We start from the raw sequence: 57671 nt of genomic DNA, 5'->3' as shown, positions 1-57671 counted from the left end.
GTCAGCCAACAGTCTGCTCCGAAACCTGCGTGGGTCGCATTCGTTATCTTGGCGTGCTGCTCTACGACGCCGACCGCATCGAAGAAGCAGCGAGTACCGAACGAGAGGTCGATCTCTATGAACGCCAGTGCGAAGTGTTCCTCGATCCGCACGATCCCTCGGTGATCGAAGAAGCCCTGAAACAAGGTATTCCACAAAACGTGATTGACGCTGCCCAGCGTTCGCCTGTCTACAAAATGGCGATGGACTGGAAACTGGCGCTACCGCTGCACCCTGAATATCGCACCCTGCCGATGGTCTGGTACGTTCCTCCGCTGTCACCGATTCAGTCCTACGCTGATGCGGGCGGCTTGCCGAAAAGCGAAGGCGTGCTGCCCGCCATCGAAAGCCTGCGTATTCCGGTGCAATATCTCGCCAATATGTTGAGTGCCGGTGATACCGGTCCGGTACTGCGGGCGCTGAAACGGATGATGGCGATGCGCCACTATATGCGTTCACAAACCGTGGAAGGCGTTACTGATACTCGTGCCATCGACGAAGTAGGCCTGAGCGTCGCCCAGGTCGAAGAGATGTATCGTTACCTCGCCATTGCCAACTATGAAGATCGTTTCGTCATCCCGACAAGCCATCGGGAAATGGCGGGCGATGCCTTCGCAGAACGCAACGGCTGCGGTTTTACCTTTGGCGACGGTTGCCACGGTTCGGACAGCAAATTCAACCTGTTCAACAGTAGCCGTATCGATGCCATCAACATCACCGAAGTGCGCGACAAAGCGGAGGGCGAATAATGCAGATCCTCAAAGTGATCGGCCTGTTGATGGAGTATCCGGACGAGCTGTTGTGGGAATGTAAGGAGGACGCGCTGGCGTTGATCCGCCGCGACGCACCGATGCTTACGGATTTTACCCGCAACCTGCTTAATGCGCCGCTGCTGGATAAACAGGCCGAATGGTGCGAAGTGTTTGACCGTGGACGTACCACATCGCTGCTGCTGTTCGAACATGTTCATGCCGAGTCCCGCGATCGCGGCCAGGCAATGGTGGACCTGCTGGCGGAGTATGAAAAGGTCGGCCTGCAGTTGGATTGTCGAGAACTGCCCGATTATCTACCGCTGTATCTGGAGTACTTAAGCGTACTGCCGGACGATCAGGCGAAAGAAGGCTTGCTCAACGTTGCGCCGATCCTCGCCCTGCTTGGCGGACGCTTAAAACAACGCGAGGCACCGTGGTACGCGTTATTTGACGCCCTGTTGCAACTGGCAGGAAGCCCTCTGTCAAGTGACAGTGTCACAAAACAGATTCGCAGTGAAGAGCGTGACGACACCCGCCAGGCGCTGGATGCGGTGTGGGAAGAAGAACAGGTGAAGTTTATTGAAGATAACGCCACGGCGTGTGACAGCTCGCCGCTTAATCAATATCAGCGACGCTTTAGCCAGGATGTCGCGCCGCAGTATGTCGACATCAGTGCGGGAGGTGGGAAATGATTCAGTATCTGAACGTCTTTTTTTACGATATCTACCCGTACTTGTGTGGCACGGTTTTTATCCTTGGAAGCTGGCTGCGCTACGACTACGGGCAGTACACCTGGCGCGCCGCCTCCAGCCAGATGCTGGATAAACGCGGGATGGTGCTATGGTCGAACTTGTTCCATATCGGCATTCTGGGGATCTTCTTCGGTCATCTGTTCGGCATGTTAACGCCGCACTGGATGTACGCGTGGTTTCTGCCGGTGGCGGTAAAACAGCAGATGGCGATGATCCTCGGCGGAATATGCGGGGTATTGACGCTGATTGGCGGTGCGGGGCTACTGGTGCGTCGTTTAACAAATCCGCGTATCAGGGCGACGTCTTCTGGTGCGGATATCCTGATCCTCGCCATTTTGTTAATTCAGTGCATTCTTGGGTTAACCACCATTCCTTTTTCAGCACAACATCCGGACGGCAGTGAAATGATGAAGCTGGTGGGCTGGGCGCAAAGCATTGTCACTTTCCAGGGCGGTGCATCTACGCATCTTGATGGTGTCGCCTTTATATTCCGCGTTCATCTGGTGCTTGGAATGACCATCTTCCTGCTCTTCCCGTTCACCCGACTGGTGCATGTCTGGAGCGCGCCGTTTGAGTACTTTACTCGTCGGTATCAGATTGTGCGTTCGCGGCGTTAATTCTCACGCGGGCCGGATAGCCCTTCGCTCTCCGGCCACTTGCAGGCTATGATAGTTCTCCAGCCACAGGAGAACATTAATGAAACCGCAGGTTTACCACGTCGATGCTTTTACCTCTCAACCGTTTCGCGGCAATTCTGCCGGTGTTGTTTTCCCCGCCGATAATCTCAGTGAAGCGCAAATGCAGCTTATCGCCCGCGAGTTAGGTCATTCGGAAACTGCTTTTCTGCTGCACAGCGACGACAGCGATGTGCGCATCCGCTACTTTACGCCAACGGTTGAAGTTCCGATTTGTGGTCACGCGACAGTAGCTGCGCACTATGTACGTGCAAAGGTGTTAGGTTTAGGAAATTGCACGGTCTGGCAAACATCGCTGGCAGGAAAACATCGTGTGACTATCGAAAAGCAAAATGATGATTATCGTATTTCGCTGGAACAAGGTACTCCAGGCTTTGAGCCACCACTGACAGGTGAAACACGAGCGGCAATTATCAACGCGCTTCATCTCACTGAAGACGATATTTTGCAAGGCTTGCCAATCCAGGTGGCTACCACCGGACACTCAAAAGTGATGATTCCACTGAAGCCGGAAGTGGATATCGACGCCCTTTCGCCTGACCTTGCTGCGCTGACCGCAATCAGCAAGCAGATTGGCTGCAATGGTTTCTTCCCGTTCCAGATCCGCCCAGGCAAAAGCGAAACCGACGGTCGCATGTTCTCGCCTGCGATTGGTATTGTGGAAGATCCGGTGACCGGGAATGCCAATGGTCCGATGGGCGCATGGTTAGTACATCACAACGTATTATCCCACGATGGCAACGTGTTGCGTGTTAAAGGCCATCAGGGGCGCGCATTGGGGCGTGATGGTGTAATTGATGTGACGGTGACAATTCGAGATAACCAACCGGAGAAAGTTACCATTTCCGGCACGGCGGTGATTCTATTCCATGCTGAATGGGCCATTGATTTTTGATGCCGTTGCCTGATGCGCTTCGCTTATCAGGCCTACAACCGGACTAATGTAGGCCGGATAAGGCGTTTACGCCACATCCGGCAACCTGACATAAATTATTTTCCCGCCTCCGGGTGCGTATCAAACGCCGCCATCACCAGCGCTAACTCATCCACAGTAAAGCCATGTTTCGCATCATCTACGCCCAGACCAAACTGTTCCTGCATCACGGCATATAACGACGCCACATCTGGTAGATTTCGCTGCTCAACTGCGTGCCCATTTTCATAATGGGTAAAATGAAAATTGGTCAGCGTTAGCTTGCCACCGTCCGGCAAATGGCGACACATCAGCAAATGATGGCGAAAATGCGACTGCGGCCAGTGCGCCGACCAGAAATTGCCCATCACATAATCGCTTTGTTGCTGCTCGCAGAGATCAAAACGGTACATCGACTGCCAGTGCTGATGATGATTAAACTGCAATACCCAATCATCACCCTCTTGCAACAACCGATACTCTCCGTGTGGCGTGGTTTGCATGATATCCGGCATTAAACGAATCGGCGCGGTTAGCGTCTGCCCACCGAAACCGACATCAGCAATCCATTTTTCCCCTTCCAGTTCCACCAACAGCAAACGATGGGTGCGCGGCGGTAATGCTGGCGGATTTGATAACACTACGCGACCTAACAAGCTGCGAACGTTAAACCCCAGCTCGCGTAACACCCGCTCAAACACGCCATTCTGCTCAAAACAGTAACCGCCACGACGGGCTATCACCAGTTTATCTTCCAGCGATTGATCATCAAGCTGTATTTCCCTCGGCAGCAAAACGTCGAGATTTTCAAACGGAATGGTGCAATTGTGTTTCAGGTGCAATGCACGCAGCGTATCAATATTGGCCGCAGCAGCTCCCAACCAGTTAATACGGGCAAAATAATGATTCAGAATGGGCGTCATCAGGCGTTTCCCTTAATGGTTTTCTCAACTTATAACCTGGAATAGACGCCGCACTGGCTATTTTGTGCGATCGCGGACATGCATCACGTTCGCAAATCGCCAATCCCGTTAATTTCGTTACTTATTGCGTTACGAGCTACGCTTTTAAAACACCCTTCATAGCGAGGCGATATCGTGAGCCAATTCATTCCCGTCGAATTACACCATGCCAGCCGTCTGTTAAATCATGGCCCAACTGTCATGATCACCAGTTTCGATGAGCAATCCCAGCGGCGTAACATTATGGCAGCAGCCTGGTCGATGCCCGTAGAGTTTGAACCGCCACGCGTGGCGATTGTGGTAGATAAATCGACATGGACCAGGGAGTTGATTGAACGTAACGGTAAGTTTGGCATCGTTATCCCGGGCGTTGCGGCGACTAACTGGACGTGGGCGGTGGGAAGTGTGTCGGGTCGTGAAGAAGATAAATTTAATTGCTACGGCATTCCGGTAGTGAGAGGCCCGGTGCTTGGTTTGCCGCTGGTCGAGGAAAAATGTCTGGCGTGGATGGAGTGTCGCCTGCTACCTGCAACTTCCGCGCAAGAAAAATACGATACGCTATTTGGCGAAGTGGTATCAGCAGCGGCAGACGCACGGGTATTTGTCGAAGGCCGCTGGCAGTTTGATGATGATAAGCTCAATACGTTGCATCATTTAGGTGCTGGCACGTTTGTTACCAGTGGTAAGCGAGTTACCGCGGGCTAAAGAATCATATGCAGCAACCAAGTTGTTTAAGCAATGTTTCCATATGAGTTAAAGCATATTTTATCTCACGATTGCATATTTTTAGTGAAGATTAATTTATCCTCACCAACATCATAGTAATTGCGTATTATCGCCTCATTGATAAAGCCCTGTTTTGTATAAAATGCGCGGGCGGCACTAAAATCGATATGGCTGGCGGTCTCTACTAATAGTAGTCTTGCCTGTTTAATTGTGAGCTCTTTTCTATTTCGTTAATCAGCAGATGTCTCACTCCCTGGCGCTGATGGGAAGGACTGATCCAGAGCATTAATAAATTTCAGACATCATTTGTCATCATTTCAGAAGCACAGTAGGCAATCCCTGCCAGTCCCAAGTGTTCTGCACTAAACCATAAATCGGCAGATTGACCTGAGAAATAATGTGTTAGTGTTTTTTGTACATGATGAAGGCCATCTTGATCAAATTGATCCCTGTCAAGCAGCATATCCATTAATGGTTCAACATCTGAAGGTTTGACTGGTCGTATAAACATGGAACTCCTTATTTATTGATGAATATTTGAAAATTGTTTGCATGGAACGCGGTTAACCTGAATTTTCAGCGGAAGTTTCACTCAAAGGCTTTATTAATCCGCTCCTTATGTCCTTTTACAGCAAATAAATAATTACCTCCCTGTTTTTGTATCTTCTCTGCAATATCTTTCTGGCAACCCATCGCATCAGTTGTGATAATTTCACCTTTAATATCCAACATGTTAGTATCAATTATTGAACATAAAATGTAAATTATTTAGTGCAAAAAAGCGGCGCACCGTGTTCTTTCCCATATTCCTAATATGGCAACTTTAAGTTATCGCCGTCTATACTTATAGAAATTTCATCAGGGGTGACGTAAATAGAATTTTTTTCATCCTCAATTGCCCATAACTGATTAATAAAAAAGTGTTTTTTTCATCTAATAACAAATTATTACATGTAGTAAAATTATTAATATCAAAAAAATCATCAGCACAATTAATTTTTAAATTTAAAAAATAAAGAAAAATATTATTGATTGATTTGAGTGTAAACCACTTGTCATTAACAAATTTATAGCCAGATGATTTTATAAAATAATAATTATCTCCTGGTATAAAGGCATACATATCATTTAAGGTTATACTCAACAAAAAACTACGACCTGGTTTAATAGTATTCCACCGTTCAGGATTCGTATTAATTTCAAAAGGACATGAACCACCTAAGTAGTCCAACGTGATATTCCCAGAGTTGATTCTGAATGGTTTTTTGCATATCGCATCATATTCATCTCCTTTTCCATCTTTTACTTTCATAGGTAGATAATGTTTAGAAAAAAAATACGTGGTAGAGCTATTGTTAGTAAAGGTTATGTTAGCAAAAATCCTGTTATTTTTTTTACTCATAGCTAATTGAGCATTGACATCCGCTATATAATTCATATGATTGCATTTTTTCTTACACTCATCATAATTTTCGATAGGATAAATTAATGGCCTTCCTTTGATATCTCTCTCAAGCCCAAACCCGTATTTTTTTATTAAAACCATTTCATCCGCAGTCGATTGAAAGGAATAGAAAAATATAATATTTACGATTGTCATTATTATGATTTTTTTTATAGCTTGCAGCATTAATGTATTTCTCGACTTATTAGTTAATGGAGAAGTGCTTTTTCTAATTCCGCTATTTTTTTCTTAACTGAATTGCTTAATATTTCATCATCAATCGAGTCTATCTCACTTTCAATTAATCTTATTTCAAAATATCTTTCTATGTTATATGCATTCTCAAATATTTGATCTTTTTGTTTAGAGATCAGTTTAGTTGCAATACGGATATGTTCGTCATATGAAACTTCATCCTCTTTGCACGTTGAATATTTATCAGTAGTTGTATAATCCTGTGACCACATACCACCTTTTTTATTATCCCCATAATACCACTGAATATGAGACATTTCATGACATAAAGTAGCAACATGAGAATCCTTTCCCGTTACTGGATTTTTTTTGCCATCTCTATACTCAAATTTTGCGCCTATGTTAATTATATAGGGCATATCCTTACTTGGGCTGACGAATGCTGCAAATTCATTACAACCTGTATAATTTATAAAACTGCTCATTGTTAAATCATTAGCTATAATCATTAATCTTCTCACACCATCCATCATAAGAAATCTAGCATTCATGCGCCTACCTGTATTATGTCCATATTTTCTTATATTAACCTCCTTATTTCCTTTAACACCAAAGATCTTACTGAAATCATATTCCTCCTGTGCTCCCCATCTCAAAAGATCATCTGCTCTTTTTATCAAAACCAACTTTTGTGCCTTACGAGCCTTATCAATCATTATTTTAAAATGATCTGTTATTTTTTGCTCTTTCACACATTCTTCTGGCTCTGGCTTTGGTTGTCCAGAAGTTTGATTATTATCGTCCATAGAGTCCTTCCATTGAGAGAAAATCATCATTCGCAAATAGCAACTTCACTTTAATTTCATGTTTGCTAGATACAAAAAAACGCTCTGTATACCCCTCTTCATCCGTTTCTCCGCGGGTCTGCGTGCCATCCTCAAAGAAGGCAATGTAGCGGGTTTCTGAATACGGTATCCCGTCATCGTCTGTAAAATGGAACTGGAGAGTATATTTTTCAGGTTCATCCTCATCGTCACCTCGATCATCACCACCACTTCCGGTCACGCAGTTCCCTCCAGAGTCTTCATTTTCTTCTCCGGAATCACTGCCATCACCACTCTTCTCATCCCCCAGTGTCTTCAGCACCGCCGGTTGCAGCGCCGGCACCGGCGTCCCCGGACTACCGCCGCTATTGAGACTGATTTTCGGCCCGACGATGTCCACGCCCCCTGAATGGATGACCACAAACGAGCCACCCACCTTCAGGCTTATCCGGCTGCTGCTCTCCAGCACGATATCCCCGTCGACCTTTATCCCCAGCGCGCCACTCACCTTCCTCGCCAGGTCCCCCTTCACCACCAGGCTGTGCTTTCCCTCCACCAGGCTGACATGGTTCCCCGTCGTCTTATGCTCCTGCTTCCCTTCCACCGTCACTTTACGGTCATTTCTGACGTACAGGCCGTCATCATTACTCACGCTCACCGTCCGGTCATTCGTCACCTGCAGCGTCTGGTCATTACGTACCGTGATGCACCGGTCGTTCGCCACCGTGATACTCTGGTCGTGGCCCCCTTCTTTTCTGGTCCCGACCTGAACCGTCTGCCCCTTCACCACCGTTATCTTCTGGTCGTTACCAATGGTCTCCGTGTGGTCAGCCTTCACATCCGTCGTCCGATTATTCAGCACCTCCGTATCCATGTTCTTCTGCGCGTGGATATAGACCTGTTCACCGCCCGTGGCGTCTTCAAACCGCAGTTCATTAAAGCCGCTTCCTTTATAGGTCTTCGACCGTATCGTCATCTGCGTCTTCGTCCCCGGCAGGCTCCCCGGCGAACGGTTGTCCTCATGGTACGTCCGCCCCATGATTATCGGCTGGTCCGGGTCCCCGTTCAGGAAGTCAACATTCACCGTCTGCCCCAACCCCACCGTTATCTTCTGGTCGTTACCGATGGTTTCCGTATGGTCATGTTTCACATCCGTTGTCCGGTCGTTGAGCACCTCCGTATCCATGTTCTTCTGCGCATGGATATACACCTGCTCATTACTGGTGGCGTCTTCAAACCGCAGCTCGTTAAATCCGCTTCCTTTATAGGTTTTTGACCGGATGGTCATCTGCGTCTTCGTTCCCGGCAGGTCGCCCGGGGAGCGGTTATCTTCATGGTAGGTCCGCCCCATGATTATCGGCTGGTCCGGGTCCCCGTTCAGGAAGTCAACAATCACCTCCTGGCCCACCCGCGGTATCGCCAGGTTACCGAACCCCGGCCCCGCCCACGCCTGTGACACCCTCACCCAGCACGAACTCTCCTCCGTCATCCCGTGATAACGGTCCCAGTGAAACTTCACCCGTACCCGACCATGTTCGTCGCAGAAGATTTCCTCTCCTGCGGGACCGGTGACAATGGCGCTCTGCGGCCCGTCCACCTTCGGTTTGCTCTGCACCCGTGGACGCCAGGTCCGGTCCGCCGGTATCACCTCTAACTGATTTCCCAGCGTGGTTCCTCTCCCCTGGCTGCCATGAAGCGCCTGCGGCTGGTCCCCTGACAGAATACTCTGTATCACCTGCCATTCACGGTTCAGCATCTTCTGCGGATGCCCCGTCAGCGTAAACCGCGTTCCCGGCCACTGCTTCGGCGAATTACTCTGCCCTGTGGCCTTTTCCGCATCACTGCGCAGGCTCTCTATCCGGTACAGCGTGAAATCCTTGCCGTGCTGTTCATCCTTGTACCTTCCCGGATAATCAAATATCTCATACTGTTCAAGCTGTCCGTTCAGGCTCTCACCCTGCTGCTCATACATCCCCGGCCAGTCCGGCACCTTAAACGTGTAATCCTGGCTCTGCACCGATGACGGGCGGACATGCGCCTCATAACGGAACATACTGACACACTCCGTCTCCGCTCCTGCCGATGTGTCCGGGTTAAACGGAAACTCCCCCGCCTGTGACAGCCCCGCCACATCGTCGCACAGCGTCAGCTTCTGCTCCGGACTGTCCGCCGCAAACCGCTCAAAGAAGAAAATCCCCTCCTCCGCCCACAGCCGCGCCAGAAACGCCAGGTCCGACTCCCCGTACTGCACACAGAACTCCCGCGCCGGATGGTCCTCATAAAACAGCGGCGTCCACTCCGTGACGCCGTTCTCGTTCAGTAACGTGGCCGATATCGTCCGGATATCCTGCTGCTGGAAGATGCGGAAGTTCTGCCGCAGCCCGCACCGCCATAACGGCGGCTCAATACGCAGGTGATAACGCATCTGCCAGCCGTTGTTCTCCTGCATACCAAACCCTGCCACCACGCCTGTGACATAACGCAGCGGGATGACACCCTGCCAGATAGTCAGCGTTGCGTTCTTCTCCAGCAGCATCTCCGCCGTCTGCATAAAAGAATCGCTGGCGACATCCACACTCATCACAAACGGATAAGACTGGTTCTGGATTAACCTGAAATTCACCACTGCAAAGGTGTCCGGCTCCTGGCCGTCAACCTCCAGCGTAAAGCGAAGACCTTTTAAGGACATAAATACCTCTCAGACATATCAGCCTATATTTACCGTGCCGCCACCAATAACCACGCCGCCGCAGTCAATAGCATCACCGGTTCTGGCGGCGGGCAGGCCGTCAATAAAGACGGTTGACGAGCCTCTGGCGATTTTTCGGGGATGAGGTGGATGCTTCGGTTTAGCATGCGGCGTCAGCGGATCTCCCTGGCGGGCTGCGGGGAGACCATCGATAAAAACGGTGGATGACCCGGCGGTGATGACGGTCTCGTAATAACCGTCGTGCCGGGTGCCTTTGTCGGTAAGTTTGGCTGCTAAAGGCATAATTCCTCCTGTTCAGAATTTCCACAGCAGCAGGTTTCAAAAATTCGGAGAAATATTCAACGAAATATTAATCACTTCACCGGATATTCTGATGCGTACCTTCACTGGTCTATTTAAGTAATACAAATTGTTGGCGTGTATTAAGTTTCATTTTGTTCTCCTTAATTATGTAAGGAGTATTTGATCATGTATAAGCAATGAAAAACAGCTTCAGGAAATAAGGAGTATCTCAATTTTTAAACATAAAATGAGAATCGTTCAGTACAAAAAAGCAGCGTTGCGTAATCTTTCCCTGATTAAATACGCTACCGCCCTACCCTGATGACATGATCTGCACTGCACTATCATATCGACATGTTTCTCTACATGCGAAAAGATGTTTTATTTTCGGATTATATTAAATTGATATTTCATATAAAAAACGAAATTACATCAATCATATAAATAGTTGTACCAACTTTAATTACTATTCATAGCAAACAAATGGATATCCAGTTAACTACGCCAGTGATTCATTAACATTAACCTCCGGCATTATTGTTAAATAATGACATTCCTTTTTAATACTTCTTGTAATTTCGGTATCTGACATACAGCATCAACAATCGCATTAATGTTCGGGGCATTATCCTGAAACCATTCGTGTCCCGGTCCCCATGTGCGCATGGTGCAGAGATAACAGTCCACCAGCGTTAGTTGCTCTCCAAACACATACGGTTCAGCAGTCAATTGCGAATTCAGCCAGATATAAAGCGATTTGCGATATTCAATTACACTCTTCTTTAACTGTTCAGGTGCGTCAGATGCCCAACGCTTAGGGTAATCGGCGAAAGTGAACGTTGGATAGACATTAGCAACCAGCCAGACCAATAGCCGTTGAAACTGTTGACGTTCGGCGCGCCCAAGAGGTGGCGCAAGGTCCGGGCGACGATCGAGAACCATCAATGCAATCGCCGCTGTCTCCGTCATAATCTCGTTATTTTTACAGCGCCAGTGTCGGAACCTGACACAACGGATTCAGGGTTTTTAATAAATCGCGTGAAGTTCCCTCGTGGTCAAAACCACTGACATCAACGAACTGATAAGGAATATCAGCCAGTGTTAGCATCAGCTCACTGATTGTAGAGCCCCAGCCGGGTACGCCATACACCTTAATCATATGCCCCTCACAATCTTTTAAAGATTAAGTGTAGGACAGCACACAGATTATCCAGCAAAAGGATTTATCATTTTTTCGTCAGTTGTATAAATCCCCTTCAGGATTGTAAGGGGATGTTTTGCATCGTTTATCGATAACGGGTAGGATGCTGCGCCGATAGTTTTATACCCATAAAGAATAATGGTGATAACTATCATCGCCAGGATGAATAAACATTGTTCATGGCAACTTATATGACTTTTTCATTAAAGCAATCAGGGAGAGCAATGAGTAAACACAACACCGACACTTCAGATCAACACGCCGCGAAACGTCGCTGGCTTAATGCCCACGAAGAGGGGTATCACAAAGCGATGGGCAATCGCCAGGTACAGATGATCGCCATTGGCGGCGCGATTGGTACGGGTTTGTTTTTAGGCGCGGGGGCGCGACTGCAAATGGCGGGGCCCGCACTGGCACTGGTCTATTTGATCTGCGGCCTGTTTTCGTTTTTTATTCTGCGTGCATTGGGTGAGCTGGTGTTACACCGCCCTTCCAGTGGCAGTTTTGTCTCTTATGCCCGTGAGTTTTTGGGTGAGAAGGCCGCTTATGTTGCTGGCTGGATGTACTTCATCAACTGGGCGATGACGGGGATTGTTGATATTACCGCCGTCGCTCTGTATATGCATTACTGGGGCGCGTTTGGCGGCGTGCCGCAGTGGGTCTTTGCGCTCGCTGCACTGACCATCGTTGGCACCATGAATATGATCGGTGTGAAATGGTTTGCGGAGATGGAGTTCTGGTTTGCGCTTATTAAAGTGCTCGCCATTGTAACCTTTTTGGTCGTGGGTACAGTGTTCCTCGGTAGTGGTCAGCCGCTGGATGGCAACACCACTGGCTTTCATTTAATCACCGATAATGGCGGCTTCTTCCCCCACGGTTTGCTGCCTGCGCTGGTGTTGATTCAGGGCGTAGTGTTTGCTTTTGCCTCCATTGAAATGGTGGGTACAGCGGCCGGAGAATGTAAAGATCCGCAGACCATGGTGCCTAAAGCGATTAACAGTGTGATTTGGCGTATTGGCCTGTTTTACGTCGGCTCCGTGGTGTTGCTGGTTATGTTATTGCCGTGGAGCGCGTATCAGGCGGGGCAAAGTCCATTTGTGACGTTTTTCTCTAAACTGGGTGTGCCGTACATCGGCAGCATTATGAACATTGTGGTGCTGACCGCTGCCCTCTCCAGCCTGAATTCAGGTCTGTACTGCACCGGGCGTATTCTGCGCTCGATGGCGATGGGCGGTTCCGCACCGAGTTTTATGGCGAAAATGAGTCGTCAGCATGTGCCGTATGCCGGGATTCTGGCGACACTGGTTGTGTATGTCGTCGGCGTATTCCTCAACTATCTGGTGCCGTCACGCGTATTTGAGATTGTGTTGAACTTCGCGTCGCTGGGAATCATCGCTTCATGGGCGTTTATCATCGTTTGCCAGATGCGCCTGCGTAAAGCAATTAATGAAGGCAAAGCAGCGGATGTCAGTTTTAAACTGCCTGGCGCGCCCTTCACTTCCTGGCTGACATTACTGTTTTTACTGAGTGTCCTGGTGCTGATGGCGTTCGATTACCCGAACGGGACTTATACCATCGCGGCACTGCCGATTATCGGTATTCTGCTGGTTATAGGCTGGTTTGGTGTGCGCAAACGCGTTGCTGAAATTCACAGCACTGCGCCAGTCGTCGAGGAAGATGAAGAAAAACAGGAAATTGTGTTTAAGCCTGAAACGTCGAGTTAATTGCAAAATTGCCCGGCTACGTGCCGGGCAAATTCAGACTACTGACGAAGGTGCCGGATGCGGCGTGATAAAAGTCAGGCAATTCTTTCCGTTTTCACCCTCGCCATATCTATTACAGCGCAATACGAATCACATCGTCCGGCTGGGTAGCTTCCTGCTGTTTAGTGGATTTTTGTTTCACACTGACATACAGCGTTTTGCCATCGGCAGACAGCGCCAGGCTGTTCGGATGAGTCGGCGTATCGAACGTTTTCACCACTTTATAGCTTTTCGCGTCAATCACACTGACTTTACCTGCCTGACGATGCGTCACGTAGGCTTCATTACGCGCTGGGTTAAACAGCACAGCCAGTGATTCCGGTGCCGCAACCTTCGCCAGAATATTGCCATTACGGGTATCGACCACTAACACTTCTGCCGCTTTAGAATCGGTGATAAATGCACGCTGATTGGTGGTATCAAGGCTGATGTTGATAAAGAAGTGCTCTTTGCCGTCATCCAGCAGCTTTTTACGGCTGAGGATTTTATTGTCGGCGGTGTCGATGGTAATCAATTCGCCGTCAGCGTTAGTGGTGTAAAGACGTTTGCCTTTGCTATCCAGCGCCAGACCGGTACTCATTTTACCGGTGTTCTGGATGGCGGTTTTCAGTTTGATATTCTCGCCATCAACGACCCAAATCACGCTCTCTTTACCAATACCACTGATGTAAACGGTGTTCGTGTCATCATCAGCTACCAGCTCACGTGGTTGCAACGGGCGTACCTCTTCCGTGCGCTTACGATCATCCAGCACCAGACGACCTTTCACTTCGCCCGTTTTGGCATCTATCGCCGTGACCGCACTATTTACGGTGTTACCAAACCACAACGTCTGAGTCGTGTTATTGATGGTGGCACCAAACGGCTTGAGATCGTTATGGATCGCCTGCGTCACTTCCAGAGTAACCGGATCAAGACGATAAACCACGCCGCCTTTATCCAGTTTGCGGCTTTGCGAAGTGGCAAGCCACAGCGCGTTTTCTTGCTGGCTATAAGCCATTTCGTAGGCACCTTTACCTACCGCTTTACGCAGCATTTCTTCTGCGGCCTGCGTACTGAATGATGAAGCAACAAGCAATGAACCTAACAGTAATGAACCACGCAGGCGCGATGAAAACAGATGACGTAAATGCATGACGACTCCCTTTGATGAACCGATATTTTTGCTGCTTCACAATGCTTCGCTAAGCGTAATCATCGTTACGCCCTTGTTATAAATGGGAATGGTAATCATTATTTTCTCAAATGTGGAGCATTTCTTACCGTTACGACTACAATTTTCTCAATTACTTAACGTATTGTGCCGTTTCGTTTTCCATAAATTTACAATTTCATTACCATGACGGTGTTTTCCCATTCTTAACCTGGCTTTTTTCATGAAGATTTTTTCCGTCCGACAGACCGTTTTGCCCGCACTGCTTGTCCTTTCCCCCGTTGTTTTTGCCGCTGATGAACAGACCATGATTGTCAGTGCCGCACCGCAGGTGGTTTCAGAACTGGATACCCCAGCAGCCGTGAGCGTGGTGGATGGCGAGGAGATGCGCCTGGCAACACCGCGCATTAACTTGTCTGAATCACTGACCGGAGTGCCTGGTTTACAGGTACAAAACCGGCAGAACTATGCGCAAGATTTACAGCTGTCGATTCGCGGATTTGGCTCCCGCTCCACTTACGGAATTCGTGGTATTCGCCTGTATGTGGACGGTATTCCCGCTACCATGCCCGACGGACAAGGGCAGACATCCAACATCGATTTAAGCAGTGTGCAAAATGTGGAAGTGCTGCGTGGCCCCTTCTCTGCTCTGTATGGCAACGCGTCTGGCGGTGTAATGAATGTCACCACCCAGACCGGACAACAGCCACCAACCATTGAAGCCAGTAGTTACTACGGCAGTTTTGGCAGCTGGCGCTATGGGCTGAAAGCTACGGGCGCAACGGGCGACGGCACACAACCCGGCGATGTCGATTACACCGTCTCAACCACACGTTTTACGACCCACGGCTATCGTGACCATAGCGGCGCACAGAAAAATTTAGCCAATGCCAAACTGGGCGTACGCATTGATGACGCCAGCAAATTAAGCCTGATTTTCAATAGTGTGGATATCAAAGCAGATGACCCAGGTGGGCTAACCAAAGCAGAATGGAAGGCGAATCCACAACAAGCGCCTCGTGCAGAACAGTACGACACGCGAAAAACCATCAAGCAAACTCAGGCTGGGTTGCGCTATGAGCTTAGCCTGAGCGCGCAAGATGATATGAGTGTGATGATGTATGCCGGAGAGCGAGAAACGACCCAGTACCAGTCAATCCCCATGGCTCCCCAACTTAACCCGTCACATGCGGGCGGCGTGATTACTCTGCAACGCCATTATCAGGGGATAGACAGCCGCTGGACACACCGTGGTGAACTGGGCGTTCCGCTCACGTTCACTACCGGCCTGAACTACGAAAACATGAGTGAAAACCGCAAGGGCTACAATAACTTCCGCCTGAATAGCGGCGTGCCGGAATACGGGCAAAAAGGTGAGTTGCGCCGCGACGAACGCAATCTGATGTGGAACGTCGATCCCTATTTACAGACGCAGTGGCAGCTGAGCGAAAAACTGTCGCTGGATGCTGGCGTGCGCTACAGCTCCGTGTGGTTTGATTCCAACGACCATTACGTTACTCCGGGTAACGGCGATGACAGCGGTGATGCCAGTTATCACAAATGGCTACCTGCCGGTTCGTTAAAATATGCAATGACCGATGCCTGGAATATCTATCTGGCAGCCGGGCGAGGTTTTGAAACGCCGACGATTAATGAGCTGTCTTATCGTGCTGATGGACAAAGCGGTATGAACTTTGGGTTAAAACCCTCCACCAACGATACAATTGAGATCGGCAGTAAAACGCGTATTGGTGATGGGCTGCTTAGTCTCGCATTGTTCCAGACCGACACCGATGATGAAATTGTTGTCGATAGCAGTAGCGGTGGGCGTACGACTTACAAAAATGCCGGAAAGACCCGTCGTCAAGGCGCTGAACTGGCATGGGATCAACGTTTCGCGGGAGATTTTCGCGTAAAAGCGTCCTGGACCTGGCTTGATGCGACCTATCGCAGCAATGTGTGCAATGAACAGGATTGTAACGGTAACCGGATGCCAGGGATCGCCCGTAATATGGGCTTTGCGTCGATAGGTTATATACCGGAAGATGGTTGGTATGCAGGCACGGAAGCGCGTTATATGGGCGATATTATGGCAGATGATGAAAATACGGCCAAAGCGCCTTCTTATACACTCGTCGGCTTATTCACCGGGTATAAATACAATTACCACAATTTTACCGTGGATTTATTTGGTCGTGTCGATAATTTATTCGATAAAGAATACGTTGGCTCTGTCATTGTCAATGAGTCAAACGGGCGATATTACGAACCTGCGCCCGGACGAAATTATGGTGTCGGCATAAATATTGCGTGGCGATTTGAGTAATTATCTTTAAGCCCGGTATTTGCCGGGCGTATTTTATTTATCGGCTGTATTGCTGGCACAACATAGCAACGTTTTTTTGCATAGTGAGGTTTTCGACAGCCAGAGCAACTGCCATTAATTCCAGTTCGTAGCGGATCCGATTGATTTCATTTAATTGACGTTTTCCCACTTCCGGAACTGTAAATGCTTGCGCTGGTGCGACAAAGAGCGCATTTACCGAAACCAGACGTAAGGAACCGGCGCGCCATGCGGACGCGAGGCCAGAACCCAACATCGGTTACGCTGCGTTTGTTGCCCCATAATGCTCTCCTGTGCTTTTGGCATGAATCCATCAATAGTAGCAAGCTCACAGGATTGGTTTTGTTTGCAGCCGTCACATCCCCTCTGCAACACGCAATAATTTCATAGAGGAATCCGTTGCTTCGGGCTGTTTTCGATAGTATTGATAACATCATCATCATTATTTTATCGAGGCCAGACATGTCCATCCGTTTTGCCCGCAAAGCCGACTGTGCTGCAATTGCGGAAATTTATAACCACGCCGTGTTGTATACGGCGGCTATCTGGAATGACCAAACGGTGGATGCGGATAACCGCATTGCCTGGTTTGAAGCGCGGACCATAGCAGGTTATCCGGTGCTGGTGAGTGAAGAAGATGGCGTAGTGACGGGATATGCCTCGTTTGGCGACTGGCGTAGTTTTGATGGTTTTCGCCATACCGTGGAACATTCGGTTTATGTCCATCCCGATCATCAGGGGAAAGGTCTGGGGCGTAAATTGTTAAGCCGATTGATTGATGAAGCGCGGGATTGCGGGAAGCATGTCATGGTCGCCGGGATCGAATCGCAAAATCAGGCCTCGCTGCATCTGCACCAGTCGCTGGGATTTGTCGTCACCGCGCAAATGCCGCAGGTAGGCACTAAATTTGGGCGCTGGCTGGATCTGACATTTATGCAGTTGCAACTCGACGAGCGCACTGAACCGGACGCGATTGGATGAATCAGTCACTTACCCTTGCCTTTTTGATTGCAGCCGGGATTGGTCTGGTAGTCCAGAACACGCTGATGGTGCGCATCACCCAGACCTCCTCTACCATTCTCATCGCCATGTTGCTGAACTCACTGGTGGGGATTGTGCTCTTTGTTTCTATTTTATGGTTTAAACAAGGCATGGCGGGGTTTGGCGAACTGGTGTCCAGCGTGCGCTGGTGGACACTTATACCTGGCTTGCTGGGATCGTTTTTTGTCTTCGCCAGTATCAGCGGATATCAGAATGTGGGAGCGGCGACAACTATTGCGGTACTGGTCGCCAGCCAGCTGATTGGCGGTCTGGTGCTGGATATCTTCCGCAGCCATGGCGTACCACTTCGGGCGTTGATCGGCCCAATTTGTGGCGCAATTTTACTTGTGGTTGGCGCCTGGCTGGTGGCCAGACGCTCATTTTAATCAGAGGATGGTACCGCCTTTGGTTAACTGTTCGTGGCGCGCTTCCATATCTTCTTTATGTTTGCGACCGTGATGAGCAATAGCGGTGCGCAAACGCTGCTGCTGGGTGTAGCGATCTTCCCGACTTAACTCCGCGTCATCGCTCAGGGCGATTAATAATTCGTTCATATGGGCAATGACGCTCTCTTCAATCGCGGCATCCACGCGCGCGATGACTTCATCCAGATGCGACATACTTTCTCCTTAGCCACTTGTGAAATTTATCGATTCATCCAAATGATATAAGTCTGCGTGGTGCCGTCAAGCCAGTGCATAAGATTTAAAACAGAGAAAACAACAGCGCCACCGGGAAACTCATCGGCCATGTTGCCCCCACCAGAAAGGCGCTTAAGAAACGGATGCGTTTCTTATCGTGAGAAAGAAACCAGGTGATAAGAAATGCGATTGCTGCCATAACCGCATAAAAAACAAGCATATGTTGATAGAGAGACATGTACGGGCGTCCAGCCAGATGAATAAAACGCGCGCAAATATGCGTCATTTTTTGACGTGCATCAAGTTTTTTCACCAGTTAGAGAAAAAATCATCAAACAGCAACTTGCCCTTATCTATCTTCAGAATGAGTATTATTGCGGATTTTCTTAACCCGTACTATACACATAGGGGCAATGATAAAAGGTGGCAAAAATGAATGTTTCCAGTAGAACTGTAGTACTGATAAATGTCTTTGCTGCTGTTGGTTTGTTTACTCTTATCTCTATGAGATTTGGCTGGTTTATTTGATGTTGTGATTTTGCACGCAGCACGTACTGTCAGAGAAATCAGTGCTCTGACAGTACGCAAGATCATCTCATACTCTTACGATCTGCAATATTATCCTTAATGTTTAACCATGACGTGGCGGACGACGGTGTAATCCTCCAGCCCATAAAGTGACATATCCTTGCCGTAACCAGAAAGTTTCTGCCCACCGTGCGGCATTTCACTTACCAGCATGAAATGGGTATTGACCCAGGTACAACCATATTGCAGCCGCGCGCTGACGCGATGCGCCCTGCCCACATCCTTCGTCCATACCGAAGATGCAAGTCCGTACTGACTGTCATTCGCCCAGTTCACCACCTGTTCTTCGTTGTCGAAGAGCGTAACACTCACTACCGGACCAAATACCTCTTTTTGCACGATGGCATCGTCCTGTAATGCGCCAGCCAGCAGCGTCGGCGCATAGTAATAGCCATTACCCTTGCGCTTTTCACCGCCAGTGATCACTTTGATGTGCCCTGTCGCTTTCGCCTCTTCTACCGCCTTGCTGACGCGTTCGAGATGCGCCAGCGAGCTTAAAGGTCCAAGCTCCGTAGACTCGTCATCCGGCGAACCCGATTTTAACGTTGCCACCGCAGCACCGAGTTTTTCCACCAGCGTATCGTAAATGCCTTTTTGCGCGTAGATCCGACAAGCCGCAGTACAATCCTGTCCGGCATTGTAATAGCCAAAAGTACGTACACCTTCGACCACTGCTTCAATATCCGCATCATCAAAAACAATCACTGGCGCTTTGCCACCAAGTTCCATATGAGTACGCTTAATGGACGGCGCGGTATGGCTGATGATGTGTTCCCCAGTGGCGATAGAACCCGTCAGCGACACCATCCGCACTTTGGGATGTCCGGTCAGCGGATCTCCCACCGTTTTGCCTCTGCCAAACAGCACGTTAATCACGCCAGCCGGGAAGATATCTTTCGCCAGCTCTGCCAACTTCAACGCGGTCAGCGGGGTAATTTCTGATGGTTTAAGCACTACGCAGTTCCCTGCCGCCAGCGCCGGAGCCAGTTTCCACGCAGCCATCATCAGCGGATAATTCCACGGTGCGATAGAAGCCACGACCCCCAACGGATCGCGACGGATCATCGAAGTATGACCTTCAAGATATTCACCTGCCGCCAGACCATTCAGGCAGCGCGCCGCACCGGCGAAAAAGCGAAAGACATCGACAATCGCCGGAATTTCATCATTGAACGCACTATGCAGCGGTTTGCCACAATTACGGGACTCCAGTTCGGCAAAAACCTGACCATTTTCTTCGATAACATCAGCCAGTTTCAGCAGGCATTCCGCACGCGCTTTTGGCGTGGTTTGCCCCCATTCGGCAAATGCTGCATCTGCCGCGCGAACAGCAGCATTGACCTGCTCTGCGGATGCCTCGGCAATCTCCAGTAAAACGTCCCCCGTTGCCGGATTATAGACAGGCTGTTTTTCCCCTTCGCCGCTAACCAGTTCTCCGTTAATCAGTAACTTATGTTGCATAGCATATTCCTGTATCAGTGGTTATTGACCATTGTCGCCTTCGCGGGTTAGCCACCAGGCCCCCAGGATCGGCAAGGTTGTTACCAACATAACCAGCAGTGCCACCACGTTGGTTACCGGTACATCACGCGGTCGCCCAAGCTGATTGAGCAACCACAACGGTAACGTTCGTTCATGACCTGCCGTAAAAGTCGTCACGATGATTTCATCGAACGACAAGGCAAACGCCAGCATTCCTCCAGCCAGTAACGCCGAACTGAGATTCGGCAACACTACGTAGCGGAAGGTTTGCCAGCCATTGGCCCCAAGATCCATTGACGCCTCAACCAGACTCCACGAGGTGCGGCGAAAACGGGCGATGACATTGTTAAACACCACCACTACGCAAAAAGTCGCATGACCGACCACGATGGTGAAAAATCCCGGCTCCAGATTGATGGTTTTAAAGGCGGTTAATAGCGCCAGACCAGTGACAATGCCCGGCAGCGCAATGGGCAGCAACAGTAACAGCGAAATGGCGTTTTTGCCGAAAAAGTCTCGTCGCCACAGCGCGGCAGCGGCCAGCGTCCCTAACACCAGCGCGATTAATGTCGCCAGCGCCGCCACTTTAAGTGACAGTGTCACGGCATCAAGAATATCACTACGCTGTGCTGCCACGCTAAACCAGCGCAGCGTCAGGCCTTGCGGTGGAAAACTAAACGCCGCATCTTCAGTGTTAAACGCATAGGCAGCGATAATCAGGATGGGAAAATGTAGGAAAACCACGCCGCCCCAGGCCGCCAGTTTGAGGAAAAACGGTGCGCGTTCAGAGTGCATCGAACGCTCCCAGACGTTTCACGAACGCCAGGTAAAGTGCGATGAGAACAATCGGCACCAGGGTGAATGCCGCCGCCATCGGCATATTGCCAATCGCCCCCTGCTGGGAATAAACCATATTGCCGATAAAATATCCTGGAGGGCCAACCAGCTGCGGGACAATAAAATCGCCCAGCGTGAGTGAGAAGGTAAAGATAGAGCCAGCGGCAATACCCGGGATTGCCAGCGGCAACACCACATAGCGAAAGGTTTGTCGTGGACGTGCGCCAAGATCAGCCGACGCCTGCAACAATGACGGCGGCAAATGCTCAAGCGCCGCCTGCACGGGCAGGATCATGAACGGCAGCCAGATATAGAGAAACACCAGAAAGCGCCCCAGCCCGGAAGTTGACAGCGTATTACCTCCCACCGCCGGTAGCGTGAGGAACGCAGTCAGCAGTGGTTCCAGCCCAAGATGTTGTAAAAACCACTGAGCCACGCCATCTTTTGCCAGCAATAACGTCCAGGCATAGGCTTTAACAATGTAGCTCGCCCACATCGGCAACATTACCGCAATATAAAAAAACGCTTTCATTTTTCCGCTGGTATAGCGCGCCATATACCACGCCATTGGAAAAGCCAGAATGGCGCTGGCGATAGTGACTGCCACAGCCATGGTCAGCGTGCGGACAATGATGTCGTAATTCGCCGGATTAAACAGCGCACGGATATTCGCCAGCGTCAGTTCCGGCGTTACCGACATGGTGAAATCGTCAAAGGTATAAAAGCCCTGCCATAACAGCGTCAGCAGCGAGCCGAAATAGACAATGCCAAACCACATTAGCGGGCCAAGCAGCAGCAAAAACAGCCCCAGCCCCGGATTACGCCAGAAGAAACCGGACACCTTACCCAGACCTGGACGTGAAGGTGATTGCAATACGTTCATCGCCATTCACCTCTCCTCAACCAGCGCCACCATCACATCACGCGACCAGGAAACCATCACCTGTTGTCCGGGCGTGAGCGTGGCAGGCAGTTCTTCGCCTGTCATATTGGCCTGACTCACCAGCAGTTTTTCACCGCCGCTCAGTGTCAGTTCAAAACGGGTCGCTGCGCCCTGATATTGCACCGCCTGGATCGTGCCATTAGCCTGCATTTCGCCAGGGGTGTTGAGGCGGATATGTTCCGGTCGTAGTGCGAAGCTTCCCGTCATGCCACAAAGTTTCTCTGCCATCAGTCCATCAAAAACATTCGATGTCCCAACGAATCCCGCAACAAACGGCGTGCGCGGGCGCATATAGAGATCGCGCGGAGAATCGACCTGTTCAATGCGTCCATTATTGAAAACCGCCACCCGATCGGACATCGATAACGCTTCGCCCTGATCGTGGGTAACGAAGATAAAAGTGATACCGAGAGACTGTTGCAGCTTTTTCAGCTCAAGCTGCATTTGCTCGCGCAATTTGAGATCCAGCGCGCCGAGCGGTTCATCCAGCAACAACACACGCGGTTCGTTCACCAGTGCTCTGGCGATGGCGACTCGCTGGCGCTGACCACCAGAAAGTTGTGACGGTTTACGTTGCTGTACAAACCCCAACGCCACTTTCTCAAGCGCCTCTTGCGCCATTGCATGCCGCTGCTTTTTATTCACGCCTTTGACCATCAGCCCGTAGGCTACGTTGTCAAGAATCGACATATGCGGAAATAGCGCGTAGTCCTGGAAGACAGTATTCACGTCCCGCTCCCACGGTGGCAGATTGCTGGCGGGCGTACCAAAAATAGAGATAGCCCCGCCGGAAAGCTGTTCGAATCCAGCAATCAGGCGCAGGCAAGTGGTTTTGCCGGAGCCGGACGGCCCCAGCATAGAGAAGAACTCACCATCTTTTATCGCAATACTGACGCCATCTACTGCGCGCACGTCACCGTACAACCGTGAGACGTTGTCAAACTCCACTGCGTACGTCATAAAGCACCCCAGCGAAGTTAGCGACCGCCCATAATGGCAATGTAATCCTGCGTCCAGCGACTGTAGGGAACAAACTTGCCCCCTTCTGCTATAGGCGTTTTCCAGAAGGCGATTTTATCGAAATAGTTAAAACCGTTTGTTTCACAACCTTTCTCGCCTAATAACGGACTGGCTTTACACCCTTGCGGCACTACTGGTAGCGAGCCAAACCAGGCCGCCACATCGCCCTGCACTTTTGGGGTTAATGACCAGTTCATCCATTTGTAGGCGCAAACCGGATGTTTCGCTTCGCTATGTAGCATGGTGGTGTCAGCCCAACCGGTAACGCCCTCCTTCGGGAAAACGGTAGCGACAGGCTGGCCTTCGGCTTTCAGGGCGTTGGCCTGATAGGGCCATGCACTGGAAGCAACCACACCCTCGTTTTTGAAATCGCTCATTTGCACGGTAGTGTCATGCCAGTAGCGATGGATCAAATTATGTTGATCGCGCAGCACTTTCAGCACCGCCTGATACTGTTCTTCGGTGAGTTGATACGGATCACTGATGCCCAACTGTGGCTGCGTGGCTTTGACGAACAACGCGGCATCCGCAATGTAGATAGGGCCATCATAAGCCTGTACCCGGCCTTTATTGCTCTTGCCGTCCGGCAGATTCTGCTCAACAAAAACCACTTGCCAGCTATTCGGCGGCGTCGGGAAGGTTTTAGTGTTGTACATCAGCAGGTTCGGCCCCCATTGGTAAGGTGTGCCGTAAACTTTGCCGCCAACGTTAAACCAGTCGCCTTTAACCACGCGCGGATCGAGCGCTTTCCAGTTGGGAATCAATGCGGTATTAATCGGCTGCACGCGTTTGCCCATAATCAGGCGCAGCGAGGCATCGCCGGATGCCGTAACCAGATCGTAACCCCCTTTGACCATCAGACTGACCATTTCATCGGAAGTCGCGGCGGTTTTAACATTCACCGCGCAGCCTGTCTCTTTTTCGAATTGCGTTACCCAGTCGTATTGTTTATCAGTTTGTCCGCGTTCGATGTATCCCGGCCAGGCGATAATATCCAGTCGCCCTTCCGGATTATCTAAATTGGTAGGCGGTTCGGCGGCGTGAGCGGTCATTATTGTCATGCTGAGCGCATACAGGCTGCTGCGGGCAAATGTCTTGCTCATAAGGTCTTACTCCTGTCGTAATTAATTGTTCAGCCGCCGTGCCGTAAAAATATCTCCTTGTTTAACCATAGACGGCGGCTTGCAGGCACACCTTCGGCCCTGAGAAAATTTAATCAGGTTGTGAGCTACCGCGCATTATGCCGTCTGTAAGGTTATCTTCTGGAGTATAGACAAGGAGTTAGGATATATGACTGCTATTCGAAATTCATATTACCCAACCTGAGAGGAATTAAATTAAACGCTATTACAGCCGTTCTTGAATAAGTTTGCCTAATTGTTTTACCGCCTGTTCTTCACGTTCTCCCCACTGCCACGCGGTATTAAAACGAAAAAAACGTGACCAGTTTTCACCGGTAGAAAACATATTACCCGGCGCAATACTGATATGATGCGTCAGTGCCACCAGGCTTAATTCTCCTGCATCTAACGGCTCGGGGAGCTCCAGCCAGAGAAAATAACCGCTGTCATTGTGATGAATTTTGACTTCCGCAGGCAGATAACGCAGCAAAGCCTGCCAGGCGCGTTGTTTACGTTCCGCAAGCTGGCGACGCAGGCGACGAAGATGAGCATCGTACCGGCGAGTAGAAAGGTAATCCACCAGCGCAAGCTGCATCGGTGAGCTGGTGGAAAGCGTACTCATCAACTGCAAGCGTTGAATTTTACGTGCATGTTTTCCGGCGGCGACCCAACCAATACGAAAACCAGGCACCAGACATTTCGAAAACGAAGAGCAATGCAAAACACCATCGTGGTGATCCCACGCTTTCGCAGGCAGCGGTTTTTCCCGTCCAAAATAAAGTTCGCTGTAAACGTCATCTTCAATCAGCGTTACGTTGTACTGATTGAGCAACGCCACCAGTTGTGCTTTTTTCTGCGGCGTTAAGGTAAATCCGAGTGGATTTTGGCTATTAGTCATCAGCCAGCACGCTTTCACCGGATACTCCTGCAACGCCAGTTCCAGCGCCTGAAGATCGATCCCTTCTTTAACGTCCGTCGCCACCGATAACGCCTTCAGCCGTAACCGCTCCAGCGCCTGCAACGCGCCGTAGAAACAAGGATTCTCTACTATCACCCAATCGCCCGGTTCAGTTACCGCTTGCAAACTGAGGTTTAATGCCTCTAACGCCCCGGCGGTAATGACAATTTCATCAGGAGAAATGGTGATGCCCTGTAAGGCATAGCGACGAGCAATAGCCTGACGCAGTTCTACGTTTCCTGGCGGTAAGTTTTCAATCACGCTCATCGCCGTGGCGGTTTTGCTTACCTGCGCCAGCGAGCGGTTTAGTTGTTGGAGGGGGAAAAGTCGCGGGTCGGGAAAGGCCGAGGCAAACGGAACTACCGACGGATCACGACTGGCCTGCAACATATCAAAAATATAGGTGTTGATATCGACTGCTTCATCTCGTGTGACTGGAATGACTGTCGCTTTCGGCATTTTTATTGCCTGTGGCGCAACGTAATAACCCGATTGCGGTCGCGCGATAATATATCCCTGACTTTCGAGCAACTGATAGGCATGGCTGACAGTCATAAAGCTCATGCCAGAAAGCGCCACCTGGTCACGCAACGAAGGCAAACGATCGCCGGGTTGCCAGATACCCGACGCAATCTGCTCGCGTAATTGTTCTGCAAGCTGCTGGTATTTTTTCATTATCGAATCGTAATTATGTGCAGATGATTCGGCAGTCTATATCAGTTGTTAAAAATGACAACTTTTCGTTAACTGTAATTAAACCATCACCAGCGATAACTCTTTGCCAAGCGCCTTAGAGGCGACGCTCAAAGGCACTTCAATAAAGTGATCGTGACTATTTAATGGCGAAGTTTACCTCCGTGTGTAATGTGCTCGAAAATAGCACTAAATCGCCGCAACGGCAGAATGCAATGCAAAATCAGGAAGGAAGATTCCAGAATTTCTTTGCTCTAATTTGCAAAACTGAATAATAACCTCAAGAAACGATCGGCATCATAGCGGCAAAAGGTTAGAAAAAGGTGGCGGGATGTTTTCGAAGGCGTTATCGGTTGTCTTATTAACGTGTGCACTGTTCTCAGGACAACTCATGGCAGGGCACAAAGGACATGAATTTATGTGGGTAAAGAATGTGGATCATCAGCTGCGTCATGAAGCGGACAGCGATGAATTGCGTGCTGTGGCGGAAGAGTCGGCGGAAGGTTTGCGCGAGCATTTTTACTGGCAAAAATCGCGCAAACCAGAAGCGGGACAGCGTTGAGTCATTTGTTGCCGGATGCGGCATGACGCCTTACCCGGCAGGCAATATCATGCAGATTTGATGAGTGGTGAGTAACCCGAAAACTGGCGTTTTACCCTTTTCGCTTCGGCAATGTTTTCAGCAGATCATCCGGACTTACGGATGCCACTACGCTTCCCGGTAACGGCATTTTCAGTATGTGATTTTTGATTTTGCCAATGACGTGCATCTCGCATGGGCGGCAATCAAACTTTAGCGTTAATACTTCATCGCCGTTAACCAGTTGCATTGGCGTCGCCTTCCAGCTTTTGATATTGCCTTTCGCCTGTTTCGGGCACAGATTGAAGGCAAAGCGCAGACAATGCTTGGTGATCATCACCGGGACTTCGCCCTTCTCTTCATGTGCCTCATACGCCGCGTCAATCAGTTGCACACCATAGCGATGATAAAATTCACGCGCTTTCTGGTTGTATACGTTCGCGAGGAAACTCAGATGCGTTTGCGGATAAACCGGCGCAGGATCAGCAACCGGTTTACGGCTGCCGCGCTGGTAACTGGCAAGACGCGCAGCATCAAGCATATCGGCGGCTTCACGGCGGAACTGGTTTAACAGACTGTTTGGTACAAACAGCGCCCCCGGCAAATTAATTTGCACATTGCGGGCGTAATAGATGGTTTGCCCCAGTTTTGCCAGACCATCCTTCAGATTGTTCATTGCTTTTTCGGCGTTATTGGCTTCGTCGAACTGCCCGTCCAGCGTATGTGTGATGCTGACACCCTCTTCACTGGTGAGGGTCAGAATCAGTTGTTCCTGCCAGCCGCCCAGTTCAATGTCTACCGCCACCCGACGTTCGCTGGAGGTTTTTGTCAGTGCCTGCTGCCAGTTATGATCAAGATTTCGGTTTAGTGGGTGATGCGGGCGAATTTTGTGCAAATCTGCTGGCATTTCATTTGGCCAGACGCGGTACTGATTTTCTCCGGTTTTCTCTACCGTATTAGCACGAAAACCGACGACTTCACGTTTAATCATCACGTTCAGGCCATCGCCATTTGCCAGTGGCTCGGTAACGGCAACATCAATATGATCTTTCGCTACTTTCAATACTTCGCCCACCGGCAGGCCGATAAATTTCGGCGAATCGAACGCGCCAATATCGCCTTTACGGGCATTCACAAAATAATCTGTGCTACCACGGTGGAAAGTCTTTTCCGTCGATGGAACAAAGAAATGTTCAGTACGACCTGATGAAGCGCGCGCCAGATCGCCACGTTCTTCAATAATGGCATCCAGCATCTGACGATAATGGGCGGTGATATTCTTCACGTAGCTCATATCTTTGTAACGCCCTTCAATCTTGAAGGAGCGTACGCCAGCATCAATCAGCGCGCCGAGGTTGGCAGTCTGATCGTTATCTTTCATCGACAGCAGATGTTTTTCATAGGAAACCACCCGCCCCTGATCGTCTTTCAATGTGTATGGCAAACGGCACGCCTGCGAGCAATCGCCACGGTTGGCGCTACGCCCTGTTTGCGCATGAGAAATGTAGCACTGACCCGAATAGGCCACGCACAATGCGCCATGAATAAAGAATTCAATGGTCGCGTCCGTGGCCTGGTGAATCGCGCGGATCTGCTCAAGATTCAGCTCTCGCGCCAGCACAATCTGCGTGAAGCCAACATCAGAGAGGAACTTCGCTTTTTCTACTGTACGAATATCGCACTGCGTACTGGCGTGCAGTTCAATCGGCGGAATATCAAGTTCCAGAATCCCCATATCCTGAACAATCAGCGCATCGACACCGATCTGGTAGAGGTCAGTAATCAGCCGTTGCGCGGGTTCCAGCTCATCATCATGCAAAATGGTGTTAAGCGTGACGAAAATTTTTGCACCATAACGATGGGCAAACGGCACCAACTCGGCAATATCTTTCAGGCTATTACTGGCATTATGACGGGCACCAAAACCAGGGCCGCCGATATAAACAGCATCGGCACCGTGCAAAATAGCTTCGCGGGCAATGGCGGCATCGCGTGCCGGGCTTAACAGTTCAAGACGATGAGAAGATACGGTCACTTTCTTATCCAGTAGCTGAAAAATGGCGGCTATTTTAGCCACAAGCGCGACGTTGCGAAATAGTTTTCCCGCTTAACTGCGCGGGTAATGGATGAGGGAATGAAAATGTACGGTTTGCTCCCCACCATTACGATAGACATGCGTGACGTCTGCAGCAAATCGAACGCCTTCCCCACAATTAAGGCTCTGCCATTCACCATCAACACACAGATCAAGTTGTCCATCAATGACGACGACATGTTCGATTACCCCCTTTTCATGGGGCGTCGATTCGCTTATTGCACCGGGTGCCATCTGAATCGAGAAGTGTTCAAAGCAGAGTTGTGGATCATAAGGAAACAGCGAAGTGATCACCATCGCCTGCCGTTGTGGATCATAAACTGAAGGCGTAGAGGACTGCGGCGGAGAAATAAATGTTGAAAATGGCACGTTCAACCCGGTGGCAATTTTCCATAATGTCGCGACCGTCGGGCTGGATTCATTACGCTCAATCTGCCCTAACATCGCTTTAGAAACGCCCGTCGCTTCTGCCAGTCGCGAAAGACTCCAGCCGCGCTGCTGACGTAGTTGTTTAAGTGTGGTGGATAAAAAGCGAGCGAGATTTTCCATGCGACTCCTCCGGCAAAACGGAAGTTTATCACTTGTGCGTTATAACGGACAAATGCTACGTTAGCCGTACGTTATAACGCACGAGGTGACTATGCGTCTGTTTTCTATTCCTCCACCCACGCTACTGGCGGGGTTTCTGGCGGTATTAATTGGCTACGCCAGTTCAGCGGCAATAATCTGGCAAGCAGCGATTGTCGCCGGAGCCACCACTGCACAAATCTCTGGCTGGATGACGGCGCTGGGGCTGGCAATGGGCGTCAGTACGCTGGCTCTGACATTATGGTATCGCGTACCTGTTCTCACCGCATGGTCAACGCCTGGTGCGGCTTTGTTGGTCACCGGATTACAGGGACTAACACTTAACGAAGCCATCGGCGTTTTTATTGTCACCAACGTGTTAATAGTCCTCTGCGGCATAACGGGACTCTTTGCTCGTCTGATGCGCATTATTCCGCACTCGCTTGCGGCGGCAATGCTTGCCGGGATTTTATTACGTTTTGGTTTACAGGCGTTTGCCAGTCTGGATGGTCAATTTACGTTGTGTGGCAGTATGTTGCTGGTATGGCTGGCAACCAGGGCCGTTGCGCCGCGCTATGCGGTAATTGCCGCGATGATTATTGGGATCGTGATCGTTATCGCGCAAGGTGACGTTGTCACAACTGATGTTGTCTTTAAACCCGTTCTCCCCACTTATATTCCCCCTGATTTTTCGTTTGCTCACAGTCTGAGCGTTGCACTCCCCCTTTTTCTGGTGACGATGGCATCGCAAAACGCACCGGGTATCGCAGCAATGAAAGCAGCCGGGTATTCGGCTCCTGTTTCGCCGTTGATTGTGTTTACTGGATTGCTGGCGCTTGTTTTTTCCCCTTTCGGCGTTTATTCCGTCGGTATTGCGGCAATCACCGCGGCTATTTGCCAAAGCCCGGAAGCGCATCCGGATAAAGATCAACGTTGGCTGGCCGCTGCCGTTGCTGGTATTTTTTATTTGATCGCAGGTCTGTTTGGTAGTGCCATTACCGGGATGATGGCTGCCCTGCCCGTAAGTTGGATCCAGATGCTGGCAGGTCTTGCGCTGTTGAGTACCATTGGCGGCAGTTTGTATCAGGCGCTGCATAATGAGCGTGAGCGCAACGCGGCGGTGGTGGCATTTCTGGTAACGGCAAGTGGATTGACGCTGTTCGGGATTGGTTCTGCGTTTTGGGGATTAATTGCCGGAGGCGTTTGTTACGTGGTGTTGAATTTAATCGCTAACAGAAACCGATAATAAAAAGCGCCATCTAACGATGGCGCGTCTGGAACTACTTTTTGTTAACGTCAAACATGGTGGCATCGGTCGCCATGTCATCAATAACTTGTTTAATATTTTCGAAAGCCATTGGCGTACTTTCGTTATTCAGGTCTTTACCTTCGCCCTGACGAACGACCTTGATAACCGGTTTATTAGTCGCTGCATCAATCAGCTCACCTTCAAAATACAAGCGAGTATCCATGGTACGGTGGCCTGTAGCCATTTGCGTCCCCGCAACCACTAATGCAACAGGAACCACTTCATAGAATTGCAGCCCTTCTTTACTGGTATCTACACCGGTAATGGCCCCACGGAAAATCAGACTACGCGGCCCAGCGGTGGTAACCAGTGGTTTACGCTGCGCTATCGCTTCTTTCATTTCGGTGTTGGTATAGTTCAAAATTTTATCCAGAACTTTCTGCCCTACCTGGGTAGAAGGTTTCGGTACCGGATAATAAGTGATTGGGTTCCAGACGATGCTGTCATATTTGCTTTGATCAAAACTCGGGTCTACCCAACGTAAAACAGGTTTACCTGTTGCCGAGGTTGTTTCTTTTAAATCAGAGTAATTGTTTAAAAAACCAGAATATTTATCTGGCTGGGTGATTTTAGAGGCACAACCAGACAGAGCCAACAAGCCGCATAAAGCTGCAACTTTCGCAAATGATGTGGTACGCATGAATAGTTTCCTGAGATGATTATATTACTTTCTAAGTTATAGCAAAAAGCGCCGCTTCGTGTTGTGGCAAAAAAAGTGTTGGTGAAAATAAATTTTTTAGCCCCTTTTCAGACGACATAGTCAATGCCGAAAAAGGGGCTAAGTCAATCATCAGTAGTTAAATTTCAGTAAGTTAAGCGGCTAAAAAACTTCGACTACTGTGATTAATTTCACATCCCTTCGATAAAAAATATGCTTACCGAAAAGAAGAACAGTAAACCATCTCAGCGTGGGGAATTTTCACGCGCTTTGTTCTTACCGGATCATTTTTTACGTGCCAGCATCGTGGCGAAACGCAGTTTAATACGATTACCGTTGGCGTCGGTGCGGTGCAGCTCGCCGACGTCTTCATTGTATTTCACCCTCTCCCAGCCTTCGTAATATCGACGTAATTCCCCCTCTTTGAAGGCAAACGGGAAGCCGACGGTACATGGATAATCAGCGGTATCCATCGCCGCCACAATCAGGTTGTAACCGCCAGGTTTAGTGCAACGTTGCATATTGGCAATCAGCCCTGGGATGGTTTTAGCCTCAAGGAACATCAGCACCACAGTAGAAAGAATAAAATCGTACTGTCCATCAAATGTGAGGTTATTCAGATCAACGACCCGGGTGTGTAAATTATCCAGATTTTCAATGGACTTAATGCGCTCGACGTTGGCGATACTCATGGCATTTTTATCCCATGCGTCAACATCATAACCATTGGCTGCCAGGTAAAGACTGTTACGACCATTACCACAGCCCAGATCCAGCGTTTTACCCGGTTTAACCACTTTCACCGCTTCCAGCACTTCAGAGTGTGTGCGGGTTAATTCATATTTATCAGTAAAATAGTTTTCATCACGAATGATCATTCTTTGTCCTCTGCTTTCATTAAAACGGCGCGCTCGGTTCTGACTAACAATTTTCCCTGCATCAGAAGCGCAAAAGTACGGATGAGCAGTATTGCAATAATAAAATTGGTAAAGATAAACAGCGGCACCGCCAGCGTATGGAAAAATCCATTATCGCTGCCACTCCCCAGATGCAAACCGGTGGTTGCCAGTGCAGATACACCGAACGAGAAACTCCAGAATGAAGCATTAAATGGCTGGGAGAGATACCATGGCATCAGACGTAGCATAAACAGCAGTTGCAGCAGTCCATAACCGAAAAGCATTTTCGCCAGCGTGTCACCCTCGCCGCCGTTGACGCTCAGCCAGGCACTACAGGCCACCAGCGCAGGAGCGAGCTGAATGCCGAGTGATGTCCGCAGTGCCGTGGGTAATTCTCCCGAACTGCGCAGACGCTGCAAGATCACCGGTTCCAGGCTTAGCCATGAGAAAACGCCTGCGCCTAAAAACACCAGACCGGCGTCGGTGTAGCCCAACGCACCACAGGCCATTGCGCTGATAAAGTTGTTGGCAACTGTCGGCAGATACAGTCCAGGCGTGGTAGCTTCTTCAGGGTGAGATCCGCGCCATAATCCCGCAGTTTGCCAGGCGGCATAAGCCAACTGAACCACGACACCAAAACTGAACAGGCACACCGCCAGTGGGCGAAACCACGGAACAAAACCAATCGCCACCAGCATCGTCGTTGCCGGAAACAAACTCACAAAACTGCTCAGCACTGGATGGCGCACTTCTGCCAGCACGCTATGCGGAAAGCGTATGAGTCGGGTAATAAATGCGCCAGTCAATAATCCCCAGATGATCATCGCCAGAATCACCAGCCCATCCCCCAACCAGTGGCTGACCTGCCAAACCTGGCTGGCATAGCGCCAGGCAAATCCCATCCCTATCGTCCCCAACACAATACCAAAGTAGCCTGCCGGCAAATTGAGCACTTTATCGCTCTGCATCTTCTTACTCATTTTGTTTAATTTATAAAGTATATTTGAAATGCATTTTATGGAATTTTCTCGAGCATAGCCAGAGCCGCAGAATTTGCTACGGTTATAGTAAGTCACCTGTGGGAAAACGCTATGCGTAAATATCGTCTAAGTGAAGAACAGCGAGCCTTTAGTTATCAGGAAGATGGCACTAAAAAAAGTGTGTTATTACGGCAAATTATCGCCATGAGCGATTTTAACGATGTGATAGCAGGAAGCGCTGGCGGCTGGATCGATCACGAAACGGTGTTAGCACAGGAAGGAAATTGCTGGATTTACGACCAGAATGCTATTGCGTTCGGCGGAACGGTGATTTCCGGGAATACGCGTATCACCGGCACCAGCGTGCTGTGGGGAGAGGTTTACGCAACGGATAATGTCTGGATCGATAATAGTGAAATCAGCCAGGGTGTATATATAAGTGACAGTGTCACCATTAGTGACTCATTAGTTTGCGGTCAATGTAGAATATTTGGTCACGCCTTAATTGATCAACATTCTATGATCGTCGCCGCACAAGGCTTAACGCCCGACCATCAACTCCTGCTACAAATTTATGATCGCGCAAAGGTTAGCGCCTCGCGTATTGTCCACCAGGCACAAATTTATGGCGATGCCGTCGTCCGGTATGCTTTTATTGAACATCGCGCCGAAGTTTTTGATTTTGCCAGTGTTGAAGGTAATGAAGAGAACAACGTCTGGCTATGCGATTGCGCTAAAGTCTACGGTCACGCGCAGGTGAAAGCTGGCATAGAAGAAGATGCCATTCCGACGATTCATTACAGTTCACAGGTGGCGGAATATGCCATTGTGGAAGGTAATTGTGTGTTAAAACATCATGTCTTGATTGGCGGAAATGCCGTGGTACGTGGCGGACCGATTCTGCTCGACGAGCACGTTGTCATACAAGGTGAGAGCCGTATTACAGGTGCGGTGATAATTGAAAACCATGTGGAGTTAACTGACCACGCCGTCGTTGAAGCCTTTGATGGCGACACGATTCATGTCCGTGGTCCAAAAGTCATTAACGGCGAGGAGCGCATTACGCGAACGCTGCTGGCAGGGTTATTGTGAATCGATAATACGCGCGTATAAGTTCACATCATCATAGGCATCATTCAGGAACTCAGCCTGTTTAAGGCAACCTTCAAGGATAAAACCATTGCGCAACGCTACCTGGTTGCTTTGCGGATTGTCCACCCGACATTTGATCACGAAGCGTCTAAGTTCACCAGACTGAGCGTAATGATGAATCAATGCCTGCAGCGCCTGAGAAATGATCCCCTGCCCCTGATGAGATTCGTCCAGCCAGTAGCCGATTTCAGCGGTTTTATTCAGTGGTTCAATACGATTAAAAGAGATAACGCCGATAAGTTCATCTTCTTTGAAAATCATGAACATTTTGGCATAGCCGCGTTGATGCAACATCACATTACCCTGCACCGTTTTTCGCGTGTCCTCTTCACTTTGAACAAACTGCGGCCAGTTTAGCGACTGCTGTAACCAGGTTTTATTTTTACAGATTAACTGATAAAGAGGTGTGACATGACTTTCCGCAACAGCATGTAATTCAAGTGATTCGCTTACTTTTATCGTTTCAGTCATCTTATCTCCAGTCAATCCATGCAGCTGTTAAAAAAGCCGCCTGGCTGGCGGCTTAGGAAAGTTTACACCTCTTTGACGCTCACCTGCTGCAGGATTTTGAGCATCTCATCTTTTAACTGTAGCTTTTGTTTTTTCATGCGGACCACTTCCGCATTGTACCCTCGACCGTCGGAACCTTCCTTTCTGGCAATTTCATGATCAAGTTTATTGTGTTTATCGAACAAGGACATAAAGCGAGGATTTTCGTTTTTCAGACGGGATATTAAATCTCGGTATTCTGGAAACATACGCACTCCCTGTTAGTGGCTGACAAGGTGTATCTGAAATACACACCATCAGATTACTCATTTAACTTAGGGAAAAATGCGAGCGGGATCGTGTTTAACCAGACGGCACCTCCCGAAGAAGATGCCGAAGAAAAAACGATTAACTCATCACGCGGTCATCAACATACTGACGTTTATCCGGCGCTGGCGGGAAATACTGATACAGCCATGTTTCACTGATAGCGTCGCCCTGACAACGCAGATACATCCGCATATCGACCGGATCAGTGGAGTCCGAAGTCGGATACCAGTCAAACTGAATACGATAACCATCAATGGGTTCAATATAGAGAATTTCGATTTGCTTCGCTTCCCCACTGGAAAGCGTAATCACCGGCTCAATGCCTTTTGGCGCGGCAGCTTTCAGATCACCACCAACGAAATCGACGGCAAAACGTCGCGCCCATTTTTCGGGATAGTGTTCACCTGGCGCCCAACCTTCCGGGAAACCGCCCATGCCGGTACGCGTCGCCATAACGCGCGCTAATGGGCAATGAACAGGCGGTTGCGCACTCCAGTACAGACGATACTGGAATGCAAACTCATCACCCGCTTTTACAGCTTTTTCTGGCTGCCAGAAGCAGACAATGTTATCCAGCGTTTCGCCCGTTGTTGGGATTTCCATCAGGCCGATGGTGCCCTTACCCCACTTGTTACGCGGTTCCACCCACAGACTTGGGCGTTTGTTATACCAGCCCATAATGTCCTGATAATGGGAGAAATCACGATCCAGTTGCAATAAACCAAACCCTTTCGGGTTGTTGTCGGTGTAAGCATTGAACTGCAATTTTTGCGGATTGTTCAGCGGACGGCAAATCCACTCGCCGTTGCCCCGCCACATGGACAGACGATCAGAGTCATGGATTTGCGGATGAATGGTGTCGCACATCCGACGTTCATTAGTACCGCAGCTGAACATACTGGTCATCGGTGCAATGCCCAGCTGTTTAATGTCTTTGCGCGCATACAGGTGATTTGCCACATCCATAATCACCTGATTTTTCTCACAATGGATAGTGAACTTATAGGCACCAGTAATGCTGGCGCTATCGAGCAACGCATAAACAGTAAAGGTGGTTGCCCCTGGTTTTACCGTATCAAACCAGAAGGCGGTAAAGTCGGGGAACTCTTCTTTGCTGTCGGTGTAAGTGTCGATCGCCAGGCCGCGGGCCGACAAACCGTATTGATATGTGTCATCAACGGCGCGGAAATAACTCGCGCCGAGGAATGATACTACATCACGGCGCGCCAGTTCGGGGGCTTTAAACACGCGAAAACCGGCAAAACCGAGATCGCTTTGCCCTTCTAATTGTTTGGTATCCACACCCGCATCGTTGTATTTGAACAACTCCGGGCGAAAGTGAATTTCACGCGCCAGATGTGTTGCTGGATCTACAGAAAACATACGAACGCGGCGACGGAATCCCATTCCCATATGGAAAAACTGAGCGTCCAGTTGACGGTTCTCAACGTTATGCCAGAGCGATTTTTCGGCGTCGTATTGAATACTGTTATAAGCCTGCGGCGTCATTGTCGCCAAAGTGTCAGGTAACGGACGTGGTGCACCACGCCATGCTGTTTGCGCTAAGTCGTGCGCCATTGACTGTAGAATGGAGAAGTCAAAACGCTGGGTTTGCCCGTCGGCAATATCAGAATCGGCCGCGAATGCCGCCTGAGAAAAAAGAGAAGCAATGCCGCTGGTACCGCACACGGCGGCCATAGCCATTGAACCTTTAATAAATCGTCTACGATCCATACCTGAAAGTGAGTCCTTCTGGTGTTGTGAATGGTCCCGCGCTGGTCATTTTCAGCGGCAAGAAAGTGCTTATTTATGACCGCTCACTCTAGACAATATTTATTAATAATCCAATTGTTGAAATCAGAGAATATGCATAAATTGGCATTTTTTTTATGTCGATGGGATGAGCCTGATTCGTTTGTAAAATCAGGCAAATTTTTGCAAAGGCGGATGGTCAGAATTTAAAGCAAACCACAGCGACGTTTACTGCGTTCTTCCGCTTCCTGATAAAGCTGGAACTCATCCAAAACCGGCCCCCCCAACGCCTGCTCAAATGCTTCGCGACTGGCATCACCGTGATTGCATGCCTGCGTTTCATTACCCAGATTTGACTGGAAGATCCCCGCCGCGCTAACGGGCAAGAAATCTTCATAGGTAATGGGTTGCGCCACTACCCAACCACGTTCTATTAAGGGCTGTGGATCGTCTCCGGGATGAATCGCCTGACGATGCGCCTCACCCGAAGGCGTCAGACGGTACCGGAACCATCCCAGCCCTTGCTGACGCATTAAAAACTCACTGTCAGGAAAAGTGCGGAAGGTTTCCTGTAAATGCATTTGGTGAGTGAGATTATCCTGCCCGGTTCCAGCGTTCCGCAGAAGATCATCATACAGTTGTCGCCCTTTCGGCGTTAATGCCACACCACGCTGCTCAATTTCACCAAAGCGCGCGGTATGTGTGCCCTGTTTCTGCCCCGCAAACAACACCGTCTCTTCCAGTGCTTTAAAGCTGGTCTGGCGTAGTAAAATCGGCACCTCGCGGCGCGGCGGCCCTTCGATCAGAACTTTGGGTTCAATTCCGCATTCAGGCATCATCGACTGCACCCGGTCAATATCCAGCGTACGTGGCGTCAGATGGTTGATATGGCATCCAGGAAAACAGACCACATCAGCAATCAACCGATGTTCGTTGTGCAAGGCGCGATAGGTTTCTTCATCTACCGTTGCTGACTGGTGCCAGCGAAACGTTTCCAGGGCTTCCTGCACAAACTCCTGTGCCTGTGTTTCGTTAAAACCGCCCTGCTGCTCATATTCCTCTAACAGTTGTCGACAACGTGGGGTGAAGATATCGCGCTGACGCAGAATCTCCGCCGCTTTCTGGCGCAAAATTTCGTTCTCGATAAGCTCAAGACGGAGTAACGAGGTAAAAACGCGGAAGGGATTACGCGCCAGAGAAGCATCATCAATGGGCCGAAATGCTGTCGAATGTACCGGCACCCCTGCCTGCGAGAGATCGTAATAGCTCACCGGGTACATCCCCATAATGGCAAACATCCGCCGAAGAGTAGCAAGCTCTTGTGCAGTCCCAACGCGAATCGCCCCATGACGTTCAACATTCAGTCGCGCCAGCTCGTCTGCATTTACCATTTTTTCGTGCAGTTGAGGATTGTTTTCCAGCACCGCCAGATTTACATCAGCTACCAGTTCCAGCAGCGTGCCGTACTGCGGAACTTCTTGCTGGTACATGGCTGACATTGCCTGCGAAAACTGTTCCCGAATCTCATCCGCCGTGATGCTGTTCGCCATAGTGTCTGCCTCCAGTGGTCAGTAATCTGGAGTGTAGGTAACCGCATTCACTCCGGCTGGAAGAATTTACAAACTGTGATCTCGCCGCGAAAACATCAATATTATCCATTTTGCTGTAACATAGTTGCTTTAATTGTTAATAATATTTTGCAATCAAGTTATCATAATAAAACAACTTCACTTGTCAGCGACACCGCTTCGTTTTTAACATCGCTTATGGAAAAAAATAGTCTGTTTAGTCAGCGCATCCGTTTGCGCCACCTTCATACATTCGTAGCTGTCGCACAACAAGGAACTTTGGGGCGCGCGGCTGAAACCCTTAATTTGAGTCAACCTGCGCTCTCTAAGACATTGAATGAACTGGAGCAGCTGACGGGCGCTCGCTTGTTTGAGCGTGGTCGTCAGGGGGCGCAACTTACCTTACCCGGCGAACAATTTTTAACGCATGCAGTCAGAGTTCTTGACGCCATCAACACTGCCGGACAGTCGCTTCATCGTAAAGAAGGTCTTAATAATGATGTCGTCAGGGTTGGTGCGCTACCTACTGCGGCACTAGGGATATTACCTTCGGTTATAGGTCAGTTTCATCAGCAACAAAAAGAGACGACCTTGCAAGTTGCGACAATGAGTAACCCTATGATTCTGGCGGGTTTAAAAACCGGGGAAATCGATATCGGCATTGGTCGGATGTCAGATCCTGAACTGATGAACGGGCTTAATTACGAACTGCTGTTTCTTGAATCGCTGAAGCTGGTTGTCCGCCCTAATCACCCGCTACTTCAGGAGAACGTAACGCTAAGCCGGGTGCTGGAATGGCCGGTCGTTGTATCACCAGAAGGCACTGCGCCACGCCAGCATTCAGATGCATTAGTGCAGAGCCAGGGATGTAAAATTCCTTCGGGTTGTATCGAAACGCTGTCTGCTTCGCTATCTCGTCAACTTACGGTTGAATACGATTACGTGTGGTTTGTCCCTTCTGGCGCTGTAAAAGACGACCTGCGTCATGCCACGCTGGTAGCCCTGCCTGTTCCGGGACATGGTGCAGGCGAACCGATTGGAATACTGACCCGCGTAGATGCGACGTTCTCTTCTGGTTGCCAGTTGATGATTAACGCTATTCGAAAATCAATGCCGTTCTGAAAGGTGAAGGGATCTGTCGATCCCTCCTTTAACATTTTCACACCGTAGCAAAACTAACTGGTTCACCAGCTCCTCGTGGTTCTGCCGACACAGAATGTTTGTTCAGACGGAATACGTCCACCGCCTCAGTTAGTCGTGCCGCCTGTTCTTCAAGGGACACCGCCGCCGTTGAGGCCTCTTCTACCAGAGAAGCATTCTGTTGCGTCACCTTATCCATTTCAGAAATCGCCTGGCTAACCTGCGTTATGCCTCGACTTTGTTCATCCGAGGCGGTGGCGATTTCCTGCATGATATGTGTGACACTCGCGACGGCATCAACAATAGTGCACATGGTTTTCCCTGCCGTTGCCACCTCATCCGATCCCAGGTCAATTAACCTGACTGATTCACTGATCAAGCCTTCAATCTCTTTCGCCGCCTGAGCGCTGCGGCTTGCGAGTGTCCGTACTTCGCTGGCGACAACGGCAAATCCACGGCCTTGCGAGAGTAACACGATTCTGACATTCACACTGACCCGACAATCGCTCTACGAACTGCGGTTCCGGGACGGTGATAAGGAAGTTGCTGCGCTCATGGCCTGCACGTCCAGGTAAGGGCAAGCGCGGGGATTTTCCCCGCGCATCTGACTAGCGGATTCATTTTCTCATGGCACCCCTTTTACACTTCAGTTAGTGCATGTTTTTTTCGATGCACTAATAGAACCATCATTACAGACAAATTTGCCGCCTGCCGTACAGTGTGAGATCCCCCCTTTCGAACCAGAACAGGGTTTGCGCCCGGCATCGGCATAAAAGGAAACAAGCGTTCCCATAACCAGGATAAGTGCCAGTTTTTTCATATAACCTCCATGATTTATCGAATCTTATGTTCGATTTGAACGTTATACGCTGAGTTATTTTGATACCGTTGATGAGATCAAAGATCGGGTGAATTGATTAAAGATAAGCCAGATGGACGTATAGACAAGGATTATGGTTTTATTTGTCATACAAATAAATATAATAGGCGCTTCCGATGTAGGCCCGTATTCTTCGCCTGTACCACGGGTCGGTTTTAGTACAGGCGTTTTCTTTAAATATCCTTCAGGAACGTTTACGTGGCATCATGCGTAGAAGTGTGTTGTCCTTCCAGAAATAGTGGTGTGCCAGTGCAGCCGCAGCGTGCAAGCCGATGACAAAATATCCCAGATTCGCCAGCGTTTCATGCCACGACTTTAAGCTATCAACCCGCTCGAAATTGGCCTCTGAAGCGTAAGGCATCGTCAAACCAAACGCAAACCACGGGTTGCCCCGGTTATACATCATCACCAAACCAATCACTGGCAGCGCAATAAACAGGAGATAAATCACCAAATGGCCCAAATGCGCCAGTCCCGTCATCATCGGTTTTGGCTTAGGTGTAATCGGCGGGGTTGGGTATTTCAGTCTTAACAAAAGACGAACCACCATCAGTACGAGAATTGAGATGCCACAGGAAACATGAATCATGTTGATGAGGGGCCGATCGCTACGTGGGAAGAAACCACGAAACTCCATTGCGCAATACGCTACGATAACCAGCAAAAAGACCAGCCAGTGAATGCTGATTTGTAACCTTGAGTATTTATTTCCCATAACATTTCCTGCTTTAACATAATTTGCCGTTAACATAACGGGCTTTTCTTAAAATTTCATTAAATATTGTTCACCCGTTTTCAGTACGTTACGTTTCACTGCAAGAATGTAGATTGCCCATCCCGCCATCCTGGTCTAAGCCTGGAAAGGATCAATTTTCATCCGAACGTTCCTGACAGGAGAAGACCATGAGTAAAGTTGGTATTAATGGTTTTGGTCGTATCGGTCGACTGGTGTTGCGTCGATTACTTGAAGTCAAAAGCAACATAGACGTTGTCGCTATTAATGATCTCACTTCCCCAAAAATTCTCGCCTACCTGCTGAAACATGATTCAAACTACGGACCGTTCCCCTGGAGCGTTGATTATACGGAAGATTCACTTGTCGTTGATGGGAAAAGTATCGCGGTTTACGCCGAAAAAGAGGCTAAAAATATTCCGTGGAAAGCGAAAGGCGCAGAAATCATTGTCGAATGTACAGGCTTTTATACCTCCGCCGAGAAATCGCAGGCGCATCTTGATGCTGGCGCGAAGAAGGTGTTGATTTCCGCCCCTGCCGGTGAAATGAAAACCATCGTTTATAACGTCAATGACGACACTCTGGATGGCAACGACACCATTGTTTCCGTGGCGTCATGCACCACTAACTGCCTTGCGCCGATGGCCAAAGCCTTGCATGACAGTTTCGGGATAGAAGTCGGCACGATGACAACCATTCATGCCTATACCGGCACCCAGTCACTGGTGGATGGCCCACGTGGTAAAGATTTACGTGCTTCACGCGCAGCGGCAGAAAATATCATTCCCCACACTACGGGGGCGGCAAAAGCCATTGGCCTGGTGATCCCGGAATTGAGCGGCAAACTGAAAGGTCATGCGCAACGCGTGCCGGTGAAAACAGGTTCGGTCACTGAACTGGTGTCGATTCTCGGAAAAAAAGTGACTGCCGAAGAGGTGAACAACGCGCTTAAAAAGGCGACAAACAATAACGAGTCATTTGGTTATACCGATGAAGAAATAGTCTCTTCCGATATCATTGGCAGCCATTTCGGTTCGGTGTTTGATGCCACGCAAACGGAAATTACCGCCGTGGGCGATTTACAACTGGTGAAAACGGTCGCCTGGTACGATAACGAATATGGCTTCGTCACGCAGCTTATTCGCACCCTCGAAAAATTCGCTAAACTCTGACGCGCACAGGCGGAGGAAAAAACCTCCGCCTCTTTCACTCATTACGACTGTAAATAAACCACCTGGGTCTGCAGATATTCATGCAAGCCATGTTTACCATCTGCGCCGCCAATACCGGATTTACGCCATCCAGCGTGGAAGCCTTGCATAGCTTCGAAGTTTTCACGGTTGATGTAAGTTTCACCAAACTTCAGCCCTTTAATGGCTTTCATCGCGACGTTCAGATTTTGGGTATAGATTGATGAGGTCAGGCCGTAATCACTGTCATTAGCCATTGAGATAGCCTCTTCCAGCGTGTCAAATGCGACCACCGGCAGAAACGGGCCAAAGGTTTCCTCATGCATAATCGACATTTCCTGGCGAACATCCAGCAGCAATGTCGGCGGATAATAATATCCTTTCCCCTCTACCGCTTTGCCACCCAACGCCACTCTCGCCCCTTCTTCTACTGCGCGCGCCACTTTTTGCTCAACCCTTTCCAGCGCCGCGGCGTTAATCAACGGTCCCATCGCAATGTCGTTGCGTTCAGCGGGGTTACCAAATTGAACCGCCTGCATCGCTTCCCCCAGCCGATTGACGAACTGATCATAAATGCTTTTCTGTACATAAACACGTTCTGCACAGTTACACACTTGCCCACTATTAATGACGCGTGAATCAACGATGGCTTTGACTGCCAGTTCAATATCGGCATCGTCCATTACGATAGCCGGTGCTTTACCCCCCAATTCCAGGCACACTTTGGTGATGTTTTTCGCCGCAGTCGCCATAATCTTTTCACCTGCAGAGACGCTGCCTGTCATACTGACCATTGCGACCTTTGGGTTACCCGCCAGTTCTTGCCCAACGGTTTCACCACGCCCGAGTACAAGGTTAAACACGCCGCGCGGAAGACCTATTTCATCAACGATTTTGGCGAATGCAATCGCATTGTTTGGCGTAAATTCACTGGGTTTAATGACGATGGTATTACCGGTCAAAAGAGCGGGAGCCATTTTGCGGGCAATGAGGAAGAACGGAAAGTTCCACGGCAGAATGCCGGTAGTCACGCCAAGCGCACGTTTAAACAGAAGAATATTTTCTCCTGGACGATCGCTTTGAATAATCTCGCCCTCGTAACGCCGTGCCCACTCCGCCATATAATCGATATAGTCCGCAGTAAAAGCCACTTCGACTTCAGCCAACTGCTGGATCTTGCCCCCTTCTTCGACAATCAGCGCACTGATTTCACTGGCACGTTCCCGGATCCCGGCGGAGATTTTGCGCAACCAACTGGCGCGTTCAATAGCAGGCAACGCTTCCCATTCTGGTTGTGCACGTTCTGCTGCATCGATTGCCTTACGGGCATCCTCGGCCTGACCATCGGGAATGCGAGAAATGACAGCCTCTGTAGCAGGGTTTACCACATCAATCCATGCGTCTCCACGCCAGGTAACAAACTGTCCATCGATATACATAGGATGTTGAACGGGTACTGACATGGGCGACTCCTGTGATTTACATGTTTGTTTTTGGTAAATTTATTGTTAATTAACATCAATTATCAGAGAGACGGCATCGTGAAAGGACAATTCTGTGAAGGGCTTCATAAAAACAAGTGTAAAAGGAATTAAAGGCAGAAATAAAAGTCAGAAGTCATGCCCGTTTGCAAACAAGTGGTTCACAAACGGGCAATTTTTAACGTAACGAGCGACTTTCCATCGCCTCGATGAGCACCGCATCATGTTTCAGCGTTTGCCATGCCTGAATGACTTCTGCCGGAAAATCAACGTGAACGATAAAATCTCGCCCGCGGGGGCCGTAGCCATCGCTATCATCGCGTAAACGCGGCAGCTCGCCAGTGAGTAGCGATAGATAACGCTCAACCGGCCATAATCCTTGCAACGGATTAACAAAGATTACACTGTCTGCGTTATTTCCTAACTGAGGAACGAATCCGGGATAACTTAACCAGCGTGGTGCATCGGGATTATCCCCGGTTATACGGTGGAACGTCGCCATCGTGCGCCGCTGCATGGTGGGGTCCTGAACAACGATAGCCGTATGAACTCGTTCTACGGCCTGATTCAATAGCGCGATGCTAAAGCGTGCGTTTTCACCGCAGTTTGTTGACTGGTCTTCAATCCAGATTTTTTCATGCGGAATATGCCAGAACTGACGAGCGATATCCGCCAGGATGGTAGCTTCAGCTCTGCCAGTGGTGAGGATAGTGTTGTAGTGCGGATGCTGTGCGATGGCGCTATACAAAAAAGTTGTCGAGTGACCGATACCACCACTAATCAGTAAAGAAATTTGCTGATCGCGGGCAATCTTACATGCCGCATCGATAGTCGGCATAACCGCATTGCCTGCAAGGATCACGCAATCGGCCTGATACGGCACCTCACCGGAGAAATCATCCTGCGCCAGCCACTGTCCGATAACATTTATGGCATCTATGGTTGCCGGCGAAAGCGTCGGAAACGGGGTAATATTCATGGTTCCTCCTTATCGTTCCCTTAAGAATACTGCGTGAGATAATAGTGAGAAGCGGAGCACTCTGAAAGGAGGAAGTCGTATTTCCTTAACTGCCGCTCCGCAAGCCTGACATATCTTTTAAGGAAATGCTGTAGATAAACATTATTCATCTTGCAGCAGAGAATTGTATTTTTCTGAACTCCTGAATTTTTTCCCTTATCGTTTTTAGAATTAATAAAAAACCCGGCGCTAAATGCTTACCGGGTTTTAGATTTATCAGGCAAATAGCAGTGTTAACCGCTAATCTGCTCCATCGCCTGCAAAATACGCTTATCCGAAATCGGATAAGGCGTACCAAGTTGTTGAGCGAAGTAACTAACGCGCAGCTCTTCTATCATCCAGCGGACCTCTTTCACGTCTTCATCCTCACGACGTGCAGGCGGCAGTTTGTTGATCCATTGCTGCCATGCCTGCTGGACGTTTTCGACTTTCAGCATCTGAGCACGGTCACGATGTGGATCGACCGCCAGTTTTTCCAGTCGTTTTTCAATTGCCTGCAAATAACGCAGCGTGTCGCCCAGCCGTTTGAAGCCGTTACCAGTGACAAAACCGCGATACACCAGCCCGCCCATCTGCGCTTTAATGTCAGAAAGCCCCAGCGCCATGGTCATATCCACCCGCCCTTTCAGACGTTTGTTGATATTGAACACCGCAGTGAGGATTTGCTCGACCTGCTTCGCAATATCCACCACCGTGTCGTTCAGTTCAGCGCGGACTTTTTCATGCAGCGCAGCAAAGCCTTCTTCCGTCCAGACCGGGCCACCATTGGCGTCGATCAGTTGATCCACACCGCAGGAGATACAGTCATCGATCAGCTCCAGCACTTTGCCATACGGGTTAAAGTACAGCCCCAGCTTGGCTTTGTTTGGCAGCTTTTCGTGCAAGTACTTGATCGGCGATGGAATATTTAGCAGCAGTAAACGGCGAAGACCGTTCCACATTGCCTGCTTCTGTTCCAGCGGGTTATCAAACAGTTTGATCGCTACGCTGTCACGCTCATCCACCAGCGCCGGCCACGCCTTCACTTTGTAGTTGCCGCGCTTCTGCTCGTAGCTTTCCGGCAGTTGACCAAAACTCCAGATATGTAAACCGCTCTGCTCGATACCGTCATCCGCCACGGCAGACAGCGTTTCCTGCACTTTGCCTTTCAGGGCGTCTTTCAGATCCTGTAATGAGCGCCCTTCTTTTAGCTTCTTGTTTTTGTCATCCACCACGCGGAAAGTGATTTTCAGGTGATCGGGCACCTGATCCCAGTGCCAGTCTTCGCGGTCAACGGTGACGCCAGTCATCCGCCGTAACTCTCGTTCAAGGCTGTCGAGCAACGGCAATTCCAGCGGTGTGACGCGGCCTAAAAACGCTTCGGCGTAGTTTGGCGCGGGCACAAAATTACGGCGTACCGGCTTCGGCAGCGATTTAATCAGGGCGATGATCAGCTCACGACGCAGACCGGGGATCTGCCACTCAAACCCACTCTCCTCAACCTGGTTAAGTAGCGGCAGCGGGATATGCACGGTCACACCGTCAGCATCCGCGCCGGGCTCAAACTGATAGCTCAAACGCAGTTTGAGATTGCCCTGATGCCAGAAGTTCGGGTAATCCAGTTTGCTGATTTTTTCCGCCCCTTCTTTGATCAACATGCTCTTTTCAAAGTTGAGCAAATCAGGCGTTTCGCGGCTGACTTTTTTCCACCAGCTGTCGAAATGGCGTGCGGAGATCACATCGTGGCTGATGCGCTGGTCGTAGAACTCAAACAACGTTTCGTCATCCACCAGAATATCGCGGCGACGAGTTTTGTGTTCCAGTTCTTCCACTTCGGCCCGTAGTTTCAGGTTTTCACGGAAGAATGCGTGACGCGTCTGCCAGTCACCTTCCACCAGCGCGTGGCGAATAAAGAGTTCACGACATAACGCCGGATCGATCTGGCTGTAGTTGACCTTGCGCGCGGCAACAATCGGCAAACCATAAACAGTGACTTTTTCCGTTGCCATCACCGCGCCCTGCGCCCGTTCCCAGTGCGGTTCGCTATAGGTGCGTTTAATCAAATGCTGAGCAACTGGCTCCACCCATTCCGGTTCGATCCGCGCAGCAATGCGTCCCCACAGGCGGCTGGTTTCTACCAGTTCCGCCACCATTACCCATTTCGGCGGTTTTTTGAATAAGCCGGAACCGGGGAAGATGGAGAAACGCGCGTTACGTGCGCCGGTATATTCTTGTTTATCGGCATCTTTCATGCCGATATGCGAAAGCAAACCGGTCAGCAACGCAATGTGAATTTCGCGATAATCCGCTGGTTCGCTGTTAACCGGAATGCCAAGTTCTTTCACCACCTGGCGCAACTGGGTGTAGATATCCTGCCATTCGCGCACGCGCAGATAGTTGAGATAATCAGTACGACACAGGCGACGGAAGGCGTTTGAAGAAAGCGCCTTTTGCTGCTCGCCAAGATAATTCCACAGATTCACAAACGCGAGGAAGTCAGACTCTTTGTCGTGGAAGCGACGATGTTTTTCGTCCGATGCCTGCTGCTTGTCCATTGGCCGCTCACGCGGGTCCTGAATAGAGAGCGCGGAAGTGATAATCATCGCCTCACGCACGCAGCCATGTTTTTGCGCTTCCAGCACCATACGCGCCAGACGTGGGTCGACAGGCAACTGCGAGAGCTGGCGACCGAGCGGCGTCAGTTTATAGGCGCTGGCCTGTTCATCAGTGGTGATCGCGCCCAGCTCTTCGAGCAGACGCACGCCATCCTGGATATTGCGTTTATCCGGTGCTTCGACAAACGGGAATGCGGCGATATCGCCCAAGCCCAGTGCGGTCATCTGCAAAATAACCGAGGCCAGGTTAGTACGCAGAATTTCTGGGTCGGTAAACTCCGGGCGCGAGAGGAAATCGTCTTCGGAATAGAGACGAATACAGATCCCTTCTGACACACGACCGCAGCGGCCTTTACGCTGATTAGCTGAAGCCTGCGAAATTGGCTCAATCGGCAAACGCTGCACTTTGGTGCGATAGCTGTAGCGGCTGATACGCGCCGTACCTGGGTCGATAACGTATTTAATACCCGGTACGGTCAACGAGGTTTCCGCGACGTTGGTCGCCAGTACAATGCGTCGCCCGCTGTGCGACTGGAACACGCGGTTCTGTTCGCTGTTGGAAAGCCGTGCATAAAGCGGCAAGATTTCGGTATGGCGTAAGTTCAGCTTGTTCAGCGCATCGGCGGTATCGCGAATTTCTCTCTCGCCGCTCATAAAGATCAGAATGTCGCCAGGGCTTTCCTGGCTCAGTTCGTCTACGGCGTCAAAAATCGCCTGCAACTGATCGCGCTCGGTATCATCGGCTTCTTCAACAATCGGGCGATAGCGCACTTCCACCGGATAGGTCCGACCGGAGACTTCGATAATCGGCGCATTATTAAAGTGGCGCGAAAAGCGTTCCGGGTCGATAGTCGCGGAAGTGATAATGATTTTTAGGTCAGGACGCCGCGGCAGCAACTCTTTCAAATAGCCGAGGAGAAAATCGATATTCAGGCTGCGTTCGTGCGCTTCGTCAATAATGATGGTGTCGTACTGCATCAGCAGGCGGTCTTGCTGGATCTCTGCCAGCAGGATGCCGTCGGTCATCAGCTTGACCATCGTGTTATCACTGACGTGATCGCTGAAACGCACTTTGTAACCGATGCAACCGCCCGGCTCCGTTTTTAGCTCTTCCGCAATACGGTTCGCCACCGTTCGCGCCGCCAGCCGACGCGGCTGGGTATGGCCGATCAGCCCTTTAATCCCGCGACCCAGCTCCATACAGATTTTCGGTAGCTGAGTCGTTTTACCGGAACCCGTTTCCCCGGCGACGATCACCACCTGGTGGTCACGAATCGCTTCGAGAATGTCCTGCTTTTTCTGACTAACCGGCAAATTGTCCGGGTAAGTAATCTCCGGTCGTGCCGCTTCACGCAGCAGGACTTTCCCTGCCGCATGGTCAATCTCTTTCGCCATCTCCTGGAAAATGGCCTGTTGTGCATCAGGATTTTTAACCTTCTTCACGCCGTGCAGACGGCGTAAAAAACGCTGTCTGTCGCGCAACATCAGCGAATCCAGCCGCTGCTGCAAGTCAGCAAAGGTCAATTTTTGTTGTTCTGTCATAACGTTAGTGGGCAGTAGGCTGCCTGATTAATTTTCTTTTAAATGATAGATATAGAGTACCACATCGCGGCTTTCTATGCGTTGTTCAATAAATTCGAACATAGGCTTCGATTTATTGCGCTATCTCTGTGGCAGGATTGTGAATAAAGTGTCAACAAGCAACGGGGCATTGCCCATTCAAATATCTATAAGGAAACACCATGAGCAAGGTATTAGTTCTTAACTCCAGCATCCTGGCAGGGTACTCTCAGTCTAATCAGTTGTCCGATTATTTTGTTGAACAATGGCGCGAAAAGCACTCCGCTGATGAAATCACCGTGCGTGACCTGGCTGCAAATCCGATTCCGGTCCTGGATGGCGAACTGGTTGGTGCACTGCGTCCGAGCGATGCGCCGCTGACTCCGCGTCAGCAGGAAGCTCTGGCGCTTTCCGATGAGCTGATTGCCGAGCTGAAAGCCCACGACGTTATCGTTATTGCGGCACCGATGTATAACTTCAATATCTCGACCCAGTTGAAAAACTATTTTGACCTGGTTGCACGTGCAGGCGTTACTTTCCGCTATACCGAGAAGGGTCCGGAAGGCCTGGTCACCGGTAAAAAAGCCATCGTTATCACCAGCCGCGGTGGGATCCATAAAGATGGCCCAACGGATCTGGTGACGCCGTATCTGTCCACATTCCTGGGCTTTATCGGCATTACCGATGTGAAATTTGTCTTCGCCGAAGGGATCGCGTACGGCCCGGAAATGGCAGCGAAAGCACAGTCTGACGCGAAAGCAGCCATCGACAGCATTGTTGCTGCATAAGATTTATGATGCCTCCCACGAAAGTGGGAGGTTTTTTTATTTAACCCGCCTTTTGCGAAATACTGTCCAGCGTTGCCAACACGTCATCCGTTAGCACTAATTCATCGGACGCCATATTCTCCCGCAGATGCCCCACCGAAGAGGTGCCAGGAATCAGCAAAATATTCGGTGAACGCTGTAACAGCCACGCCAGCGCAACCTGCATTGGTGTCGCATTAAGGCTTGTAGCAACATCGGAAAGCGTGGAGGATTGCAGCGGCGTAAAGCCCCCGAGCGGAAAGAACGGCACGTAGGCAATGCCGTCACGAGCCAAAGCATCAATCATTGCGTCATCAGCACGGTGAGCAATGTTGTATTCGTTCTGCACGCAGACGATTTCGGCAATCTTTCGCGCCTCTGCAACCTGCGTCGGTGTGACGTTACTCAGGCCAATATGTTTTACCAGGCCTTGTTGTTGCATCTCCGCCAGCACTGTCAGGCTGGCCTCAATCGATCCTTCCGCTGGGCCATGACCATCCCCCATCATAACGCGCAGGTTAACCACATCCAGTACGTCCAGGCCGAGATTACGTAGATTATCGTGTACCGCTTTTTGCAGCTCTGCCGGAGAAAATGCGGGTAACCAGGAAGCGTCCTCTCCACGCCGCGCACCAATTTTAGTGACAATTGTCAGGTCGTCAGAGTACGGATAAAGCGCTTCGCGGATAATCTGATTGGTGACGTGCGGACCATAAAAGTCGCTGGTATCAATATGATTGACGCCCAATGCCAGCGCCTCGCGCAGCACGGTTATAGCGACGTGGCGATCTCTTGGGGGGCCAAAAACCCCAGGACCAGCCAGTTGCATCGCGCCATAACCAAGACGGTTAACGGATTTTGTACCGAGAGTAAATGTGTTGCTGCTCATCGCACCCTGCCCTGTAATAAAACGGATTAAGAAAAATCAGTATAGAAATGAATAGAGATAAATAATGCGAGGGTGTAAACAAGATTGCGGGATGAGTTGTACTGTTGCCCTGAAAGACACGAAACCCCAGAAAGGTTAAGACACGTCAAGCACCGCATCCGGCAATAAAAAAACCGCAACCTGTATCAGCGTTGCGGTTTATGTATTACATGCTAAAAATTAGAATGTTTTCTTGAAGTTTAGCATCACACCTTTATCACTGATGCCGTCTTCTTTCCAGTGGAATGCATCTACCTGCAACGCACTTTCCTGGCTGCTGTATTTCACACCCATCGTCGCCAGGCTGTTGAAACCACCGCCACTCTGACCATCGTCAATGTTAAAACGTTGGCTTCCAGCGCCCGAAATACTCGCAGTACGTTGACTTTTCACATAGCTCAGATTCGGCCCACCTTCCAGCGTGGCGTTCGCACTCCAGCCTTCTTTCCCTGCATAGTCCAGTTTCAGCCCAACGATGCTGTCCACCGCCGTTTCGCTGCCGCTGTTCATGCTCAGGTTAAAGTCACCCGCATTGCGTTCCTGATAGCCACCTTCCAGTGTGTGACGCAGTTTAACCCCGGCATATGGAGTGACGTTCAGCCCTTCACGCAGCTCAAAGGTTTTTGCTCCTTCACTACGGAACTCCAGGTACTGTTGTTTCACATTAGCATCGGCTGTTTTATTGATGTCGCCGTACGCTATCGAGCGACTGCTGTCGAGCTGGTGCACATCATAACGCAGGGCGTTATTCCAGTTCATACCGTTGTCAAAGGCCATCTGGTGTTTCAGACCGAAGAACTGGCTGTAACCGCCTGTCACTCCGTTATCGCCTGCGGTATCTGAACCATTACCCTCCAGACGAGCAATCCCGTATTCCAGACTCAGGTTCTGATGTTCAGTCAGCGTCAGAGATTTACGCAGCGCCATCATGTCGTACTGTGTGTCGTTACCCAGTTCAGCACGCGGGTCGCCTTTCGCTACCACGTTGAAGGCCAGACCGTTTGCAACTTCCGGTGCTGCATCGGACAACATGCTGAAGCGGTTACTTAACACTCGTGCTTCATTAAATACCGTTGTTGCCTGGCTGCCGCTAATTTGTTTCAGCGCACTGTTCAGTTCAGCAGTCGTTCCTACGTTCAGACTAGTGTACAGGTCGTTATTGGTGTAACCCGTATCCAGTACCTGAGCGACATTATTAACTGAAGAATCCGTCACAACATCCGTATAGGCGTTTTTGGTCATCGTGACGTCTACGTTGCCATTAGCATCGGTGTTACCTTGTGCGCTCCACACGACAGAGGTCGATGTAATGGTATCAGCATCCGTAAGATTGTTACCTTGAACCACATTATCGAATGTAACAGAAGTCGCACTTGTTCCTGACGTAAATCCAGTGTTAACGGAAACACCCTTCAGGCTTGCATTGCTCACTTTCAACTTACCTGCGCTGCCATCAGAACTGGTTCCCACAACATAGCCATTTAGGTTGTTCTGGCCTCCATTATCTGAAACATTGTCGGTAGATACGAAAACTGACGAGCCGGGCACATCTGGCAGTGTGTAATTAGCATAATGCACTTCACTATTATTGCCGTTATTGCCATTGACGCCTTCAATGTTAACGCTATTACCTTGCTTAATCAGCCCGGACCCCGTCACCCCATCTGCAATGGTTACCGTACCGTTATTCACGAGGTGGCCTACGGAACCTAGCATGCTAAACGCAAAGGAATTATTAGCGTATATGTTGATAGTACCATTATTCTCGATCACCGCATCAGCCGTCGCACTGCTATCCAGCTGCATACCTATCATACCGGTATCTGTCGTACCTTGTGCTCCAAGATTAATCGTACCGTTGTTAATCAACTGTGCATTTTTATTCCCTTCCATCGCAATAGCGTTATTACCGCTAATATTCATGGTGCCATCATTCTGTGCAACATAATTACTGTGGGTGAATTTCACAGCAACGCCGCTGTCTTTATCAAAATTGACTATACCACTATTTTGGTTCCAGAAGTATGCATGGTTGGTACTGGCATCAACACCGCTGGTCGCTAGCGCTTTTGCAGTAACATCAACTGTACCACTATTAATGAACCGTCCATTATTATTCGCGTTCCAGTAATTAATTGCGTTACCGCTATAGTTAGCACCAGAAATTAACATATGACCGGTATTGTAGAACGACCCAGACTGATATAAGTGAATAGCATTTCTGCTGTTATTTAGAATGAAGTCACCGCTGTTGTTAAACACCGCAGTATTATAAATCTCCATCATGCTGGCATTATTGCTATCACTACTACTGCTGGCACCGAGATACCAGGTACCCTCGTTATTGGTGATTGCAGTTTTACTCAGGTTAGCACCGTTTTGCACGACCCCACCTTGCTGGTTATTAAATGTTCCTCCTGTCTGGAACATGCGCGAGTTAACCGTACCGGTGTTCCCGAACGTGCCTGCGTTTAGCGTCACCTTCGCCACAGAGCCTTCGTTACTTAACTCTCCATCATTGATAATGATGGCATTATTAATAGTACCCGTCGATGTATTAACTAATTCACCGCTACTAATCGCAATATCAGCACCGGAAAGCGAACCACTGTTAACAACATTGCCTTCTTTTTTGTCGTTAATCGAGGCTTTTTGGGTCAGATTTTGTGTTTCATTCTGCGCAGTGATTACATCGCCACCCGTGTAAAGTAACGAGGTATAAGAGTCAGTCTCATTATAGTCATTGCCCGTCAGGCAATTAGTGTTAACACAAATCGTTCCATAGTTAAGAATAGTACCGGTTCCATCACTATAAAACGCCTGCCCATTGTCAGCATTGATATTAATTACGCCAGACTGTTCATTAATGGCAGTACCACTCTTATAGGCGGCCATACCGATCAGAGAATCTGCTCCCAGACTACTATCGTAGTTAGCGTTTTTCTCCAGATTGATGATACCCTCGTTAATCACGGTATTGCTGGCACCGTAGGCGGCCATACCTATTCCAGCATTATAAACCGTTATTACACCACCCTGTTTATTAACGGCCGTAGCATTTTTTCTTGGCCCACTGTAAGTATTCGTACCTACGGCCATACCAACGCCATAGCTCCTGGCATCATTACCAATATTGCTCCGCAAAGTGGTGGTATCATCTGCATCAACCCACAGGGCATCCAGTGTAATTTGCCCAGCGTTTTCTGCTGTACTCTCATCAATAGCCAACATACCAACGTTGCCGCGACCATACATCTCAATGCTGCCACCGCTTTCATTGGACACGTATCCGTGATCAAAGGCATCAAGACCCATCATACTGTTCGCATCAGAGTAGAAAGTGTTCGCCTCATTCAGACCCAGAGACGCTCCCAAATTAATGACACTTTCTTGTTCCATGACTTTCGCAGTAATCGTACCATTATTAACCGCACTACCGCCTTTAGTCGTGAAATAGCCAACTCCTGCATTTGCTAACAAGCCATAGTTGTACTGAGAAAGAGTAATATTGCCACTGTTACTTCCCGTTGAATTTTCACCAGAAATAGCGGCAAAACCGATATTTCGAGTATCAATATCACCTTTATTGACTAACTCAGCACCAGACTCTACAAAGATCATTTGGGATTCAGATCTCGCATAGTGGTCATAAATATCTACCTGCATGTTAATCGTGGCATCCGCCCCGATCTCAATCATGGCGCTATTCTTCAACCGAATCATCCCTGAATAGGCTAGAGGTAAATCACCATTAATCGTGGAGTCCCCGTTCAGGTAAACAGACGACTTCCCATCAACAGTGATTACTGGTGTTTTGCCATAGCCATTGCGATTTGATGCGACGGTAGAACCATCAGTCAATTGATTTTCTTCACCAACCAGCTGGATACCACCGTTCAGATACACGGTATTATCATCACCAGATACGACAAGCCCGGAAATATTCTCCTGGCTTCCATCAAAGTCAGCATAAATACGTGAGGTAAGTTCACTGTCAGCCACCACAGTTAACTTGCCGTCTAGCGATACAGTGTTACTGTTGCCGCTAACGTTCACACCAATAGACGGTTCGTAAAAATAATCTACCGCGTTAGTCGCGGTTTGATCTTTATCTACCAAAATATTACCAGTGATATCAACGGCATTATTGTCACCAGATATGTTGACGCCCGTTGCCTTCTGCCCGGTAACGTTCAGATCTTTCGCCGCCAACGTCACACTGTTGTTATTACCACTGAGCGCCATGCCTGTTGAAAAGTCACCAACATTCATGCTACCTGCCTGGGAGATGGCCCCCTCGCTGGTCGTGATGCTCATGCCAGTAGCTGAATTATTGACGTCAATATGACCCGTATTGGCAAAGGTCGCTCGATCACCGTTAATCAGCACACCAACCGAATCTTTATCCGTGACAGTTATATTGCCTTTGTTGATTACAGTGGCGCTATCACCAGTGATATCAATGCCGTGACCGCCGCCGCTCACATCCAGTAAGCCGTCCTGATTCACCACCGCGTTATTACCCGCGATTTCGGTACCGGTCGAGCCCTGACCATCAACGGTGGTATTGCCGCTGTTGTTGGCCGTCGCATCATCACCCGTAATGCGGGTTCCGGTGCCGCCATCAAGGATCGTGCTGTCGCCGTCGTTATTGACGATAGCTTTGTCACCGTTTATCTCGGTGCCCGTGGAATCCTTGCCGTCAACGGTGGTGTTGCCGTTATTGTTCACGGTGGCTTCGTCGCCGTTAACCTGCGTGCCGGTGCCGCCGTTGCTGATGGCACTGTCACCGTCGTTGTTCACGACCGCCTTGTCGCCGTCGATCTGAATACCGATGGAATCCGGATCGGTGACGGTCATGCCGCCTTTGTTGTCCACCGTCGCGCTGTCGCCGGTGATATCAATACCGTGACCGCCGCCGCTGACATCCAGTGTACCGTCCTGATTCACCACCGCGTTATTACCCGCGATTTCGGTACCGGTCGAGCCCTGTCCGTCAACGGTGGTGCTGCCGTTATTGTTTACGGTGGCTTCATCACCGTTAACCTGCGTGCCGGTGCCGCCGTTGCTGATGGCATTGTCACCGTCGTTGTTCACGACCGCCTTGTCGCCGTCGATCTGAATGCCAATCGAATCCGGATCGGTGACGGTCATGCCGCCTTTGTTATCCACCGTTGCGCTGTCGCCGGTGATATCAACCCCGTGACCACCGCCGCTCACATCCAGCTCGCCGTCCTGGTTCACCACCGCGTTATTACCCGCGATTTCAGTTCCGGTCGAGCCCTGACCATCAACGGTGGTTTTACCGTTATTGTTTACGGTGGCTTCGTCGCCGTTAACCTGCGTGCCGGTGCCGCCGTTGCTGATGGCACTGTCACCGTCGTTATTGACAACCGTCTTGTCGCCGTCGATCTGAATACCGATGGAATCCGGATCGGTGACAGTCATTCCACCTTTGTTGTCCACCGTCGCGCTGTCGCCGGTGATATCTATACCGTGACCACCGCCGCTCACATCCAGCTCGCCGTCCTGGTTCACCACCGCGTTGTTACCCGCGATTTCAGTTCCGGTCGAACCCTGACCGTCTACGGTGGTATTGCCGCTGTTGTTGGCCGTCGCATCATCACCCGTAATGCGGGTTCCGGTGCCGCCATCAAGGATCGTGCTGTCACCGTCGTTGTTGACGATGGCTTTGTCACCGTTTATCTCGGTGCCCGTGGAATCCTTGCCGTCAACGGTGGTGTTGCCGTTATTGTTCACGGTGGCTTCGTCGCCGTTAACCTGCGTGCCGGTGCCGCCGTTACTGATGGCACTGTCACCGTCGTTGTTCACGACCGCCTTGTCGCCGTCGATCTGAATGCCAATCGAATCCGGATCGGTGACAGTCATTCCACCTTTGTTGTCCACCGTCGCGCTGTCGCCGGTGATATCTATACCGTGACCACCGCCGCTCACATCCAGCTCGCCGTCCTGATTCACCACCGCGTTATTACCCGCGATTTCAGTTCCGGTCGAACCCTGACCGTCTACGGTGGTATTGCCGCTGTTGTTGGCCGTCGCATCATCACCCGTAATGCGGGTTCCGGTGCCGCCATCAAGGATCGTGCTGTCGCCGTCGTTATTGACGATAGCTTTGTCACCGTTTATCTCGGTGCCCGTGGAATCCTTGCCGTCAACGGTGGTGTTGCCGTTATTGTTCACGGTGGCTTCGTCGCCGTTAACCTGCGTGCCGGTGCCGCCGTTACTGATGGCACTGTCACCGTCGTTGTTCACGACCGCCTTGTCGCCGTCGATCTGAATGCCAATCGAATCCGGATCGGTGACAGTCATTCCACCTTTGTTGTCCACCGTCGCGCTGTCGCCGGTGATATCAATACCGTGACCGCCGCCGCTCACATCCAGCTCGCCGTCCTGGTTCACCACCGCGTTGTTACCCGCGATTTCAGTTCCGGTCGAACCCTGACCGTCTACGGTGGTATTGCCACTGTTGTTGGCCGTCGCATCATCACCCGTAATGCGGGTTCCGGTGCCGCCATCAAGGATCGTGCTGTCACCGTCGTTGTTGACGATGGCTTTGTCACCGTTTATCTCGGTACCCGTGGAATCCTTGCCGTCAACGGTGGTGCTGCCGTTATTGTTCACGGTGGCTTCGTCGCCGTTAACCTGCGTGCCGGTGCCGCCGTTGCTGATGGCATTGTCACCGTCGTTGTTCACGACCGCCTTGTCGCCGTCGATCTGAATGCCAATCGAATCCGCATCCGCGACGGTCATACCGCCTTTGTTATCCACCGTTGCACTGTCGCCGGTGATATCAATACCGTGACCGCCGCCGCTCACATCCAGCTCGCCGTCCTGGTTCACCACCGCGTTGTTACCCGCGATT

At 49.9% G+C, this 57671-nt stretch carries 47 protein-coding genes and 9 pseudogenes (1 of these 56 running past the window's edge); 17 read left to right on the top strand and 39 right to left on the bottom strand.

Features of this window, described 5'->3' with window-relative positions:
* From narH to ACJHYO_RS20710, 4 genes are all read left to right on the top strand, one after another.
* On the top strand, positions 1-788 hold the 3' portion of the coding sequence (gene narH, locus ACJHYO_RS20725) for a nitrate reductase subunit beta (RefSeq protein ID WP_000702528.1). It extends 757 nt beyond the left edge of the window; 788 of the gene's 1545 nt are visible here — the last part of the coding sequence; the start codon falls outside the window, past its left edge; the stop codon is at positions 786-788.
* Positions 788-1483, top strand: coding sequence for a nitrate reductase molybdenum cofactor assembly chaperone (gene narW, locus ACJHYO_RS20720; protein ID WP_001166365.1), 696 nt, complete (start codon positions 788-790; stop codon positions 1481-1483). The genes narH and narW overlap by 1 nt, the downstream gene beginning before the upstream one ends.
* Positions 1480-2160, top strand: a complete 681-nt coding sequence (gene narI / locus ACJHYO_RS20715; protein ID WP_000617136.1) for a respiratory nitrate reductase subunit gamma — start codon at positions 1480-1482, stop codon at positions 2158-2160. The genes narW and narI overlap by 4 nt, the downstream gene beginning before the upstream one ends.
* A gap of 79 nt (positions 2161-2239) precedes the next feature.
* Entirely contained in the window at positions 2240-3133 is an 894-nt protein-coding gene (locus ACJHYO_RS20710; RefSeq protein ID WP_000804425.1) for a PhzF family isomerase, read from the top strand.
* 95 nt (positions 3134-3228) lie between these two features.
* On the opposite strand, the gene nhoA is transcribed toward ACJHYO_RS20710, so the two are convergent.
* The gene (gene nhoA, locus ACJHYO_RS20705) at positions 3229-4074 is read right to left on the bottom strand and encodes an N-hydroxyarylamine O-acetyltransferase (RefSeq protein ID WP_000187876.1); all 846 of its coding nucleotides are present in this window, start codon (positions 4072-4074) and stop codon (positions 3229-3231) included.
* Between the two features lie 174 nt (positions 4075-4248).
* On the opposite strand from nhoA, the gene ACJHYO_RS20700 reads away from it, so the two are divergent.
* Positions 4249-4818, top strand: coding sequence for a flavin reductase family protein (locus tag ACJHYO_RS20700; RefSeq protein ID WP_000077285.1), 570 nt, complete (start codon positions 4249-4251; stop codon positions 4816-4818).
* 316 nt (positions 4819-5134) lie between these two features.
* On the opposite strand, the gene ACJHYO_RS20695 is transcribed toward ACJHYO_RS20700, so the two are convergent.
* The 8 genes and pseudogenes from ACJHYO_RS20695 to ACJHYO_RS20660 all read right to left on the bottom strand — a co-directional run bounded on the left by ACJHYO_RS20695 (position 5135) and on the right by ACJHYO_RS20660 (position 11453).
* Complete coding sequence (locus tag ACJHYO_RS20695; protein WP_000470661.1) at positions 5135-5350, bottom strand: hypothetical protein; 216 nt, start codon at positions 5348-5350, stop codon at positions 5135-5137.
* A gap of 80 nt (positions 5351-5430) precedes the next feature.
* Positions 5431-5574: pseudogene (locus tag ACJHYO_RS20690) on the bottom strand (ISAs1 family transposase); the annotation flags it as partial.
* Between the two features lie 109 nt (positions 5575-5683).
* On the bottom strand, positions 5684-6469 hold the full coding sequence (locus ACJHYO_RS20685; RefSeq protein WP_014640146.1) for a hypothetical protein: 786 nt from the start codon (positions 6467-6469) through the stop codon (positions 5684-5686).
* 23 nt (positions 6470-6492) lie between these two features.
* Positions 6493-7284 carry a peptidase M35 gene (locus tag ACJHYO_RS20680; RefSeq protein WP_000342575.1) on the bottom strand — a complete coding sequence of 264 codons (792 nt, stop codon included), beginning with the start codon at positions 7282-7284 and terminating at the stop codon, positions 6493-6495.
* A pseudogene (locus tag ACJHYO_RS20675) lies at positions 7274-8398 on the bottom strand (bacteriophage T4 gp5 trimerisation domain-containing protein); the annotation flags it as partial. The pseudogene ACJHYO_RS20675 and the gene ACJHYO_RS20680, both read right to left, overlap by 11 nt.
* Positions 8399-9991, bottom strand: a pseudogene (tssI, locus tag ACJHYO_RS20670) (type VI secretion system tip protein TssI/VgrG); the annotation flags it as partial. It lies immediately after the preceding pseudogene.
* Positions 9992-10009: 18 nt separating this feature from the next.
* Positions 10010-10294 (bottom strand): type VI secretion system PAAR protein, encoded by a 285-nt coding sequence (locus ACJHYO_RS20665; protein WP_001127498.1) that lies wholly within the window; start codon positions 10292-10294, stop codon positions 10010-10012.
* Positions 10295-10834: 540 nt separating this feature from the next.
* Positions 10835-11453: pseudogene (locus ACJHYO_RS20660) on the bottom strand (glutathione S-transferase family protein).
* 266 nt (positions 11454-11719) lie between these two features.
* Between ACJHYO_RS20660 and ansP the strand changes: the two are divergent.
* Positions 11720-13219, top strand: a complete 1500-nt coding sequence (gene ansP / locus ACJHYO_RS20655; protein WP_085455341.1) for an L-asparagine permease — start codon at positions 11720-11722, stop codon at positions 13217-13219.
* 112 nt (positions 13220-13331) lie between these two features.
* Here ansP and ACJHYO_RS20650 read toward each other — a convergent pair whose 3' ends face one another.
* Positions 13332-14393: a YncE family protein gene (locus ACJHYO_RS20650; protein WP_085455340.1), complete on the bottom strand. Its 1062-nt coding sequence runs from the start codon at positions 14391-14393 to the stop codon at positions 13332-13334.
* A gap of 241 nt (positions 14394-14634) precedes the next feature.
* Here ACJHYO_RS20650 and pqqU point away from each other — a divergent pair, with 241 nt between their 5' ends.
* Entirely contained in the window at positions 14635-16737 is a 2103-nt protein-coding gene (gene pqqU, locus ACJHYO_RS20645; protein WP_085455339.1) for a TonB-dependent receptor PqqU, read from the top strand.
* 76 nt (positions 16738-16813) lie between these two features.
* Here pqqU and ACJHYO_RS20640 read toward each other — a convergent pair.
* Both ACJHYO_RS20640 and ACJHYO_RS20635 read right to left on the bottom strand, forming a co-directional pair.
* A pseudogene (locus ACJHYO_RS20640) lies at positions 16814-16981 on the bottom strand (GntR family transcriptional regulator); the annotation flags it as partial.
* Positions 16969-17037 (bottom strand): annotated as a pseudogene (locus ACJHYO_RS20635) (hypothetical protein); the annotation flags it as partial. The pseudogenes ACJHYO_RS20640 and ACJHYO_RS20635, both read right to left, overlap by 13 nt.
* 180 nt (positions 17038-17217) lie before the next feature.
* Here ACJHYO_RS20635 and ACJHYO_RS20630 point away from each other — a divergent pair.
* Entirely contained in the window at positions 17218-17736 is a 519-nt protein-coding gene (locus ACJHYO_RS20630) for a GNAT family N-acetyltransferase (RefSeq protein WP_000027563.1), read from the top strand.
* Positions 17733-18182, top strand: coding sequence for a DMT family transporter (locus ACJHYO_RS20625; RefSeq protein WP_001076540.1), 450 nt, complete (start codon positions 17733-17735; stop codon positions 18180-18182). The genes ACJHYO_RS20630 and ACJHYO_RS20625 overlap by 4 nt, the downstream gene beginning before the upstream one ends.
* Here ACJHYO_RS20625 and ydcY read toward each other — a convergent pair whose 3' ends face one another.
* Positions 18183-18416, bottom strand: a complete 234-nt coding sequence (ydcY, locus tag ACJHYO_RS20620; RefSeq protein ID WP_000018633.1) for a DUF2526 family protein YdcY — start codon at positions 18414-18416, stop codon at positions 18183-18185.
* A gap of 85 nt (positions 18417-18501) precedes the next feature.
* The gene (gene ortT / locus ACJHYO_RS20615) at positions 18502-18675 is read right to left on the bottom strand and encodes an orphan toxin OrtT (RefSeq protein WP_000061178.1); all 174 of its coding nucleotides are present in this window, start codon (positions 18673-18675) and stop codon (positions 18502-18504) included.
* 194 nt (positions 18676-18869) lie between these two features.
* Between ortT and yncL the strand changes: the two genes are divergently transcribed.
* Positions 18870-18965 carry a stress response membrane protein YncL gene (gene yncL / locus ACJHYO_RS20610; protein WP_001303494.1) on the top strand — a complete coding sequence of 32 codons (96 nt, stop codon included), beginning with the start codon at positions 18870-18872 and terminating at the stop codon, positions 18963-18965.
* A 96-nt stretch (positions 18966-19061) separates the two neighbouring features.
* On the opposite strand, the gene patD is transcribed toward yncL, so the two are convergent.
* From patD to ACJHYO_RS20575, 7 genes and pseudogenes are all read right to left on the bottom strand, one after another.
* Entirely contained in the window at positions 19062-20486 is a 1425-nt protein-coding gene (gene patD, locus ACJHYO_RS20605) for an aminobutyraldehyde dehydrogenase (RefSeq protein ID WP_001163909.1), read from the bottom strand.
* 21 nt (positions 20487-20507) lie between these two features.
* A complete protein-coding gene (locus ACJHYO_RS20600) occupies positions 20508-21302 on the bottom strand; it encodes an ABC transporter permease (protein ID WP_000555458.1) in 795 nt (264 codons plus the stop codon).
* Positions 21292-22233, bottom strand: coding sequence for an ABC transporter permease (locus tag ACJHYO_RS20595; RefSeq protein ID WP_410232566.1), 942 nt, complete (start codon positions 22231-22233; stop codon positions 21292-21294). The genes ACJHYO_RS20600 and ACJHYO_RS20595 overlap by 11 nt, the downstream gene beginning before the upstream one ends.
* Complete coding sequence (locus ACJHYO_RS20590; protein ID WP_000220417.1) at positions 22234-23247, bottom strand: ABC transporter ATP-binding protein; 1014 nt, start codon at positions 23245-23247, stop codon at positions 22234-22236.
* A gap of 17 nt (positions 23248-23264) precedes the next feature.
* Positions 23265-24410, bottom strand: a complete 1146-nt coding sequence (gene ydcS, locus ACJHYO_RS20585) for a putative ABC transporter substrate-binding protein YdcS (RefSeq protein ID WP_085455337.1) — start codon at positions 24408-24410, stop codon at positions 23265-23267.
* A 244-nt stretch (positions 24411-24654) separates the two neighbouring features.
* Positions 24655-26061, bottom strand: coding sequence for a PLP-dependent aminotransferase family protein (locus ACJHYO_RS20580; protein ID WP_033549629.1), 1407 nt, complete (start codon positions 26059-26061; stop codon positions 24655-24657).
* A 108-nt stretch (positions 26062-26169) separates the two neighbouring features.
* Positions 26170-26232: pseudogene (locus ACJHYO_RS20575) on the bottom strand (type II toxin-antitoxin system HicB family antitoxin); the annotation flags it as partial.
* Positions 26233-26410: 178 nt separating this feature from the next.
* Between ACJHYO_RS20575 and ACJHYO_RS20570 the strand changes: the two are divergent.
* A complete protein-coding gene (locus ACJHYO_RS20570; RefSeq protein ID WP_000491567.1) occupies positions 26411-26641 on the top strand; it encodes a DUF2554 family protein in 231 nt (76 codons plus the stop codon).
* 91 nt (positions 26642-26732) lie between these two features.
* Here ACJHYO_RS20570 and rlhA read toward each other — a convergent pair whose 3' ends face one another.
* A complete protein-coding gene (gene rlhA, locus ACJHYO_RS20565; RefSeq protein ID WP_001340134.1) occupies positions 26733-28694 on the bottom strand; it encodes a 23S rRNA 5-hydroxycytidine C2501 synthase in 1962 nt (653 codons plus the stop codon).
* A 72-nt stretch (positions 28695-28766) separates the two neighbouring features.
* Positions 28767-29303, bottom strand: coding sequence for a DNA-binding transcriptional regulator SutR (gene sutR, locus ACJHYO_RS20560; RefSeq protein ID WP_000429166.1), 537 nt, complete (start codon positions 29301-29303; stop codon positions 28767-28769).
* Between the two features lie 73 nt (positions 29304-29376).
* Here sutR and ydcO point away from each other — a divergent pair, with 73 nt between their 5' ends.
* The gene (gene ydcO / locus ACJHYO_RS20555) at positions 29377-30567 is read left to right on the top strand and encodes a BenE family transporter YdcO (protein ID WP_283666517.1); all 1191 of its coding nucleotides are present in this window, start codon (positions 29377-29379) and stop codon (positions 30565-30567) included.
* A 34-nt stretch (positions 30568-30601) separates the two neighbouring features.
* Here the strand turns inward: ydcO and ACJHYO_RS20550 are convergent, their stop codons facing one another.
* The 3 genes from ACJHYO_RS20550 to tehA all read right to left on the bottom strand — a co-directional run bounded on the left by ACJHYO_RS20550 (position 30602) and on the right by tehA (position 33155).
* Positions 30602-31270 carry a DUF3313 domain-containing protein gene (locus ACJHYO_RS20550; protein ID WP_001261013.1) on the bottom strand — a complete coding sequence of 223 codons (669 nt, stop codon included), beginning with the start codon at positions 31268-31270 and terminating at the stop codon, positions 30602-30604.
* A 302-nt stretch (positions 31271-31572) separates the two neighbouring features.
* Complete coding sequence (gene tehB / locus ACJHYO_RS20545; protein WP_000586720.1) at positions 31573-32166, bottom strand: tellurite resistance methyltransferase TehB; 594 nt, start codon at positions 32164-32166, stop codon at positions 31573-31575.
* On the bottom strand, positions 32163-33155 hold the full coding sequence (gene tehA / locus ACJHYO_RS20540; RefSeq protein ID WP_001298119.1) for a dicarboxylate transporter/tellurite-resistance protein TehA: 993 nt from the start codon (positions 33153-33155) through the stop codon (positions 32163-32165). The genes tehB and tehA overlap by 4 nt, the downstream gene beginning before the upstream one ends.
* Before the next feature lie 123 nt (positions 33156-33278).
* Here tehA and ydcK point away from each other — a divergent pair, with 123 nt between their 5' ends.
* The gene (gene ydcK / locus ACJHYO_RS20535; protein ID WP_024705172.1) at positions 33279-34259 is read left to right on the top strand and encodes a YdcK family protein; all 981 of its coding nucleotides are present in this window, start codon (positions 33279-33281) and stop codon (positions 34257-34259) included.
* Here the strand turns inward: ydcK and rimL are convergent.
* The 4 genes from rimL to ACJHYO_RS20515 form a co-directional block, all read right to left on the bottom strand.
* Positions 34251-34790: a 50S ribosomal protein L7/L12-serine acetyltransferase gene (gene rimL / locus ACJHYO_RS20530; protein WP_001299372.1), complete on the bottom strand. Its 540-nt coding sequence runs from the start codon at positions 34788-34790 to the stop codon at positions 34251-34253. The two genes, ydcK and rimL, sit on opposite strands and share 9 nt — an antisense overlap.
* Before the next feature lie 62 nt (positions 34791-34852).
* Positions 34853-35077: a YdcH family protein gene (locus ACJHYO_RS20525; protein ID WP_001296056.1), complete on the bottom strand. Its 225-nt coding sequence runs from the start codon at positions 35075-35077 to the stop codon at positions 34853-34855.
* A gap of 139 nt (positions 35078-35216) precedes the next feature.
* Entirely contained in the window at positions 35217-36872 is a 1656-nt protein-coding gene (opgD, locus tag ACJHYO_RS20520) for a glucan biosynthesis protein OpgD (protein WP_085455335.1), read from the bottom strand.
* Between the two features lie 224 nt (positions 36873-37096).
* Complete coding sequence (locus ACJHYO_RS20515) at positions 37097-38440, bottom strand: VOC family protein (protein WP_001533236.1); 1344 nt, start codon at positions 38438-38440, stop codon at positions 37097-37099.
* A 216-nt stretch (positions 38441-38656) separates the two neighbouring features.
* On the opposite strand from ACJHYO_RS20515, the gene ACJHYO_RS20510 reads away from it, so the two are divergent.
* Positions 38657-39580, top strand: a complete 924-nt coding sequence (locus ACJHYO_RS20510) for a LysR substrate-binding domain-containing protein (protein WP_000414563.1) — start codon at positions 38657-38659, stop codon at positions 39578-39580.
* 37 nt (positions 39581-39617) lie between these two features.
* Here ACJHYO_RS20510 and trg read toward each other — a convergent pair.
* A pseudogene (gene trg / locus ACJHYO_RS20505) lies at positions 39618-40061 on the bottom strand (methyl-accepting chemotaxis protein Trg); the annotation flags it as partial.
* A 10-nt stretch (positions 40062-40071) separates the two neighbouring features.
* Between trg and ACJHYO_RS20500 the strand changes: the two are divergent.
* A pseudogene (locus tag ACJHYO_RS20500) lies at positions 40072-40173 on the top strand (Hok/Gef family protein); the annotation flags it as partial.
* Here ACJHYO_RS20500 and ACJHYO_RS20495 read toward each other — a convergent pair.
* From ACJHYO_RS20495 to cybB, 3 genes are all read right to left on the bottom strand, one after another.
* Entirely contained in the window at positions 40151-40219 is a 69-nt protein-coding gene (locus tag ACJHYO_RS20495) for a hypothetical protein (protein WP_212734533.1), read from the bottom strand. The pseudogene ACJHYO_RS20500 and the gene ACJHYO_RS20495 sit on opposite strands and share 23 nt — an antisense overlap.
* A 25-nt stretch (positions 40220-40244) precedes the next feature.
* Positions 40245-40418 carry a hypothetical protein gene (locus ACJHYO_RS20490; protein WP_000731859.1) on the bottom strand — a complete coding sequence of 58 codons (174 nt, stop codon included), beginning with the start codon at positions 40416-40418 and terminating at the stop codon, positions 40245-40247.
* 244 nt (positions 40419-40662) lie between these two features.
* Positions 40663-41193 (bottom strand): cytochrome b561, encoded by a 531-nt coding sequence (gene cybB / locus ACJHYO_RS20485; protein ID WP_001346971.1) that lies wholly within the window; start codon positions 41191-41193, stop codon positions 40663-40665.
* Between the two features lie 188 nt (positions 41194-41381).
* On the opposite strand from cybB, the gene gap reads away from it, so the two are divergent.
* Complete coding sequence (gene gap, locus ACJHYO_RS20480) at positions 41382-42383, top strand: type I glyceraldehyde-3-phosphate dehydrogenase (RefSeq protein WP_085455333.1); 1002 nt, start codon at positions 41382-41384, stop codon at positions 42381-42383.
* A gap of 41 nt (positions 42384-42424) precedes the next feature.
* Here gap and aldA read toward each other — a convergent pair whose 3' ends face one another.
* The 3 genes from aldA to hrpA all read right to left on the bottom strand — a co-directional run bounded on the left by aldA (position 42425) and on the right by hrpA (position 49036).
* Positions 42425-43864 carry an aldehyde dehydrogenase gene (gene aldA, locus ACJHYO_RS20475; protein ID WP_410232561.1) on the bottom strand — a complete coding sequence of 480 codons (1440 nt, stop codon included), beginning with the start codon at positions 43862-43864 and terminating at the stop codon, positions 42425-42427.
* 196 nt (positions 43865-44060) lie between these two features.
* Positions 44061-44861 carry a DUF218 domain-containing protein YdcF gene (ydcF, locus tag ACJHYO_RS20470; RefSeq protein WP_085455332.1) on the bottom strand — a complete coding sequence of 267 codons (801 nt, stop codon included), beginning with the start codon at positions 44859-44861 and terminating at the stop codon, positions 44061-44063.
* A gap of 272 nt (positions 44862-45133) precedes the next feature.
* Positions 45134-49036, bottom strand: a complete 3903-nt coding sequence (hrpA, locus tag ACJHYO_RS20465) for an ATP-dependent RNA helicase HrpA (protein WP_001764476.1) — start codon at positions 49034-49036, stop codon at positions 45134-45136.
* Between the two features lie 200 nt (positions 49037-49236).
* Between hrpA and azoR the strand changes: the two genes are divergently transcribed.
* On the top strand, positions 49237-49842 hold the full coding sequence (gene azoR, locus ACJHYO_RS20460; RefSeq protein ID WP_085455331.1) for an FMN-dependent NADH-azoreductase: 606 nt from the start codon (positions 49237-49239) through the stop codon (positions 49840-49842).
* Between the two features lie 40 nt (positions 49843-49882).
* Here the strand turns inward: azoR and pdxI are convergent, their stop codons facing one another.
* Together pdxI and ACJHYO_RS20450 are read right to left on the bottom strand one after the other, a co-directional pair.
* Entirely contained in the window at positions 49883-50749 is an 867-nt protein-coding gene (pdxI, locus tag ACJHYO_RS20455) for a pyridoxine 4-dehydrogenase (protein WP_000097808.1), read from the bottom strand.
* Between the two features lie 219 nt (positions 50750-50968).
* On the bottom strand, positions 50969-57652 hold the full coding sequence (locus tag ACJHYO_RS20450; RefSeq protein ID WP_410232559.1) for an EntS/YbdA MFS transporter: 6684 nt from the start codon (positions 57650-57652) through the stop codon (positions 50969-50971).
* Positions 57653-57671: the final 19 nt, after the last annotated feature.

Source organism: Escherichia sp. WS1118 (genome assembly GCF_046487695.1).
GTDB classification, from domain to species: domain Bacteria; phylum Pseudomonadota; class Gammaproteobacteria; order Enterobacterales; family Enterobacteriaceae; genus Escherichia; species Escherichia coli.
This window is presented reverse-complemented; position numbering and strand designations above follow the sequence as displayed.

Bases quoted from the DNA above. Each gene is read 5' to 3' on its own strand.
- narW (WP_001166365.1), top strand. From the start codon at position 788: ATGCAGATCCTCAAAGTGATCGGCCTGTTGATGGAGTATCCGGACGAG.
- narI (WP_000617136.1), top strand. From the start codon at position 1,480: ATGATTCAGTATCTGAACGTCTTTTTTTACGATATCTACCCGTACTTG.
- ACJHYO_RS20710 (WP_000804425.1), top strand. From the start codon at position 2,240: ATGAAACCGCAGGTTTACCACGTCGATGCTTTTACCTCTCAACCGTTT.
- nhoA (WP_000187876.1), bottom strand. From the start codon at position 4,074: ATGACGCCCATTCTGAATCATTATTTTGCCCGTATTAACTGGTTGGGA.
- ACJHYO_RS20695 (WP_000470661.1), bottom strand. From the start codon at position 5,350: ATGTTTATACGACCAGTCAAACCTTCAGATGTTGAACCATTAATGGAT.
- ACJHYO_RS20685 (WP_014640146.1), bottom strand. From the start codon at position 6,469: ATGCTGCAAGCTATAAAAAAAATCATAATAATGACAATCGTAAATATT.
- ACJHYO_RS20680 (WP_000342575.1), bottom strand. From the start codon at position 7,284: ATGGACGATAATAATCAAACTTCTGGACAACCAAAGCCAGAGCCAGAA.
- ACJHYO_RS20665 (WP_001127498.1), bottom strand. From the start codon at position 10,294: ATGCCTTTAGCAGCCAAACTTACCGACAAAGGCACCCGGCACGACGGT.
- ansP (WP_085455341.1), top strand. From the start codon at position 11,720: ATGAGTAAACACAACACCGACACTTCAGATCAACACGCCGCGAAACGT.
- ACJHYO_RS20650 (WP_085455340.1), bottom strand. From the start codon at position 14,393: ATGCATTTACGTCATCTGTTTTCATCGCGCCTGCGTGGTTCATTACTG.
- pqqU (WP_085455339.1), top strand. From the start codon at position 14,635: ATGAAGATTTTTTCCGTCCGACAGACCGTTTTGCCCGCACTGCTTGTC.
- ACJHYO_RS20630 (WP_000027563.1), top strand. From the start codon at position 17,218: ATGTCCATCCGTTTTGCCCGCAAAGCCGACTGTGCTGCAATTGCGGAA.
- ACJHYO_RS20625 (WP_001076540.1), top strand. From the start codon at position 17,733: ATGAATCAGTCACTTACCCTTGCCTTTTTGATTGCAGCCGGGATTGGT.
- ydcY (WP_000018633.1), bottom strand. From the start codon at position 18,416: ATGTCGCATCTGGATGAAGTCATCGCGCGCGTGGATGCCGCGATTGAA.
- ortT (WP_000061178.1), bottom strand. From the start codon at position 18,675: ATGTCTCTCTATCAACATATGCTTGTTTTTTATGCGGTTATGGCAGCA.
- yncL (WP_001303494.1), top strand. From the start codon at position 18,870: ATGAATGTTTCCAGTAGAACTGTAGTACTGATAAATGTCTTTGCTGCT.
- patD (WP_001163909.1), bottom strand. From the start codon at position 20,486: ATGCAACATAAGTTACTGATTAACGGAGAACTGGTTAGCGGCGAAGGG.
- ACJHYO_RS20600 (WP_000555458.1), bottom strand. From the start codon at position 21,302: ATGCACTCTGAACGCGCACCGTTTTTCCTCAAACTGGCGGCCTGGGGC.
- ACJHYO_RS20595 (WP_410232566.1), bottom strand. From the start codon at position 22,233: ATGGCGATGAACGTATTGCAATCACCTTCACGTCCAGGTCTGGGTAAG.
- ACJHYO_RS20590 (WP_000220417.1), bottom strand. From the start codon at position 23,247: ATGACGTACGCAGTGGAGTTTGACAACGTCTCACGGTTGTACGGTGAC.
- ydcS (WP_085455337.1), bottom strand. From the start codon at position 24,410: ATGAGCAAGACATTTGCCCGCAGCAGCCTGTATGCGCTCAGCATGACA.
- ACJHYO_RS20580 (WP_033549629.1), bottom strand. From the start codon at position 26,061: ATGAAAAAATACCAGCAGCTTGCAGAACAATTACGCGAGCAGATTGCG.
- ACJHYO_RS20570 (WP_000491567.1), top strand. From the start codon at position 26,411: ATGTTTTCGAAGGCGTTATCGGTTGTCTTATTAACGTGTGCACTGTTC.
- sutR (WP_000429166.1), bottom strand. From the start codon at position 29,303: ATGGAAAATCTCGCTCGCTTTTTATCCACCACACTTAAACAACTACGT.
- ACJHYO_RS20550 (WP_001261013.1), bottom strand. From the start codon at position 31,270: ATGCGTACCACATCATTTGCGAAAGTTGCAGCTTTATGCGGCTTGTTG.
- tehB (WP_000586720.1), bottom strand. From the start codon at position 32,166: ATGATCATTCGTGATGAAAACTATTTTACTGATAAATATGAATTAACC.
- tehA (WP_001298119.1), bottom strand. From the start codon at position 33,155: ATGCAGAGCGATAAAGTGCTCAATTTGCCGGCAGGCTACTTTGGTATT.
- ydcK (WP_024705172.1), top strand. From the start codon at position 33,279: ATGCGTAAATATCGTCTAAGTGAAGAACAGCGAGCCTTTAGTTATCAG.
- rimL (WP_001299372.1), bottom strand. From the start codon at position 34,790: ATGACTGAAACGATAAAAGTAAGCGAATCACTTGAATTACATGCTGTT.
- ACJHYO_RS20525 (WP_001296056.1), bottom strand. From the start codon at position 35,077: ATGTTTCCAGAATACCGAGATTTAATATCCCGTCTGAAAAACGAAAAT.
- opgD (WP_085455335.1), bottom strand. From the start codon at position 36,872: ATGGATCGTAGACGATTTATTAAAGGTTCAATGGCTATGGCCGCCGTG.
- ACJHYO_RS20515 (WP_001533236.1), bottom strand. From the start codon at position 38,440: ATGGCGAACAGCATCACGGCGGATGAGATTCGGGAACAGTTTTCGCAG.
- ACJHYO_RS20510 (WP_000414563.1), top strand. From the start codon at position 38,657: ATGGAAAAAAATAGTCTGTTTAGTCAGCGCATCCGTTTGCGCCACCTT.
- ACJHYO_RS20490 (WP_000731859.1), bottom strand. From the start codon at position 40,418: ATGAAAAAACTGGCACTTATCCTGGTTATGGGAACGCTTGTTTCCTTT.
- cybB (WP_001346971.1), bottom strand. From the start codon at position 41,193: ATGGGAAATAAATACTCAAGGTTACAAATCAGCATTCACTGGCTGGTC.
- gap (WP_085455333.1), top strand. From the start codon at position 41,382: ATGAGTAAAGTTGGTATTAATGGTTTTGGTCGTATCGGTCGACTGGTG.
- aldA (WP_410232561.1), bottom strand. From the start codon at position 43,864: ATGTCAGTACCCGTTCAACATCCTATGTATATCGATGGACAGTTTGTT.
- ydcF (WP_085455332.1), bottom strand. From the start codon at position 44,861: ATGAATATTACCCCGTTTCCGACGCTTTCGCCGGCAACCATAGATGCC.
- hrpA (WP_001764476.1), bottom strand. From the start codon at position 49,036: ATGACAGAACAACAAAAATTGACCTTTGCTGACTTGCAGCAGCGGCTG.
- azoR (WP_085455331.1), top strand. From the start codon at position 49,237: ATGAGCAAGGTATTAGTTCTTAACTCCAGCATCCTGGCAGGGTACTCT.
- pdxI (WP_000097808.1), bottom strand. From the start codon at position 50,749: ATGAGCAGCAACACATTTACTCTCGGTACAAAATCCGTTAACCGTCTT.